The organism is Actinomycetospora sp. ABD4_176, from assembly GCF_056311855.1.
In genome coordinates this window covers 3,385,878-3,441,049 of the sequence record NZ_CM149974.1, presented here as the reverse complement: position 1 = coordinate 3,441,049, position 55,172 = coordinate 3,385,878, and the positions used below count along the sequence as shown (strand labels likewise).

Below are 55,172 nucleotides of genomic sequence, written 5' to 3'. Positions count from 1 at the left end.
GGTCCTGTTCGTCACCGACGTCTCCCAGGAGCTGACGGCGGCCGAGCTGCGGTTCCTGCGCACGGTGCAGGAGCTGTGCCCGACGGTGGTCCTGATCCTGACGAAGATCGATCTCTACCCGCACTGGATGCGGATCGCCGAGCTCGACCACGGACACCTGCGCCGCGCCGGGGTGGACGTGGACATGATCGCTGTCTCGTCCGAGCTCCGGTCGTTGGCCGCCGCGGCCAACGACAAGGCCCTCAACGAGGAGTCGGGGTATCCGGCGCTGGTCGCGCGCCTGGGTCGTGTCGTCAGCGGGGCCGAGGAGCTCGCTCTCGACGCCGTCGTGACCCATGTCGTGTCCGCCATCGACCAGATGGAGGCGACGGCAACCGCGCGGCGCGACGCCCTGGCCGACCCGGCCAACGCCGCTGAGCTGGTCGCCCGCCTCGCGGCGACCAAGGAGCGGGCCGACGCGCTGCGGGAGCGGTCATCGAAGTGGCAGGTCCTGCTCCAGGACGGCTTCTCCGACATCTCCTCCGACGTCGAGTTCGACCTGCGCCGTCGCTCGCGGGCGGTGCTGCACGAGGCCGAGACGGCGATCGACGACGGAGATCCGGCCAAGAACTGGGAGCAGTTCGAGGAGTGGTTGCGCGACCGCCTCGCCGGCGAGGCCATGGAGAACTACGCGCTGTTCGTGCGGCGGGCGAAGGACGTCGCGGCCACGGTCGGAGAGCACTTCGACCTCGCCGAGTCCGAGATCGTGACCGCGCGGGACGTCGCCGCGCCGGTCGACATCGTCGGCGGGCTCGCGCTCGACGTCGGCTTCACGACGAGCAAGCCGAAGGGTGCCGTCGGCGCCGCGTTCAACAAGTCCTACGGCGGCGTCCTCATGTTCACGATGCTCCCCGCGATCATGGGACTCGCCGTGCCGCTGCCCGTCGGACTGCTCGGCGGGGCGCTGCTCGGGGGCCAGGGCTTCCGGGAGGAACGCAAGCGCCAGCTCGAGCGGCGTCGCCAGGAGGCCAAGGGCGCCGTCCGCCGGGTGATCGACGACTTCAACATGCAGGTCGGCAAGGACTCCCGTGACGCGATCCGGCACGTGCAGCGCGAGCTGCGGACCTCGTGGAGCGAGCGCGTCTCCGAGCTGCAACGGTCGGCCACGGCCGCGCTGTCCGCCGCCCAGTCCGAGGCGAAGGGCGGGGAGTCGGACGCCGGGGCGCGGGAGCGGATCGAGTCCGACCTGGCGTCGCTGCAGAAGCTGCGGTCCCGCATCGAGGACCTGCGTGCCCACCTCGGGCGCGTCCGTGCGGGACGGGCGGAGTCGGCCCCGGCGGCCGGGGTGCCGGCGTGACCGGGCCGGGTTCCTCCCCGCTGTTGCACCGCGTGCGGGCGCTGCTCGGACGGGCGGTCGGTGTGTACGGCGGCGGACCGGCGGCCGAGGCGCTGCGCGGTGCGGCGGCGCGCCTCGACGAACCGTTGCGTGTCGCGATCGCCGGGCGGTTGAAGGCCGGGAAGTCCACCCTGCTCAACGCCCTGGTCGGTCAGGAGCTGGCGGCCACCGATGCCGGCGAGTGCACGCGCATCGTCACGTGGTTCCGCGACGGCCACACCTACCGGGTGATGGCCCATCCCCGGCAGGGCCCGCCGCGCCAGCTCCCCCCGGGCCCGTCGGGCAGCCTGATCGACGTCGACCTCGGTGGGTGGCGCGCCGAGGACGTCGATCGTCTCGTCGTGGACTGGCCCTCGGCCGCGCTGCGCACGCTCACCCTCGTCGACACGCCGGGCATGGACTCGCTGTCCACCGAGGTCTCCGGACGCACCGAGTCGGCACTCGGCAGCGACGGAGGTGCTGCCTCCCAGGTCGACGCGGTCGTCTACCTGATGCGCCACGTGCACGCCTCGGACGTCCGGTTCCTCGAGGCGTTCCGGGACGACCCGGCCGAGCGACGCCCGATCAACACCCTGGGTGTGCTCGGGCGCGCCGACGAGGTCGGCCACGCGCGCTCGAACGCTCTGGACACCGCGGCCCGGGTCGCGGGCCGCTACCGCGACGACCCGCGGGTGCGCGGGCTCTGCCAGACCGTCCTCCCGGTGGCCGGCCTGCTCGCGGTGACGGCCGCGACCCTGCGGGAGGACGAGTTCCGCGCGGTCGGACGGCTCGCCGCGACGCCCGAGGCGGACCGCGACCGACTGTTGCTCACCGCGGGCCGGTTCGTCGGCGCCGAGGACGGGTTCGGTCTGCCGCGCGAGCAGCGGGCTGCCCTCATCGACCGGTTCGGACTGTTCGGCCTCCGTCTGGGGGTCCGCCTCGTGGCCAGTGGCGCCGCGACCACGGCCGGTGCCCTGTCGCGCGAGCTGCTCGACCGGTCCGGGCTGGTCCCGCTGCGCGAGGCCCTCGCGACGCGTTTCGCCGCGCGCGCCGACGTGCTCAAGGCCCGCTCGGCGCTGCTGGCCGCCGACGCGGTGCTGCGCCGCTACCCCGCCGACCCGGCCTCCGGTCTCGCCCACGAGCTCGAGCAGCTCACGGCATCCGCCCACGAGTTCGCCGAGGTCCGTCTGCTCGACCGTCTCCGCGCCGGCGGCCTGATGCTCACCGACCAGGAACGACGCGACGCCGAGCGCCTCCTCGGCGCCGACGGCGTCGATGCCGGGACCCGGCTCGGGCTCGCGGTCGATGCACCCGCCCCGGACCGCCTCCAGGTCGCCCAGGCCGCTCTCTCACAGTGGCAGCGGCGCGCCGAGCACCCCACGTCCGTGCGGGAGGTCCGCGACGCCGCCCGCGTCCTGGTCCGGACCTGCGAGGGGCTCCTGCTCGACGCCGCGGGCTGGGCGTCCGCGGAAGCGCGCGGTCCGGGTGGTCCCGTGGGTCCCGCTGCGGGTGTGCCGAGCGACCGCCGGACGGGAGTCCCCCGATGAGCCGGCCCGGCGGTCCGCCGCCCGGCATGCCGGCGCACCTGTGGGAACTCGCGAAGCAGGACGCCCGGCGGGCCATCCCCGAGCGGCTGCGCCGCAAGCGCGCCGCCGGCGCCGAAGCGCCGAAGGGGGTCCGGGACCTCGCCCGTCGCGCCGCGAAGGTCGCTGCGTCGTCGGGTGCCGTGGCCGCGGCCGTCGTCCTCGGGCAGGGTGCCGGAGCCGCGGGGACGACGGATCCCACCCTGGCGGGCGCCACGGCCCCACTGGGCGGTGCCGGCCTCGCCGCGGGTCCGGTGGGCGGGGACGGCGTCGGGGCCGGGCCGGGCGTCGCGACCGGTGACGCCGGCGCGAGCGCCGGGCCCGGGAGCGAGGTCGTCGGTGGCGCCGGCAGCACGAGCGGGGGATCCCTGGCCGAGGGCCCGGTCGGCTCGGGGCTCGACACCACGTTCCGGGTGCAGGAGAGCGGCGACCCCGGCAGCGACGACTGGCTGACGGTCGAGATCTTCCAGGACGTCTCGGTCACCGAGACCGCCGACGGGATGTTCCTGGTCGACGCCGTCCAGATCATCGTCATCCGCGACGACGACGGGAACGAGTACGTCTTCAGGGAGTTCCACCAGGTCACGGTGCCCGACCCGCCGGGCCAGGAGACCGACCTGATCATCCACGAGTCCGGCTACGTCCATGTCGTCGAGAACCCCGACGGCTCGTTCACCCCCGTCACGTCCGACTACGAGCTCGAGGTCTCGTGGGGGGCCGACGGCGACGGGATCGACGAGGTCACCATCGACCAGGACGCGGTCGTGCGCCTGACCGACCGCGAGCGGGTCCCCGACGACGACGTCTCGGTGGTGCTCAGCTCGCGGGCCGTCTCGACCAGCGAGGACACCGGCGACGAGGCGACGAGCACGATCTTCCAGGACCAGCTCCTGCTCGACGGCGAGGCGCCGCCCGGCGAGGTCGCCACGGTCGTGGTCCGCGACGTCGACCCGTTCGGACCCGCGACCCTCGAGGACGCCGACGGTCGCGCGGGCGGCGGTGGTGCCGGCGGTGGGTCGAGCGGGCCTTCCGGCTCCGCGCCGCCGGCGTCCGCCGCGCCCTCCACCGTGCCGCCCGCCGCGCCCTCCACCGTGCCGCCCGCTGCTGCGACCGCCTCCGCGGCCTCCGGCGGCGCGGCGTCGGCGCCCCTCGCGAGCTCGCTCACCGCGTCCGCGCTGGGCGCCGACGGGGCGGGCGTCGCCGCCCCCGGGTGGATTCGGGACGACCCGGTGGACGGTGCCACGGACCGGGTCGGCGACGACCGGCTCGGCGCGGACCGGCTCGGCGACGACACCGGCCCGGTCCTCGGTCTCGACGAGGACGCCCCGCCGGACGTGGTGTTCGCCGGCCCGGCGCCTGACCCCACCGGCCAGACCGCACCGGGACCGGACGGCGGCGCCGCCGCCGAGGACGTCGGCGACGTCGGCGACGTCGGCGGGGACGGCGCCGTGAGGGACGCCGAGGGTGCGACCGGCGGAGGCCGGGACGGGACCGATCGGGACGGCGCGGGCGAGACCGACGGGTCCGACGGGTCCGACGGGTCCGACGGGTCCGACGGGTCCGACGGGCCGGGCGGGTCCGACGGGTCGGGCGCGACCGCGGAGCCGGCGGTCTCCGCGGAGGCCGACCCCGCCGAGGACGGCGTCGCGCCCGCGGCGTCCGACGACGCGTCCGCACTGGTGATCTGACCGCCGACGGCGGCGGGCGAAACGGAGAGGAGAGAACGTCGTGGGCTACGGACTCGGTGTCGACCTCGGCACGACCTTCACGGCGGCGGCGGTCGACCGTGACGGCCACGTCGACATGGTCCCGTTGGGGGATCGCTCGGCGGCGGTGCCGTCGGTGGTGCTGATCCGCGAGGACGGCACCGCGCTCACCGGGGACGCCGCGGACCGCCGCTCGGCCAGCGACCCCGACCGCGTCGCGCGGGAGGTCAAGCGTCGGCTCGGTGACCCGACGCCCCTCGTCCTCGGGGGCTCGCCGTACTCGCCCGCGGACCTGATGGCCCGCCATCTCGCAGACGTCGTCCGGCTCGTGACCGAGCGGGAGGGTGGGCGTCCCGAGCGGGTCACCCTCACCCATCCCGCGAACTGGGGTCCCTACAAGCGGGAGCTCTTCGGCCAGATCCCCCGCCAGGCGGGCCTGGAGCAGGTCCGGATGATCACGGAGCCGGAGGCGGCCGCGGCCCACTACGCGGCGAACGAGCGCCTCGCCGAGGGAGCTCTCGTCGCGGTCTACGACCTCGGCGGCGGCACCTTCGACGCCACCGTCCTGCGGACGGTCCCGGGCGGATTCCGCATCCTCGGGGTGCCCGAAGGCGTGGAGAACCTCGGTGGTGTCGACTTCGACGAGGCCGTGGTCGCGCACGTCGACCGGGCCGTGGACGGCGCCATCAGCGCCCTCGATCCGTCGGACCCGCGAGCCACCGCCGCGATGGTCCGGCTGCGGGCGGAGTGCGTGCTCGCCAAGGAAGCGCTGTCGGCCGACACCGAGACCGCGATCCCGGTGATGCTCCCCGAGCTGCAGACCGAGGTGCGCCTGACGCGCAGCGAGTTCGAGTCCATGGTCGCGCCGTCGGTGGGGGCGACCATCGCCGCGTTGCGCCGGGGGCTGGACTCCGCGGAGGTCGACCCCGACCAGCTCGACGCCGTCCTGCTGGTGGGCGGCTCGTCCCGGATCCCCATGGTGTCGCGCATGGTCTCGGCCGAGCTGGGACGCCCGACCGCCGTCGACGCCCACCCCAAGCACGCGATCGTCCTCGGCGCCGCCCTGCTCTCGCGCCCGGCGACGGACCGTGGGGCGTCCCCGGCCTCCGGTCCGGTACCGCGCACGGGCGCCCCCGTGGCGGGTCCGGCCTCGGGCCTGGTCCCCCGCGCCGTGGTGCCGACGCCTCCGCCGGGCGCCGGCCCTCCGCGGCGAGGGACCATGCCGGCAGGCCCGGGAGGCCCGACAGGCCCCGGAGGCCCGGCAAGCCCCGCGGGCCCGGCGGCGTCGGAGGGGCCGGACGGACCGCGGCCCACTCCCGCGGCCGGGATGCCGGCGCCACCGCTGGCGGCGCCGGACGACGGGGGCCCCGGGAGCGCCGACAGCCGCCCCCGGCGTCGCCTACCGGTCGCGGCGGCGGCGCTGGTCGGGCTGCTCCTGCTCGGCGGCGGCGGGACCTGGGCCTACACCGCCCTCTCCGGGAGCTCGCCGGTCGAGTCGGGCGACGCGGTACCCGTCGCGCCCGCCGTCGTCGGGCCCGCTCCCGACGAGTCCGCCCCCGTCGTTTCGGCCGAGCCGGCACCGACCTCGGCGGCGGGCGGCGCGCCGACCTCCGCTGCCCCGACCCGGCGGCAGACGACCACCCCGCCGCCACCGACGACGACCCGGACGACCACGCGGACCGAGAACGACCGCACGGCGAGGTCCGACACCACCGACGACGGCGCGGCGAGCGACTCCGGCACGACGGGGGGCGGCACGGGAGGTGACTCCTCCGGCGGGTCGGGATGAACGTCCCGCGTCAGCGGGGGGAGGTGAGGCCGACCACGTCCGCGAGCTCGGACCGTCCGGCGATGCCGAGCTTCGCGTAGACCGACGACAGCACGTTGTCGACCGTGCGGACCGAGACGACGAGCTGGGCGGCGATGGCCCGGCTGGTCAGGCCACCGGCGGCGAGCGAGGCGATCTCGGTCTCGCGCGGGGTCAGCTCGTCGGAGCCATCGAGCAGCGTCAATGCCGGTGTCAGCGCGCCCGGGGGCGCCCACGCGCGTGACCGTGCCGCTGAGCCCCGGGCGCGCGACAGGCGACCCACCGCGCGGTGGGCGGCGCACGCCTGCGCGGCGGCCTCCGCGGCGAGCAACGTGAACTCCCGGTCGGCGAACGCCAGGGCGGCGGCGTCGAGGGCCTCCCCGTCCGCATCGGCGACCGCCCGGGCGTGCGAGGCGTAGAGCTCGTGCAGCCGACCGTTGCCCCCGGCCGCCAGGCGATCGAGCTCCTCGACGACCGCGGGAGGTGCCTCGCCGAGCCGCACGACCGCGTGCAGCGACTGGAGGACGGCGAGGCGCCCCTCGCGGACCGGCGCGGCGAGAGCCTGCGCCACGGCGTCGCGGCGGCGTCCCTCGAGACCGTTCAGCCACACCCGGGCGCTCTGCGCCCACCCGCTGAACAGGGCGCCGCTGCCGAGCGGCTCGGCCTCGGCCAGGGCGGAGCGGGCACGTCGCACCTGGCCCAGCGAGGCCAACGACACCGCGGTCTCGGCGACCAGCGGCAGCGTGAACGGGAACTCGCTGGCCCGGACCGCCGCGGCGGCCTCCTGGAGCCAGCGCACAGCAGCCGGCAGGCGCCCCCGGCGTGCGGCGACGATGCCCAGCCAGGTCCCGGCGAGGGAGGCCGGGGAGTGGGCCGGCCCGGCGAGCGCCTCCTCGCGCAGGCGCTGCGCCACCCGCTCGGCCGCGGACAGGTCGGCGTCGAGGATGTGGGCATACCAGCGGGCGGTCCGCGTCTCGAACCCGGTCCACCCGGTCGCGGAGCCGTCCGCGCCGGCGGCCTCCGCACGCTCGGCGAGGTCAAGGGCCTCGGCGTGGTCTCCCCCGATGGCCGCCGCGAGCGCGCCCACGGCCAACGCCTGGGCCCTGACCGCGGCGTCCCCGGGGTCGGTGAGGGCACCGCACGTCCCGAGGAGCCGGCCCACGTCCGACGGGCGTCCGGCGGCCAGGTCCCGGTAGGTACGCAGGACGAGCAGGGCGGGATCGATCGGCGAGCGGCCGTCGTCGGGCTCGTCGACGTCGTCGACCACCTGCCCGGCGGTGACGAGGTCGTGGAGGCCCCAGCACAGATTGGGCACACGCAGGAGCGCGAAGCGTCGCCGGGTGCCGGCGCCCTCGGGCTCGCGCGTCCACTCCGCCATCGCCGCCGCGAGGAGACGCTCGGCGTCCTCGGCCAGGCCGAGGGCGACGAGGACCCGTCCCAGCCGCTCCGTGGTCGACGTGTCGGCGTCTCGCCCGATCGCCGCCCGCGCGAGCTGGCCGGCGAGGTGACGATCGGACGCCACAGCGGCCTCGGCGCTCGCCACGAGATCGGCCGGGTCGACGGCGGACCCCTGCGCCTCACGCCAGCACAGCAACCGGCCGCGGTCGTGGTCACGGCGCGCGCCCGTGCGCTCGAGGGCTTCGGTGAGGCGCCGGAACGCCTGGCGGGTCTGCAGCGGGCTGGCCCGGTGTCGGAGCACCTCCGCGTGCAGGGGATGGGTGAGCGACACGTCCACCCGTCGCCCTCGTTGCGTCGACGAGAGCAGCCCGTCCGTCTCCAGGCGGGCAAGGGTCCCCGGCGCGACGGACTCGACCAGCTCGCCCCCCAGCGGCTCGCCGAGGGCGACCACCGTCAGCAGGTCCCGCTCCTCGGGTGAGCGGGGGCCGATCTGGCGCTCCACGAGCTCGACCAGCCGGGGGGTGGGCCGGACCGGGCCGTCCCAGCGCCAGACCTGACCGATCCTGCGAAGGGTGCCGGCGACACGTCCCGCGTCCACGAGCTCGCGCAGGAACAGCGGGTTCCCCCGGGAGAGACGCCAGAGCTCGCGGAGGGTCCCCTCGTCGACGTGGTCGCCCAGTGCCTCTCGCACGAGGTCGTCATGGTCGGCACGCTCCAGGTCACCGACGTCGAGGCGGTCCGCGAGGCCGAGCTTCCACAGCGCGAAGACCGCGTCCGGCACCACCGTGCCGGCCGGCACCGTCAGCACCACGAACGCCTCTTCCGCCGCGGCGAGGTGCTGCAGGAGCGCCGCGGTGGTGCTGTCGAGGAGATGGGCGTCGTCGACCGCGAGGAGCAGGCGCGCGCCCTCGGCGGCGGCGACGAGGTCTCGGCGCGCCGCGAGGAGCGGGTGATCGCCCAGATCCTCACCCGACCCGGAGAGCAAGTGGCTCACGGCGCCGAGCGGGAACGCCGCGGTCGCGCTCGTCGCGATCAGCCACCGCGGGGCCCAGGAGGGCCCGCTCGTGTCCCCGGCGACGGTGGCCAGCGCGGCGCGGGCCAGCCGGGAGCGGCCGCAACCAGGCGGACCCACGACCACGACTCCGGCGCGACGGCGGGTCCGCGCGAGCGCGGCGATCGAGGAGAGCTCCTCACGCCGACCCACGAGCGGCCAGCTGTCCGTCATCGGGCCCACCCTCCCCGCGCCGACCTTCCGGCGCCCGATGTGCGAGATGTCCGGTTCATGCTCACCGTCCCTCGAGGAGGCGACAAGGGTCGGAGGTCACCTGCTACATGGCGTACGCGGCGTGCTCCCCAGGGTGATGCATGAACCAACCGTCACCTCGCTGAGCGCCACCGTGCGGGGGACACTGACCGCACCACCACCACGATCGCGAGGAGTCCGTTGCGGATCGCCCTCGTCGCCACCTGCCTCGGCGACGCGATGTTCCCGCAGGCGCCCCGGGCGACCGTCGAGCTGCTCGAGCGCCTCGGGCACGAGGTCGTCTTCCCCGCCGACCAGACGTGCTGCGGGCAGGCGCACGTCAACACCGGCTACCTCGACATGGCGCTGCCGCTCGTGCGCCACCACGTCGACGTCTTCACCGGCGCCGCCGAGGTCGTCGTCGCGCCGTCCGGGTCGTGCGTCGGGTGCGTGCGCCACCAGCACGCGATGGTCGCCCGGCGCGGCGGGGACGAGGGGCTGGCCCACGCGGCCGAGGACCTGGCCGGCCGGACCTACGAGCTCTCCGAGCTGCTCGTCGACGTCCTGGGCGTCACCGACGTCGGCGCCTACTACCCGCACCGGGTCACCTACCACCCGACGTGCCACTCGCTGCGCATGCTGCGCGTCGGCGACAAGCCGCTGCGGCTGCTGCGCGCGGTCCGCGGGCTGACGCTGACCGAGCTGCCCGACGCCGAGGTCTGCTGCGGGTTCGGCGGCACCTTCGCCGTGAAGAACGCCGAGACCTCCACGGCGATGCTCGCGGACAAGATGGCGAGCGTCCTCTCGACGCACGCCGAGGTCTGCACGGCGGGGGACACGTCGTGCCTCATGCACATCGGCGGCGGTCTGTCGCGGCTGCGCTCCGGGGTGCGCACGGTGCACCTCGCGGAGATCCTGGCCTCGACCGAGGACGCGCCCCGGGTGCCCGACGCGATCATGAGCGAGGCGCGATGACCACCACCGACCTGGGCATGCCGACCGTCGCGGCGGACCCGCACGGCCACCTGCGCGGCACCGAGACCTTCCCCGTCGCCGCGCACCGCGCCCTGGCCGACACGCAGCTGCGCCAGAACCTCGGGCACGCCACGCGCACGATCCGCGCGAAGCGGGCCGCGGTCGTCGGGGAGGTCGACGACTGGGAGGAGCTGCGCCGCGCCGGCGAGTGTGTCAAGGCCGACGTCATGGCTCGGCTGCCGGAGCTGCTCGAGCAGCTCGAGGCGTCGGTGACCGCGCGCGGCGGGGTGGTGCACTGGGCGCGCGACGCCGAGGAGGCCAACCGGATCGTCGTCGACCTGGTGGGGGAGACGGGCGCCGACGAGGTCGTCAAGGTCAAGTCGATGGCGACGCAGGAGACCGGGCTCAACGAGGCCCTGGGCGAGGCGGGGATCGCGGCGCTGGAGACCGACCTCGCCGAGCTCATCGTCCAGCTCTCCGACGACCGGCCCTCGCACTTCCTCGTCCCCGCGATCCACCGGAACCGCTCGGAGATCCGCGACATCTTCCTGCGCGAGATGCCCGACGTGGACCCGGACCTCACCGACGAGCCGCGCCGGCTCGCGATGGCCGCCCGTGCCCACCTGCGGCGCAAGTTCCTGTCGGCGAGGGTCGGCATCTCGGGGGTGAACTTCGCGGTCGCCGACAGCGGGACGATCTCGGTGGTCGAGTCCGAGGGCAACGGGCGGATGTGCCTGACGCTGCCCGACACGCTCATCACGGTCATGGGCGTCGAGAAGATCGTGCCGACCTGGTCGGACCTCGAGGTCTTCCTGCAGCTGCTGCCGCGCAGCTCGACCGGCGAGCGGATGAACCCGTACACGTCGACGTGGAGCGGGGTGACGCCCGGCGACGGCCCGCAGACGTTCCACCTCGTGCTGCTCGACAACGGCCGCTCGAACGTCCTGGCCTCGCCGGACGGGCGGCAGGCGCTGCACTGCATCCGGTGCTCGGCGTGCCTCAACGTGTGCCCGGTCTACGAGCGCGCGGGCGGGCACGCGTACGGGTCGATCTACCCGGGGCCGATCGGGGCGGTGCTGTCACCGCAGCTCACGGGCATCTCGGGCCCCGACGACGTCAACGCCTCGCTGCCCTACGCCTCGTCGCTGTGCGGGGCGTGCTTCGACGCGTGCCCCGTGCGCATCGACATCCCGCACCTGCTCGTCCAGCAGCGCGCGGCGGCCATCGACGCCCACACCCGGCCGACGGCGCAGGACGTGGCGATGCGCGCCGCCGCCGCGGCGATGGCCACGCCGGGGCGGTTCTCGCTGGCCGAGCGGGTGGTGAAGCTCGGGCGGCTGCTCGGGCGCTCGGGGCGGATCCGCTCGGTGCCGGGGCCGGGCGCGGCGGCGTGGTTCTCCGCGCGCGACATGCCCCCGCCGCCGGCGGAGACGTTCCGGGAGTGGTGGGCGCGCACCCGGGGCGGCTCGTGACCGCCCGGGAGGAGGTGCTCGCGCGGTTGCGCGCGGCACGGGACGCGGGCGGCGCGACGTCGCCGGACGTGCCCCGGTCCTACCGGCGCACCGGGTCGCGCCCGCCCGGCAGCGCGGCGGCGGTGGCGCGGCTCGACGAGACGCTGACCGACTACCGCGCGACCGTGCACCGCGTCGCCGACGAGGACGGCGTGTCGGCGGTGATCGCGCGGGTGCTGGAGGACGCCGGCGCGACGACGTTCGTCGCCCCGCCCGGGCTGCCGGCGCGCTGGCTCGCCGAGGTCACCGCCCGCGTCCGCCCCGACGACCCGCCGCTCCCGGTCGCCGAGCTCGACCGCGTCGACGCCGTGGTCACCGGGGCCGCCGTCGCGATCGCGGACACCGGGACCTTCGTGCTCGACGCGCGGGCACCGGACCAGGGCCGGCGGGCGATCACCCTCGTCCCCGACCACCACGTGTGCGTGCTGCGCGCCGAGGCCGTGGTGTCGTCGGTGCCCGAGGCCCTGGCGCGGCTGGACCCGGACGGCCCTCTGACCTTCGTCTCCGGGCCCTCGGCCACCAGCGACATCGAGCTCGACCGCGTCGAGGGCGTCCACGGCCCCCGCCGCCTCGACGTGGTGCTGGTCGGCCCCATGTGAGCAGTTACCGCCCCTATAGGGGCGGTAACTGCTCACCTAGGTCAGTGGCCCCGGACCGGCGGGCCCCAGGCGGTGGCGTCGCGCAGGGTCCGTTTGAGCAGCTTGCCGCCCGGGTTGCGGGGCAGCGGGTCGGAGGAGACGACGACGAACTGCGGCACCTTGTAGTCGGCGATCTGGGTGTCGAGGTACGCGAGCACGGCACCGACGTCGATGTCGCCGCCGACCAGCACCGCGCCGACCTTCTCGCCCATGACGTCGTCCGGCACCCCGACCACGGCCGCGTCGGCCACCCCCGGCGCGCCGGCCAGCGCGTTCTCGACCTCCACCGAGTACACGTTCTCGCCGCCGCGGTTGATGACGTCCTTGGCGCGATCGACGATCCGCACGATGCCGTCGTCGACGCGCGCGAGGTCCCCGCTGTGCAGCCAGCCGTCGACGAACGTGCGCGCCGTCGCCTCGGGCGCCTGCCAGTAGCCGTCGACGACGTTCGGCCCGCGGATCAGCAGCTCGCCGACCCCGGCGTCGTCGACGTCCGCGAGCGCGAGGTCGACGACCGGCGCCGCGAAGCCGACCGAGTCCACGTTCTCCGCCGTGTACTCGTGGGGCAGGAACGTCGAGATCGACGCGGTCTCGGTGAGCCCGAACCCGTTGCCCAGGCGCGCCTGCGGGAGCCGCTCCATGAGCCGGCGGACCAGTGCCGGCGCCATCGGCGCCCCGCCGTAGGTCAGGCGCCGGACGTGCGACAGGTCGGCGTCCAGGTCGCCGCGCGCCAGCGTCAGGCCGTAGATCGCCGGGACGCTGACCAGTGTGTCGATGCGCTCCTCGACGATCGTCCGGACGAACGCGCCGCCCTCGAACACCGGCAGCACCACCGTCGTGCCGCCGAGCCCGAGCTGGACGAGCAGCTGGGAGTTGCACCCGGTGACGTGGAACAGCGGCACCGAGACGAGGTTGCGCAGCCCCGGCCCCTCGGCGCGGTCGATCCCGATGACGCGGATCGCGGTCTCGACGTTGGACAGGAAGTTGCCGTGGGTGGTCCGCGCGCCCTTGGGGCGGCCGGTGGTGCCGCTCGTGTAGAAGATCGCGGCGAGATCGCCGGGGACGAGGTCGTCGAGGGCCTCCGGGTGCCCGTCCGGTAGCGGCGACCCCGGCCGCAGCACGACCGCCGCCCCGCTGTCCTCCAGGACGTACCGGACCTCGGGCTCCGCGAACCGCGTGTTGACCGGCACCGCGACGGCCCCGGCGAGCAGGGAGCCGAGGAACCCGACCACCCAGTCCAGCCCGGCGGGCAGCAGCGAGGCGACCCGGTCCCCGCGCCCGACACCCTCGCCGACCAGGCCGCCCGCGACCCGCGCCGCCCGCTCCCACAGCTCGGCGTACGTGACCCGCTCGCCGCCGACCTCGACGACCGCCTCGACGTCCGGGTGGCGCTCCACCGACGCCCGCACCATGGCCACCACCGACGGCGCGAGGTGGTCGTAGCGGGCGATGCCGTCCCGGCCGCGGGTGATCCCGGAGGTGTCGAACGGGTCGGGCCCGCGGTCGAGGGGGGTCGGGCTCACGAGAAGTACCGCCGCGGGTTGTCGACGAGCATCGTCGTGATCTGCTCGTCGGTGACGCCCTGCTCGCGCAGCGCCGGCAGGACGTCGTGGTGGATGTGCTCGTAGTGCCAGTTCGGCAGCATCTGCTCCTTGACCGCCTGGCTCTCGCCGGAGAAGAAGTCGATGTAGCAGGACGCGTCGTGGGCCAGCACGATCTTCTCGGCGTAGCCGTCTGCGCAGAGCGCGGCGATGGTGGCCACCCGCTGGTCGGTGGGGTTGAAGACGTCGATGCCGAAGCGGTCGGCGCCGATGATCGCGCCGCGGTCGGCGATCTCGCGCAGGTAGTCGAGGTCGTTGCTGTCGCCCGCGTGCCCGATGACGACCTTGGTGAGGTCGACGCCCGCCTTCTCGTAGAGGTCGAGCGCGAGCCGCCCGGTCTGGTGCGCGGCGTTGGTGTGCACCGTGATCGGCACCCCGGTCTCGACGTGGGTGGCCGCGATCGCGTGCTGGATGCGGGCCTGGTCGGGCGTGAGGCCGCGCTCCTCGACGACGCCCTTGAGGAACGCCGCCTTGATACCCGTGCCTCCGATCCCCTCGCGGATGTCCTTGAGGAACATCTCGGTCATCGGCTCGTCGCCGCCGAGCACCGTGCCCGGGCCGCGGTAGTGCAGGAAGTGCGGGATCTCGTCGAAGGTGTAGAGCCCGGTGGCGACGACGATGTTGAGATCGACCTCGGCGTTGATCCGCGCGACGCGGGGGATGTAGCGCCCGAGCCCGACGACGGTGGGGTCGACGATCGTGGTCACGCCGAGCTCGCGCAGCCGGCGCAGCTTCTCGATCGCGTCGGCGACGCGGACCTCCTCGTCCCAGTACTCGTCGCCGTAGTTCTGCATGATGTCCGGGCTCAGCACGAACACGTGCTCGTGCATCAGCGTCGTGCCCAGGTCGCCGACCTCCACCGGCCCCCGCACCGTCTCCACCGTGGGCATGCCGCACCCCCACCTCGTCGCACCGTTGTGACCCGGAGCACTCTAGCGTCGCCTTGAGATTTACTCGACAGCTATATAGCTCTGTGGCAAATTATGGGTCGTGGACGTGTTCCAGGCGGTGGCCGACCCGGTGCGGCGCTCGATGGTCGAGCGCCTCGCCGACCGCGGCGAGGCGACGGCGGGCGAGCTCTCGGACCTCGCCGCGCAGCGGTTCGGCATCCGCCAGCCGACCGCGTCCAAGCACCTCAAGGTGCTGCGCGAGGCCGGGGTCGTCACCAGCTCGGTCGACGCCCAGCGCCGCGTGTACCGGCTCGAGCCCGGCCCCCTCGACGACCTCGCCGGATGGGCCGCGCGCCAGACCCGCTTCTGGGCCGGGCGGCTCGACGCCCTCGAGCGCCACCTCGACCCTCCGACCACCACTGAAGGGAACTCCCCATGACCACCGATCTGCTCGGCGCCGTCGACCGCGCCGCCGGGACCGTCACCCTCGAGCGCCGCCTGCGCGCCCCCGTCGAGCGGGTGTGGGCGGCGCTCACCGACCCCGCCCGCCTCGGCGACTGGCTCGCGCCCGTCGAGTCCGGCGCGCCCGGTCCCGACGGCCGCTTCGTCCTGCGCATGAACGCCGACGAGACCGCCACGTGCACCGTCGTTGCGTGGGACCCCCCGCACGCCCTGCGGGTGACCTGGGACTACACGGGCGAGCCGGCCTCCGAGGTCGGCCTGACCCTGGTCGCCGACGGTCCCGAGAGCACCCTCCTGCGGCTCGAGCACGCCCGCCTCGCGGTCGACGTCGTCCAGTACGGCGCCGGCTGGCACGTGCACCTCGACAACCTCGACGTGCACCTCGCCGGCGGGGACGTGCGCACCGAGGGCTGCTGCGGCGAGGCGTTCATGGCCGCGTGGGAGTCCCTCGCCCCGCGGTACGCCGCGACGGACCGCGGCGCCCCCAGCCCGACCTCGTGAGGGTCCCGCCGCGCCTGGCGGCCGCGGTCGACCTCGTCGACCCCGCCCCGGACGCCCGGGTGCTCGAGGTCGGGTGCGGGCGCGGGGTGGCCGCGGCGCTGCTCGCCGACCGGCTGCCGCGCGGGCACTACACCGGCATCGACCGCTCGGCGACGGCGACCGCGGCCACCGCGATGCGGCTCGGCGGCCGCGGCGAGGTCCACACGACCGCGCTCGCCGCGTTCCGGCCCGCGCCCGGGACGGTCGACGTCGCGCTGGCGGTCGACGTCAACGTCTTCTGGACCGGCCCGGCGCGCGCGGAGCTCGCGGTGCTCGCGACGGCCCTGCGCCGGGGCGGCGTGCTGCACCTCGTGTACGGCTCCGACGGCGGGGTGGCGCCGCGCACCGACGTCGCCGACCGGCTGCGCGACCACCTCGCCGCCGGCGGCTTCGCACCGGAGCTGACCGCCCCGACGCGGCGCGGCGTGCGGCTGTTGCACGTCCGCGCCGAGGCGCCGGGGAGCTAGACCCGGCGGAAGGCCAGCAGGCGCACCCCGAGGGCGGCCTCGGCGCGCTGGATCTCCGCGAGCTGCTCGTCGCTGAGGTCGGCGTAGGGGCTGGCGGCCTCGTAGGCGACGACGGGGGTGCCGAGGCGCTGCTCGAGGCGGTGGAGCTCGTCGAGGGCGGCGTCGTCGAGCGCCGCGGGGCGCAGGTCGGGGCCGGTGGAGGGTGCGGACACGGGGCTCTCCGGGATCGATCAGACGTGCGTGGTGTGACCGGCAACACGCCGGTGCCCGGCGAGTATCCCGCCCACGATCGGCCCAATCACCCCCTCCGACCGGAAGTCGCCGAACGTGCGACGCGTTGACGTGGGTGCGATGACGACACCCCTCCCGGCACCTCCTCCGGTCCAGCCGCCGCCCATGCCCCGGACCCGTCTCTGGGCCCCTGCCCGCGTCCTCGTCACCCGCTCCGCGCAGGAGCACCCGCACACCGCCGAGATCCTGCGCCGCTGCGAGGCGGCCGGCGTCGACGACGTGGAGCTGCTGCGCGGCGATCGCGTCACCGGCGTGCGCGGCGAGACCGAGCGCGAGACCTACGCCCGCGCCAAGTCCACCCTCGCGGTCGTCACGAGCCCCGCGTCGGCCCGCAAGCTCGACCCGATCCCGCCGAGCGCCGACTGGCGCGTCGACCTGGCGCGCGGCTGCCCCGCGCACTGCCAGTACTGCTACCTCGCCGGCTCGCTGTCGGGGCCGCCGATGACGCGCGTCCACGGCGACCTCGAGGACATCCTCGCCGGCCTCGACGCCTACGTCGGCCACGGCACGATCACCTCCACGAACTCCGCCCGCGCCGACGAAGGCACGACGTTCGAGGCGTCCTGCTACACCGACCCGCTCGGCATCGAGCACGTCACCGGCAGCCTGTCCGCCGCGATCCGCCACGTCGGCACCCACGACTTCGGGGGCCCGGTCCAGCTGCGGGCGACGACGAAGTTCGCCGACGTCGCCGGCCTGCTCGACCTGCCCCACCACGGGCGGACCCGGCTGCGGTTCTCGGTCGGGCCGGAGTCGGTGGTCGGCCGGTTCGAGGGCGGCACCGACCCCGTCGGCCGGCGCATCGAGGCCCTGGTGACGATGGCCCGCGCGGGCTGGCCGGTCGGCCTGACGATCGCGCCGATCATGCCCGTCGGCGACTGGCGCACGGCCTACAGCGACCTGCTCGCCCGCGTGGCGGCCGCGCTCGAGGGGCTCGAGGGGATCGGGGGCCTCGACCTCACCGCCGAGTGCATCACCCACCGCTTCACGCCGGGCAGCAAGGAGACGCTCGAGACCTGGTACCCGCGCACCCGGCTCGAGATGGACCCCGAGCAGCGCAGGACCAAGCGCGGCAAGTTCGGCGCGGTCAAGCACGTCTACCCCGACGACGTCATGGACGACCTGCGCCGGCACGTCACCGACGAGCTCGCCGAGCGCCTCCCCGCGGCCCGCGTCCTCTACTGGACCTAGCCGACCTTGACCGAGCCGGCGTCGACCGCCCAGTCCGCGCCGATGACGCTCGGCACGGTCGGGGAGGCCAGCATCAGGACCACGCGGGCGACCTCGGCCGGCTCGATGAGCTCGCCGGTGAGCATGCCGTTCTGCCGCGGCATGGCGGCGAGCAGCGTCTCGTGGTCGAGGCCCATGTCCGCCGCCATGCGCGCGACGAACGTGTCGGATCCGGTGAGGAGCGGGGTGCGGATGCCCGCCGGGGACACCGTGTTGACGCGGACCCCGGACGGCGCGACCCGCTCGGCGAGGCTGCGGGAGAACGCGTTGAGCGCGGCCTTCGCGACGCGGTAGGGCAGCGGCTCGGGGCCGACGCGCCGCGCGCTGTCCGAGCTGATGGTCACCACCGCGCCCCGCGCCTCGGTGAGGGCGGGCAGGGCGGCCCGGGTGGTCCGCCGGGCGGCATCGAGGTTGAGCGCGAAGGCGGCGGCCCAGACGTCGTCCTCGCCGTCGAAGACGTCGACCGCGTGCTCCGGCGGCATGTCCCCGCCGCCGGCGTTGTTGACCAGCACGTCCAGGCGCGGGCCCGTCGCGAGCGCCGCCTCGACGACGCGGCGCGGGCCCTCGGGGGTCGTGAGGTCGGCGGGGAGGAACGTCGCTCCGGTCGCCTCGATCTCGGGCGTGCCGCGTCGCGCCGTCGCGACGACGGAGCTCCCCTCGGCGAGGAACGCCCGCACGATCTCGAGTCCCAGCCCGCGGCTCGCGCCGGTGACCAGGACGCGCTTGCCGCGCAGCTGCAGGTCCATGTCGTGCTCCCTGTCCGTGGAGGTGCGTCTCGCTCGAACTGCGACATCAGAGTCGCACATCGAGCATCAAGTGCGCCACCGATGTTGCAGTTGGTACGGTGGTGCGGACAGCGGAGGTGGCATGGACGCGGACGCGGCGCCCCGGCGGGTGCGGGCCGACGCCGAGCGCAGCACGGCGCGCATCCTGGAGGCGGCCGAGGCCGTGCTCGCCGAGGACGGGACGGCGTCGCTCGAGCGCATCGCCGACGCCGCGGGGCTGGCGCGCGCCACGGTCCACCGCCGGTTCTCCTCGCGCACCGCGCTGCTCGACGCCCTGGCCGCGCAGCTCGCGCAGCGCTACGTGCAGGGCCTCGCCGAGGCGCGGGTGGACACGGCGCCGCCGGTCGCCGCGATGCTGCGGATGACCGAGACCGCCTTCGCGCTGAAGATCGCCCACCGGTTCGCCGTCCAGCTCACCGCGTCGATGACCCCGGAGGTGCTCGACGGCCTCGACGGGCTCTTCGCCCGGTTGCGCGACGCCGGCGCGATCACGGCGCCGGACCCGACGTGGGGGCGCCGCGTCTACCTGGCGCTGCTCCACGAGGTCAACGACCTGCCCGCGGACTCGCCCATGCTCGACGGGGACGATCTCGCCGCGCGGGCGGGCCTGCTGGTCGGGACGGTCCTGCGGGCCCTCGGCGGGGACGGGTGGTGGCCTCCGGCCAGGTGAGCAGAAAGAAGGGCCCCAGCACCTCCTTCTGCTCACCTGCGCGGAGCGCACCTCACGCGGCGGCGCGCTCGGCGACCGGGCGGCGGCGGTGGGAGGTCGTCGTCAGGGCCGGCGGGAGGTAGTCCTGGTCGAGCCGGCCGACCTCGGTGCCCGGCGGGACGATCTCGTCGATCCGGTCGAGCACGTCGTCGGGCAGCACGACGTCCAGGCCGGCGAGCAGGTCGTCGAGCTGCTCCTGGGTGCGTGGTCCGAGCAGCGCCGTGCTCACGCCGGCATGCGTGATCGCGAACGCCATGGCCAGGTGCGTGAGGCGCAGGCCCGCTTCGTCGGCCAGCGTGATGAGCGCCTCGATCGTCTCGAGGCGACGCTCGTCGTGGAAGACGCGGAAGAGGTCGGCGCGGACCAGGTCGCTGGGCTGCCCGCGACGGGCGCGGCCGGTGAGCATCCCCTGCGCGAGCGGCCCCCAGACCAGCGTGCCCATGCCGTACCGCTGCGCGACCGGCAGCACCTCGCGCTCGATGCCGCGGTTGAGGATCGAGTAGGGCGGCTGGTCGGTGCGGAACCGCTCGAGGCCACGGCGCTCGGCGACCCACTGCGCCTCGACGACGTCCGAGGCGGGCATCGTCGACGACCCGAACGCGCGGATCTTGCCGGCGCGGACGAGGTCGGTGAGCGCCGAGAGCGTCTCCTCCACGTCGGTGTCGGGATCGGGCCGGTGCACCTGGTAGAGGTCGATGTGGTCGGTCTGCAGGCGGCGCAGCGACTCCTCGACGGCGGTGGTGATCCAGCGCCGCGACGCGCCCTGGCGGTTCGGGTCGTCGCCCATCGGGCGGCCCATCTTGGTGGCGACGACGACGTCGTCGCGGCGCCCGACGAGCGCCTTGCCGAGGACCTCCTCGGACGCGCCGGCGCCGTAGACGTCGGCGGTGTCGACGAGGTTGATGCCGGCGTCGAGGGCGCGGTGGACGAGGCGGATCGAGTCCTCCTGGTCGGGGTTGCCGCGCGGCGAGCCGAGCAGCAGCACGCCCAGCGAGTAGGGGCTGACCTTGATGCCGGTCCGGCCGAGGGTCCGGTACTGCATGGCGTCCTCCGGATGTGCGCGAAACGGAACGTTCCTCCGGAACTATACGGAAGGACGTTCCGCTTTCGCCACCCCGGTCAGAGCAGCAGCGCGAGCTGGCGCGACTGAGCGACCAGCGCCCCGTCGGCGTCCCACACCTCGACGTCCTCCTCGTGCAGGCCGTGGGCGAGGTGCCGGGTCACGGTCCGGCAGCGCAGCGGGCCGGGCGCGGGGTGCTCGCGCAGGTGCACGGTGAGCTGCGCGGTGCTCGACCCGCGGCCCATCTCCAGCACCACCGGCGCCGCGCCGTCGACGACGAACGCGAGGTCGAGCAGCGTCGCGTCCGAGCCGTCGGCGAACGCGAACCAGAACTCCGCCGAGGGGTCGCCGGACGGCTCGCCGCGCACCCAGCCGGGCAGGGCGGGCACGCCGTAGCGCATCCGCCGGCCCACGGTCGCCGCGCCCGGCGGGGCGTCCGGCCCGCCGAAGGTCACGCAGTCCCCGAACGGCGGCAGCGCGGGCGGGGCCGTGAGGTCGACGGGGTCGGCGGGGGTCGCGGCGAGGTCGGCGAACGTGGCCTCGAGGCGCAGGACGTCGCGCTCGGCGCCGTCGGGGCCGGCCTGCACGAGCCGTGCGGTGCCGGTCGCGAGTCGTCGCCCGGCCCGGACGACCTCGGTCAGGATGCGCGCCGGGCCCGGCATCGCGGGGCGCAGGTACGACGCCGACGCGACGACGGGGTCGGGCAGCGGGGCGTCCGCGGCGAGCGCCCGGAGCGCGACGCTCAGCTGGTAGCCGCCGTTGAGGCGCCCGTCGTCGAGGCCCCAGCGGTCCGACAGCGCGATCTCGTGCAGGCCGTCGCCGACGCGCTGCGCGGTGCTGTCGAGGCCGAGGTCACCGATCACGCGCGGAGTGTGCCCTGCGGGCAGGTGAGCAGAAAGAAGGGCTGGAGCACCTCCTTCTGCTCACGTGCGCGGACGCGCACCCCGCGGCAGGGCGCGCACGAGCGGCAGCACGCGGTGGGCCACCCGCTCGGTCAGCGCGATCTCGGTGCGCGTGCGCTCCACGCCCGGGGTGCCGATGATCCCCTGGACCACGTGCTCGAGGTGGGCGTTGGTCCGGGCGACCACGCGCGCCCAGAGGTCGCCGTCCCCGGTGATGCTGTGCGCCTCGACGACCTCGGGGATCGTCGCGAGGTGCTCGGCCACGGCGTCGAGCCGGCCCTGGGTGATGTGCAGGGTGACGAACGCGGTCACGTCGTAGCCCAGGGCCTCCGGGTCGACCTGCGGCTCGAACCCGACGATCACCCCGCGCTCCTGCAGGCGCAGGAAGCGGGCCTGCGCGGTGCCACGGGCGATGCCCAGCGCCCGTGCGTGCTCGCGCAGCCCGACCCGCGGCCGTTCGAGGAGCGCGAGCAGCAGCGCGCGGTCGAGGTCGTCGAGGTCCATCCCGGCTCCTGGCTCGTCCAATGGCCGAAGGGGATCAGTGTGTGGGCTGATCGACTGGACCAATGGATCAGTTGCTGAACACAACAGTAGACCACTGGCGAGTAACTCCCTAGCTTTCGGGTCACCGCCACGACGTGTGGCCCGGGCCACGGGACCCACCCCGCGCCCGTGTGCCGAGCCACCGAGGAGGTCCACCATGACCGTCGACGTCCGCCCGCCCGTGTTCGACGTGCCGTCCGGAGGTCCCGGTGAGCCCCGCCGTCCGGTGTCGCTGCGCGACCGCTACGCGATGACCCACGGACGCGTGCACCTCACGGGCGTCCAGGCGCTGGTCCGCCTGCCGCTGGACCAGCACCGCGCCGACCGGGCCGCGGGCCTGCGCACCGGCGGCTACGTCTCGGGCTACGAGGGCTCGCCGCTGGCGGGCTATGACCTCGAGCTCGCGCGGCACCGCGACCTGCTCACCGAGCACGACGTCGTGTTCGCGCCGGGGCTCAACGAGGAGATCGCGCTGACCGCGGTCGAGGGCACCCAGCTCGCGCCGGCCACCGGCACGCTGACCCGCGACGGCGTCGTCGGCTACTGGTACGGCAAGGCCCCGGGCCTCGACCGCGCCACCGACGCCCTGCGCCACGCCAACCTCACCGGCACCCACCCCCGCGGCGGCGCCGTCGCGTTCGTCGGCGACGACCCGGCGGCCAAGTCGTCGAGCGTGCCCAGCGCGTCGGAGGCCGCGCTCGCGGACATGGCCGTCCCGGTGCTCTACCCCGCCGACTCCCAGGACGTCCTCGACCTCGGCCGCCACGCCGTCGCCCTGTCGCGGGTGAGCGGGCTGTGGACCGCGCTGAAGATGGTCACCGCGGTCGCCGACGGCTCGGGCACCGTCGAGGTCGACCCGGACCGCCTCGTCCCGGTCGTTCCCGACACGACCGTCGACGGGCGTCCCTACGTGCACACCCCGTCGGCGACGCTGCTGCAGCCCCACCTCGGCCCGATCGAGCGCGACCTCTACCGCGCCCGCCTCGAGCTCGCCCGCCGCTACGCCGCCGCCAACGGCCTCGACCGGATCCTCGGCGCGGGGCCGGCGCGGATCGGCGTCGTGGCCGCGGGCAAGAGCTGGCTCGACCTGCGCCAGGCGCTCGACACCCTCGGCCTCGACGACGCAGAGCTCGCCCGCCGCGGCGTGCGCCTGCTGCGCGTCGGCATGCCCTGGCCGCTGGACCACGGCGTCGTCGACCGCTTCGCCGCGGGCCTCGACGAGATCGTCGTCGTCGAGGAGAAGCGGGCGTTCCTCGAGACGCAGATCAAGGACCGGCTCTACGGGCGCCCCGACGCCCCGCGGGTGCACGGCAAGCGCGGCCCCGACGGCGCGGCGATGTTCGGAGAGGCCGGCGACCTCGACCCCGACGTCGTCGCCCGCCGGCTCGGCGAGCGCCTGCTCGCCCACGGCGACGTGCCGTCGGTGCGGGCGTGGCGCGACGAGAAGGCGCGCCGCTCCCGGATCGACCTGTCGCTGACGCCGGTCGACGGCGCGAAGCGCACCCCGTTCTACTGCTCGGGCTGCCCCCACAACACCTCGACCACCGCGATCCCCGACGGCTCGCTGGTCGGCGCCGGCATCGGCTGCCACACGATGGTGCTGCTGATGCCCACCGAGCAGGTCGGCGAGGTCACCGGGCTGACGCAGATGGGCGGCGAGGGCGCCCACTGGCTCGGCATGGCGCCGTTCGTCGACGCCGACCACTACGTGCAGAACATCGGCGACGGGACCTTCCACCACTCGGGCTCGCTCGCGGTGCGCGCGGCCGTGGCGGCCGGCGCGCACATGACCTTCCGCCTGCTCCACAACGGCGCGGCCGCGATGACCGGCGGGCAGGACGCCGTCGGCGCGCTGTCCATGCCGGCGCTGACGCAGAGCCTCGCCGCCGAGGGCGTCACGCGGATCCTGGTCACCACCGAGGACCGGTCGCGCTACCGCGGCGTGCGTCTCGCCAAGGGCGTCGAGGTCTGGGACCGGTCGCGCTACGAGGAGGCCCAGCGGGTCCTCGCCGGCACGCCGGGCGTCACCGTGCTCATCCACGACCAGGAGTGCGCGGCCCAGAAGCGGCGCAAGCGCAAGCGAGGCAGGGTCGCCGACCCGTCCACGCGCGTCATGATCAACGAGCGCGTCTGCGAGGGCTGCGGCGACTGCGGGCAGACCTCGAACTGCCTGTCGGTGACCCCGGTCGACACCGAGTTCGGCCGCAAGACCCGCATCCACCAGGCGTCCTGCAACAAGGACTACTCCTGCCTCGACGGCGACTGCCCGGCGTTCCTCACCGTCGAGCCGGCGCCCGCCGGCGGCAGCGAGGGACGCCCTCGCTCCACCACCCTCGAGCCGCTGGGTGCCGACGTGCTGCCCGCGCCGCCCGCGGTCGTCGACGACGAGTCGTTCACGGTGCGCCTCGCCGGCATCGGCGGGACGGGCGTGACGACGGTGTCGCAGGTGCTCGCGACGGCCGGGCTCGTCGCCGGGCGCCACGTGCGCGGTCTCGACCAGACCGGGCTGGCCCAGAAGGGCGGCGCGGTGGTGTCCGACGTCAAGGTCAGCCGCCGGCCGGGCGAGGCGGCGGGCCGCGCCGCGGAGGGGGAGTGCGACCTCTACCTCGGCGCCGACCTGCTCGTCGCCGCCGACCCGGCGAACCTCGCGACCTGCGCGTCGTGGCGGACCGTCGCCGCGGTGTCGTCGGCGAAGATCGCGACCGGGTCGATGGTCGTCGACCCGTCGGTGTCGTTCCCGGACGCCGACGCGGTGCTGCGGCGGATCACCGACCGGGTCCGGCGCGACGTGGGGGTCGTCGTCGACGCCCGCGCGCTGGCCGACGCCCTGTTCGGTGACGACCAGTTCGCGCTGACCTTCCTGCTCGGCGCCGCGTTCCAGTCCGGCGCGCTGCCGCTGCCGGCGTCGGCGGTCGAGGAGGCGTTCACGCTCAACGGCGCGGCGGTGGAGCAGAACCTCCAGGCGTTCCGCCGCGGGCGCCAGTCGGTGGCCGACCCGGAGGCGTTCGCGGCGGTCGTCGCGCAGGTCACCGGCACGGGCCCCGACACCGGGGTGCCGGGGCTGACCACGCGCGGGGCGGCCGAGGCGGCGGAGATCGTCGCCTCGATCGGGGCGCCGGCCGGGAGCGAGCTGGAGCGCCTGGTGGCGATCCGGGTGCCCGAGCTCGTCGCCTACCAGGACGCCGACTACGCGCGCTCGTACGCGTCGGTCGTGGCCGGGGCCGTGGGCGCCGACCCGCGCCTGGCCGAGGCGATCGCCGCCGGGCTGTACAAGCTCATGGCATACAAGGACGAGTACGAGGTCGCGCGCCTGTCGCTCGACCCGGCCCTCGACGCGTCGGTGCGCGCGCAGTTCGGCGAGGGCGCCCGCTACGCGTGGAAGCTCCACCCGCCGGTGCTCCGGGCCGCGGGCATGCAGCGCAAGATCACGCTGGGCCGCTGGTTCCGGCCGGGCTACCGCACGCTCCGGGCGATGCGCCGCCTGCGCGGGACGCGCCTCGACCCGTTCGGCGTGGCCGAGGTGCGCCGCGTGGAGCGGGAGCTGGTGGCGGAGTACCGGGCGTTGGTCCCGACGCTGATGGAGCTCGACGTCGACCGGGCGGTCGAGATCGCCGGCCTGCCCGACATGGTCCGGGGCTACGAGGACATCAAGCTCGCCAACGTCGCCCGCTACCGCGCCCGCCTCGCCGAGCTGCTGGGCTGACCGGCCTTTGTGAGCACTTTCCGGGCCTATAGGCCAGGAAAGTGCTCACATGGCGAAGGTGACCACCGGCTCCACGGTGACCGGGGTGGCGAGGCTGTTGGCGATGTAGCACTCGCCGTGCGCGAGGTGGACCAACCGCTCCACGCGCTGGACGCTCGGGCCCGGCGCGACCGTGATCTCCGGTCGCAGCACGATCGCCGCGATCCGTGCCGGGCCCCCGTCGCGGGACATCGTCGCCTCGCCGTCGTCGCGGTAGGCGGTGACGTCGATGCGCGCCCGCGCCGCGATCGCGAGGAACGACAGCAGCTGGCACGACGACGCCGCCGCGAGCACCAGCTGCTCGGGATCGAGCAGCGCGGCGTCGCCGCCCAGCGTCGGGTCGTTCGACAGCGCCAGCGTGGCGCCGGCCGGCGGGGCCTCGACGTGGTGGGCGCGCCCGTAGCCGTCGTAGCCGACACCGGTCGAGCCCGACCACGTGCACGTCGCGCGGTAGCGGTGGGTGCCGTCGGGGTCGGTCGTGAAGGCCACCGGCCGACCCTAGGTGTCGGCGGGTGGACGCATCGGGCAGACCGGGCGCTCATGAGCGCCGAGGACGACACGACCGCCCCCACCCGCGACTCCCAGGGACGCCACGACGCGATCCGCGAGCACGAGGTGGAGCGCACGTTCGACCAGGTGGTGGAGAAGGGGCGGCCCCGCCTCTACCGCACCCCCGTCGAACTGCTCGCGAGCGGGACGATCGCCGGCGTCGAGATCGCCCTCGGCGTGCTCGCCTTCCTCGCCGTCGAGCAGGCGACCGGGTCGAAGCTCCTCGCCGGTCTCGCGTTCTCGGTCGGCTTCATCGCCCTGCTGCTCGGCAACAGCGAGCTGTTCACCGAGGGCTTCCTCGTGCCGGTGGCCGTGGTCGCTGCCAAGGAGGCCACCTACGGCCGGCTCGCCCGCTTCTGGGCGCTCACGCTCCTCGGCAACCTCGTCGGCGGGTGGGTCACCATGTGGGCGGTCGTGACCGCCTTCCCGGCGCTGCGCTCCGGCGCCGTGAAGAACGGCGCCACCTTCGCCACCTCGTCCCTCACCCTGTCGACGTTCCTGCTCGCGGTGATCGCCGGCGTCGCCATGACCCTGCTGACCCGCATGCGCAACGGCACCGACAACGACGTCGCGAAGGTCCTGGCCTCGATCGCCGTGGCCTTCCTCGTCGCGGGGCTGTCGATGTACCACTCGGTGCTCGACACCCTGTTCATCTTCGGCGGGATCCACGCCGGCGGGGCGTACGGCTACGGGAACTGGCTCGTGTTCTTCGCCTGGTCGGTCGCCGGGAACGTCGTGGGCGGGCTGGGGATCACCACCGCGCTGCGCCTCCTGCGCAGCAGCGAACGCCTGCAGGAGTGGCGGTCCCACCCCGGCCCGCACCACGACGCGTGACGCGCCGGCGCTCAGGGCAGCTCGTAGTCCAGCGTCAGCCGCTCGTGGGCGACGACGCCGGTGCCGCGCAGGCCCTCGAGCCCGCCCGTCCCCGACCCGGCGACGACGAACGCCCACTGCCGCATCTCCTGGCCGTCGCCGCCGGAGGCGCCGTGCTGGAGGACGAAGCTGCCGGCCCGGCCCTCGAGCTCGCCGACCACCCGCTCCTGCGCGAGGTAGGCCGCGCCGCCCTCGCCCTGGGTGGTCAGCAGCTCGGCGACGGCGGTGCCCTGCAGCGGGCCGGAGTAGGTCTTGCGCAGCAGGGTGCGGCCGGTCGCCGGGCCCCGGCCCTCCGGCTCGGCCAGGGCTCCTCCGTCAGGGCCCTCCGCGGGCTCCCAGACGTCGACGGTGAACGCGCTCTCGAGGTGGGTCACGCCGATCATCCTGGCGCGGAGAGGCTGACATCTCCCGTCAGGGTCGGGTCAGCTCGTCGGCGATCGCCCGCAACCGGGCGCGGGCGAGCGGGTCGCGCGCCTGCGGGTCCGGCTCGGCCTCGCGCACGCCGTTGTAGTACCGCCCCGTGACGCCGGCGAGCTCCGGGTCGACCGCCAGCCGCGCGGTGGCCGCGACCCCCTCGGCGATCGTGCTGATCGGCGAGGGCACGATCTTGGTCGGCATGTACGTCGCCGGGTGCAGCGCGGTCGCGGTCACCACGGCCGGGTCGAGCTCGTCGGCGAGGTCGAACGCGTCGAGGATCTGCGCGAGCTTGCTCTGCGTGTAGGCGCGCCAGCCGGAGTAGTCACGCCGGAGCATGAGGTCGTCGAAGTCCAGCGCGGCCTGGCCGGCCGAGGACACCATGACGATCCGCGACGGGTCGCCCGACGACGCGGCCGCCTCCAGCGACGGCAGCAGGCGGCGGGTGAGCAGGTGGCCGGCGAGGAAGTTCACCGCGAACCGCAGCTCGTGGCCGTCGGCGCTCTCCTGGCGCTCACCGCCGCCCGGGACGTCGGCGCCGATGCCCGCGTTGTTGACGAGCACGTGCAGGCGCGGGTGGTCGGCGGCCACACGGTCGGCGAGGTCGCGGACCTGCGCGAGGTCGGCGAGGTCCGCGCGGTACCAGGACAGGTCGTCGTTGCCGGTCGCCGCCCGGATCTCCTCGAGCGTGGCCGTGCCCCGCTCGTCGTCGCGGCCGTGCAGCAGGACCTGCATCCCGCGGCCGGCGAGGTCGTGCGCGAGCCCGCGGCCGAGGCCGTCGGTCGCGCCGGTGACGAGGACGGTGCGCGTCTCGGGGGTGCTCACCGCGTCAGCCCGAGGTGGAGGGCCAGTTGCCGGGCAGGTCGACCGTCCTCTTCTTCGTGCGGCTGTTCCAGCTCACGCCGAACAGCGTGACCGTCCACGAGGTGGTCCTGCCCTTCTCCGAGCGCGAGACGTGGCGCCACACCGGCAGCGGACCCAGCGTGCGGCGGCCACGGTCGTTCGGTCCCATGTCCGTCGGAGTGCCCGCTGCCGGTGCGGGGATCACGCGTCAGCCACGGTCGGTGCGCTGGCTCGGGTAGCGGGTGGCCGACTGCGGCCCGTAGTACTGCGGCTCCGGGAACGGCACCGTGCGCCCCGGGACGCTGGTCTGCTTGCGGACCTGGCGCACCGCCGAGTCGACGTGCTTCTGGTACTTCCCGCCCGTGCGGCTGTTGACGAACGCCGCCGCCTGGTCGGCGTACCGGTTGACCTTCTCGGGGTTCTGGCGGGCGAATCGCCGCGCGGCGGCCACGGCCGCGCCAAGGGCCGCCACCCTGCGCATCAGGGGCATCGGTTCCTCCTCAGGGGTGTCCTCATCGAGTGTGCCCGTTCCGGCGGGCGGTCACGATGTCCAGCACGACCGTCGGCCCGGCGCCGGGGGAGTGCGGCGGCCACGGCAGGTCGTCGGTCCAGGGGTTCCCGTGCCGCGCGAACGCCAGCCACGCCCCGCGCATCGCGCGCGCGAGCGGCTCGACGTCGGTGTCCCAGTCGGCCCCGCGCAGCATCGGCGCGCCGGCCCACGCGTCGCGCGCGCCGAACAGGAACGGCAGCTCGATGCAGTGGCACGCGCCCAGGCCCGAGGCGGGCGCGCGCCAGGCGAAGCGGTAGCTGAAGGTGCGGGCACCGCTGCGGGCCGCGTCGTCGGCGAACCGGTCCGCGGGTCCCGTGAACACCCGCCGCGTCACCACGCCCCCGGCCGCCGACGCGAGCCGCCCGACCAGCGGCAGCCGCCGGGCCGCGCGCAGGGGCGGGCTGATGGCGAGGAACGTCTCGATCTCGTCCGCGGTGGCGCCGACGAGCACGTCGTGCCCGGACGACGCCGCGTCGGTCCATGTCACGCCCGGGGCCAGCGGCGCGACGCCGGCGGTCGGCGCGAAGGCGGGCGACGAGTCGAGCCCGCCGGGTCCCGCGGCCCGGACCATCGCGTGGCGCTGGGCCGCCAGCAGCGCCGGCACGCCCGCCGTCCGCGGGTCCGCGCCGTCGAGGCCCTCGGTGACGTAGCCCGCGACGCGCGCCGCCCGCGCCGGCGACGAGAGCCCGAGGCCCAGCTGGCCGCTCTGGAGGATCGCGCGCCGGAAGAGGGGGCGGGCCTCGGGGACGGTCAGCAGGCAGGCGATGGCGTGCGCGCCCGCGGACTGGCCCGCCACCGTGACCTGCGCGGGGTCGCCGCCGAACGCCGCGACGTGCTCCTGCACCCACCGCAGCGCGGCGATCTGGTCGAGCAGCCCGAGGTTGCCCTCGGACACCCCGTCCGCGGCGAGCCAGCCCAGCACCCCGAGCCGGTAGCCCACGCTCACCGCGACGACGTCCCCCTCGGCGACCAGGCGCGCGGTGTCGTACCAGGACGTCGACGCCGACCCGATGACGTAGGCGCCGCCGTGCAGCCAGACGAGCACCGGGCGGGGCACGCCGTCGGTGAGCGCCGCGGCCGGGGCGCGCACGTCCAGGCGCAGGCAGTCCTCGTCCTGCAGGGCGTCGTCGTCGGTCGACGGACCGGTCACCGACGCGACACGGGCGGGCAGCTGCGGGCTGATCGGGCCGGGCTCGACGGCGTCGCGGATCCCGGACCAGGACGCGGCCGGCACCGGTGGCGCGAAGCGGGGCGCGGCGGCGTAGCGGATGCCGCGGAACTCGACGACCTCGCCGGCCCCGCCGACGCCGTCGCGCCGTCGCCCGCGCAGCGTGCCGGTCGACAGCGTGACGGTCGCGTCGGTGACGGTCCCGCTCACGGGTGGTGCTCGGGGTGGTGAAGCGCGAGGTGCTCGCCCAGCACGTCGAGCCCGAAGTCGCGCTCGGGGTCGCGCCAGACGGAGTGGGCGTGGTTGACGCCGCGCTGGGTGTTGTCCCACTCGGCGAGCAGGTGGGGGCCCTGCAGGCGGTAGTAGTGCGGCTCGCCGCGCTCGGCGCCGCCGGCCCACGCGAAGTGCACGGCGTCGAGCGCGCCGCCGTCGAACCGGGCGCGCTCGCGCTCGACGAGCCCCGGCGGCATCCGCCCGACGTAGGTGTCGAGCAGGCGGCGCAGGATCTCCTGCTGGCCCGCGTCGAGGTCGGCGCCGGCGACGCCGCGCGGGGCGGCGGTCAGCTCGGTCGCCGTGCGGTCGGCCTCGGTGACGCCGAGCTGCGCCTCGAGCCCGTCGTGCATCGACCACAACCGGTCCTCGAGGCCCTGCTCGAAGTGCCCGCGCCACAGGTCGGGCAGCGGGATGAGGCGGTCACCGGGCCCGGGGCGCACGCGGTTGGCGCCGATGATGTCGGCGGGCGCCGTGCCGGTGAGCACGGCGCGGGGGCGCTGGTCGGCGTCGAGGGCGGCCAGCAGCTCGCGGGCGGTGTCCTCGACGCCGCCGAGCGGGCGCAGCTCCCGGCCCCCGAGCAGCGGGGACACCATCGGGTCGGCGCCGAGGAAGCAGGGGCTGCCGACGACGGCCTCCCCGCCGACGACGAGGTGGTTGACCGACACGTGGTGCCCGCCGAACCGCCAGGACCAGGGTCGGTCACCGGTCGGGTCGCCGAAGACGCGCAGGTAGTACATGCCGGGATCGCGGCCGCGGTCGCGGGCGAACCCGGTGGTGAAGCCCTCGGTGCGGTCGAGGACGTTCTCCAGCCCCATGATCGTCGCCGCGCTGACGTAGCCCGGCTCGGACAGGCCGGTGGCGAGCAGGCGCATCGCCGCGCGCTGCTGGTGGGGGCGCTGCTGGTGGATCGTCAGGCCGCCGTGGTCGGTCGGCGTGTAGTACCACCGGACCCGCTCGGCGTCGGCGGCCTTCGACCCCGGCCAGTCCCACACGCCGATCGCGCGCTGCTCGTCGTCGAGCCCGTCGATCCACGCCACGGCCGCCTCGGCCATCGCCGAGGCGACCGTGCGCGGGGTCGGGTGCTCGGTCACTTGATCCGCTGCAGCTGCGTGATCACGAGACCGTCGGCACCACCCTGGAGGTACTCGTCGAGCTTGCCGGCGAACTCCACGAGGTGGGCGTTGCCGAGGTGGGCCTCGAGGTGTCCGGGGCTGGTCCAGTTCTCGTAGAAGAAGAACGTGCCCGGGTCGTCGACGGCGACGTGCAGGTCGTAGTTGACGCACCCGTCCTCGGCCAGCGTCGGCTCGACCAGCTTCTCGAGCTCGGCGCGCAGCTCCTGCTCCTTGCCCGGCAGCGCCTTCATGCGCGCGATGACGGTGAGCAGGGTGCGGTCGTCGTCGGTGGGCGTGGCCACGGTGCCTCCAGGGGGTCGACGGCGCGGTCGGGAGGGCTCTACCCCCGGCCCCGGCGGCTCACGCGTCGCGACGGTCGCGGCGGTCGTCGGTGTCGTCGGTGCCGTCGGTGTCGTCGGTGTCCTCGGCCTCGTCCGACCCCGGACTGTCCGACCCCGTCGATCCCACCGCGGCCTCGGCGCCGTCGTCGTCGCCGGTGCCCGACGGGCCGCCGGTGGGGTCGTCGGGAGGACCGGGCGTCGGCCCGCCGCTCGCACCCCGCGGCGGGCCGGGGGTCGACCGCGGCGGGCCGGCGCCGGGCGGGTCGGCCGGCGGCACGGGGGCGTTGGTCAGCGTCCGCGAGGCGCGGATGGCCGAGCGCGCCCGGACGTCCTGGATGGCGATGAGGCCGATGCCGAGCGCGAGGGCGAGGACGCCGAAGATCACGATGGCGACCACCGTCGCGACGGCGCCGACGAGGACCGCGAGCCCGCCCGCGACCGCCCACACGATGCCGATCGTGCGCATGGTCGCGACGTTCGGCGGCGGGTCCGGAGGCTCGGTCACGTGGGTGACCTCACGTCGTGTAGCCCTCCTTCTCGGCCCGCTGGAGCGACGCGCGGACCTCCTTCTCGGCGTCCGCGCGCCCGACCCAGGAGTGGCCCTCGACCTCCTTGTCGGGCTCCAGCGCCTTGTAGACCTCGAAGAAGTGCTGGATCTCCATGCGGTGGTACTCGTCGAGGTGGTGGATGTCGCGCAGGTGCTCGAGGCGCGGGTCGTCGCTGGGGACGCACAGCACCTTGTCGTCGCCGCCGGCCTCGTCGGTCATGCGGAACATGCCGATGGCGCGGCTGCGCACCAGGCACCCCGGGAACGTGGGCTGCTGGACGAGCACGAGCGCGTCGAGCGGGTCGCCGTCCTGGCCGAGGGTGTTCTCGATGTAGCCGTAGTCGGCGGGGTACCGCGTGGCGGTGAACAGCGTGCGGTCCAGCCGCAGGCGCCCGGTCTCGTGGTCCATCTCGTACTTGTTGCGGCTGCCCTGCGGTACCTCGACCAGCACGTCGAACTCCACGCTGCTCCTCCCGGTGATCGTCGTGTGGGGCGTCAGTGTGGCGCCCACGGGCGAGGGGGGCCACCCCGCCCCGCCCTGCGCACCGGCGCGTGCCCGTTCGGCGGCAGGGACTGCTCCGATGACGAGGGCGTCGACGGGGTATCCACTCCTGGCGCTGGTCGGGGAGGTGGGGATGGGCGTGTCGCGGAGGTTCGACGCCTTCCAGCGCCGCCACCGCTGGGCGGCACTGCCGCTGGCCGTGGTCTACAAGTTCGTCGACGATCAGGGCACCTACCTCGCCGCGCTGCTCGCCTACTACGGCTTCGTCTCGCTCTTCCCGCTGCTGCTGCTCGCCGTGACGGTGCTGGGCTACCTCCTGCACGACGACCCCGCCGCCCAGCAGGCGGTGCTGGCCTCCGCGCTGCGCAACGTGCCGGTGATCGGCGACCAGATCCGCGACAACGTGCACACGATGAGCGGCAGCGTCGTCGGCCTGGTCGTCGGCATCGTCGTGGCCGTCTACGGCGCGCTCGGCGTGACCCACGCGGCCCAGCACGCGCTCGACGAGGTCTGGGCCGTGCCCCGCGCCGAGCGGCCCGGCATCGGCACGGCCTACGTGCGCGGGGCGTTCGTCGTGCTGCTCGTGGGCATCGGTGTGCTGGCCACGGCGGGGCTCTCGACGCTCGGTGCCACGGCCGGCGCGCTCCTGGGCTGGAGCGACCTCACCCGTTGGGCCACCACCGTCGCCGGCCTCCTCGTCAACGTCGGCCTGTTCCTGCTGGCCTACCACCTGCTCACGGCCCACCGGGTGCCCGTCGGCGAGCGCTGGATCGGCGCCGTCACCGCGGGCGTGACGTGGCAGGTGCTGCTCGAGGTCGGCACCTGGTTGGTCCGCACCCGGCTCTCCGGGGCGAGCGCGACCTACGGGTTCTTCGGCATCGTGCTGGGCCTGCTGGCGTGGATCTACCTCGCCGCGGCGGTGTTCGTGCTGTGCGCCGAGCTCGACGCCGTGCTGGCCCGCCGCCTGCACCCGCGCAGCCTGTTCAGCATGTATCCCGACGACCGCGACACCACGGCCGCCGACCTGCGTGCCTACGAGTCCTACGTGGAGTCCGAGCGCCAGAAGGACCACCAGACGGTCGACGTCCGCTTCACCGACAACCCCGGACCGAACACCCACCACTGATCCACGCCCGACACGTGTGGGGGGTCGGGACGGGTGGTAAACGCCTCCGCTGCACCAGCGCGGCGTCCCTCGACCTCCTCGCGCGAAGGAGCCTCGCGTGACCTCGACGCGCCCCACCGTCCCCGGAGAGCGCTACCACCCCGCCGACCGCCTGGGCGGCCGCGAGAACCCGGTCCACCGTGCCCACGACCTCCTGCTGCAGCGCGACGTGGCCGTCAAGTCGTTCCCCGGCGACGACGGCCCGGCGCGGTGGGAGCGCGACGCGCGGCACCGCGTGCAGCTCGGATCCGGCCAGGCGATGGAGGTCCTCGACGGCGCCCCCGACGGGCCCGACGGCCCGTTCGTCGTGATGCCGGTCGCTCGCGGCGGCAGCCTCGATCGGGCGCCCGACCCGTGGGACCCGTCCTCGGCGGCGCTGCTCGTCGCGCGTCTCGCCCCCGGGCTCGGGCGCCTGCACCGTCTCGGGCTCGTGCACGGCGGGGTGGGTCCCGACGCGGTCCTGCTCGACCCGACGCTCGGCCCGCGCTGGACAGGCCAGGGCGCGGAGGTCCCGGACGACGCGAGCACCGACGACGACGTCGTCGCGCTGGCCGGCGTGGCGGTCGCCGCGGTCACCGGCCCGTCCGCTGGCGCGGCGGACCCCTCGCCCGAGGTCGTCGAGGCCGTGGGCGCGCTGGTCGTCGGGTCCGTCGACGCGGAGGCCCGGCGCCGGCTGCAGACCGCCCTGACGGCGCACACGGCGCGGCACGGCGGGGTGTCGCGAGCCGATGGCCTCTCCGTCGCGCGGCACCCGCGGCGTGTGCGACGCGCCGTGCTCGCCGCCTGCGTCGGCGCCGCGGTCGTCGGCGGGGTGCTCGGCGCCGGCGCGACCACGGGTGGCGACGCCGAGGCGACCGCCGTGGCCGGGACGGTCGACGACTCGGCCGTGGACCCGGCGCCGCCCGCCGCCGTGCTCGCGGTGCCCACCCCGGGCTCGTTCTCCGGGCCGGCCGCCGACCCGGTCCGTCCCGCGCCGACCGGCACGCCGGCCGCCGCGGGCGACCGCGTCGTGGACGACCCCGCCGCGGACGAACCCGCCGATGCCGGCACCGACATCGGTGCCGGCACCGACGTCGCGCGGCCCGCTTCCGACCGTCCCTCGACCCGCTCGGACGATTGCCCGGATGCCGCGAGCCGGACGCGTGCGGCGAACGGGAGCGACGTCGACCGAGACCGCGATCGCGGCGAGGACCGCGCCGAGGACCGTGCTGACGAGCGTGCCCAGGACCGTGTTGACGACCGCGCCGAGGACCGTGTTGACGAGCGTGCCGAGGACGGTGCTGGCGAGCGTGCCGACGACCGCGGCGAGGACCGTGCTGACGATCGTGCCGACGACCGCGGCGAGGACCGCGGCGAGGACCGCGGCGAGGACCGGTCCGGCGACGGCGACCGCCGCTCCGCCCGCGAGGGCGATCGGGACGGCGAGGAGCACGGGCACGACGATCGGGGCCGGGACGCCGACGACGACGGACGCTCCGGCTCCGACGAGGGTGGCTCCGGCGGCGGGTCGGTCGGGCGTCTGCTGGACGGCCTGGTGTGAGGACCCCGGACACACGACGGCCCGCGTCCCCGATGCGGGGGCGCGGGCCGTTGTCGTGGCCGGTCGTGCGCGGGCCGGACGTGCGCCGTGGGTGGCGCCGTCGGATCAGGACTGCTTGACCGCCGAGACGTCGAACTCGAGGCCGACCTTCTCCGACACGAGCACGCCGCCCGTCTCGAGGGCGGCGTTGAACGTGATGCCGAAGTCCTTGCGGTTGATCGTGGTGGCGCCCTCGAAGCCGGCGCGGATGTTGCCGAACGGGTCCTTGGCGAGGCCGGTGAACTCGAACGGGACGGTCACGGACTGCGTGACGTCGCGGATCGTCAGGTCACCGGTGATGTTCCAGGTGTCGCCGTCCTGCTCGACCGACGTCGAGCGGAAGGTGATCTCCGGGTAGACGTTCACGGCGAGGAAGTCGTCGCCCTGGACGTGCCCGTCGCGCTGCTCCTGGCCGGTGTTGAGGCTGTTGGCGGCGATGACGATCTCGACGCCCGAGCGGGCCGGGTCCTCGCCGATGGTGGCGCTGCCGCGGAAGTCGCCGAAGTTGCCGCGGACCTTGGTGACCATCGCGTGCCGGGCGGTGAAGCCGATGCGCGTGTGGGCGGGGTCGATCTGGTACGAGCCCGCGAGCTCGAGGGTCGGCGCAGCGGTCTCGGTCATGTCGTCCTCCATGGGACTTGAAGCATCAACTGTCAAGGAGCAGCCTAGCACTATCGGTTGAGACGTCAACTATCGGTCCGCGCTGCGACCCGGCTCTCCGGGCGGTGGCAGCACCGACGTCGTCGCGAGCAGCACGGCCAGCGCGCGGGCGGTCGCGGGCCAGTGGTCGCGGGCACCGTCGGGCGGGAGGACCACGACCGTGGCGCCGGCGGCCTCGGCGTCGCGCGCCCGCTCGACGAGGGCGTCGAGGTCGCGGGATCCGCCCGCGGGTGCGAGCCCGTGCTCGGGACAGTCGAGGTGGACGAGAGGGGTGGCCGCGAGCGGCGTGGCGAGGGTGGTCACGGTGACGGGCTCCGTCGAGGTGGCGCGGGTGGGGACGCGGTGGTCAGCGGTCCCGGCGACAGAGCTCGTCGAAGGCGTCCGAGCGGCGGCCGGGCCAGAACGGCTCGAGCGGCTCACCCGTCACGGGGCCGAGTCTGCTCGCGGCCCCGGCGAGCGACAAGCGTTACCTTCACCTCATGGAGCAGGCCGACCTCAAGCCCCGCAGCCGCGACGTCACCGACGGCATGGAGCGGGCCGCCGCCCGCGGCATGCTGCGCGCGGTCGGGATGCGCGACGACGACTTCGCCAAGCCGCAGATCGGCATCGCGTCGTCGTGGAACGAGATCACGCCCTGCAACCTGTCCCTGGACCGCCTGGCCACCGCGGCCAAGGAAGGCGTGCACCGCGCCGGCGGCTTCCCCATGGAGTTCGGGACGATCTCGGTCTCCGACGGCATCTCGATGGGCCACGTCGGCATGCACTACTCGCTGGTCAGCCGCGAGGTCATCGCCGACTCGGTCGAGACGGTGGTGTCGGCCGAGCGGCTCGACGGGACGGTGACGCTCGCGGGCTGCGACAAGTCGCTGCCGGGCATGCTCATGGCCGCCGCCCGCCTCGACCTCGCGTCGGTGTTCCTCTATGCCGGCTCGATCATGCCCGGCACCGTGGACGGCAAGGAGGTGTCGATCATCGACGCCTTCGAGGCCGTGGGCGCCTGCGCCCGCGGGCTGATCAGCCGCGAGAAGGTCGACGAGATCGAGCGGGCCATCTGCCCCGGCGAGGGCGCCTGCGGCGGCATGTACACCGCCAACACCATGGCCTGCGCCGCCGAGGCGATGGGGATGGCGCTGCCCGGGTCGTCGTCGCCGCCGTCGGCCGACCGTCGCCGTGACGGCTTCGCCCGCGCGTCCGGCGAGGCCGTCGTCGGGATGCTCGCGCGCGGCCACACCGCGCGCGACGTCATGACCCGCGAGGCGTTCGAGAACGCCATCGCGATCATCATGGCGTTCGGGGGCTCGACCAACGCCGTGCTGCACCTGCTCGCGATCGCCCGCGAGGCCGACGTCGAGCTCACCCTCGACGACTTCAACCGCATCGGTGACAAGGTCCCCCACCTCGCCGACGTCAAGCCGTTCGGGCGCTGGATGATGAACACCGTCGACCGCGTCGGCGGCGTGCCGGTGGTCATGAAGGCGCTGCTCGACGCCGGGCTGGTCCACGGCGACTGCCTGACCGTCACCGGCAGGACGGTCGCCGAGAACCTCGAGGACCTGCGCCCCGAGGGCCTCGACGGCGAGATCCTGCGCCCGCTGTCGAACCCCATCCACCCCACCGGCGGTCTGACGATCCTGCGCGGCTCGCTCGCCCCCGACGGCGCGGTGGTCAAGTCGGCGGGCTTCGACACCGCGCAGTTCGAGGGCACCGCCCGGGTCTTCGACGGCGAGCAGGGCGCCATGGACGCGGTCGCCGGCAACGTCGAGGGCGTCGCGCCGCTGGAGCCCGGCGACGTCGTCGTCATCCGCAACGAGGGCCCGCGCGGCGGTCCGGGCATGCGCGAGATGCTCGCGGTCACCGGCGCGATCAAGGGGGCGGGCCTGGGCAAGGACGTCCTGCTGCTCACCGACGGGCGCTTCTCCGGAGGCACGACGGGCCTGTGCGTCGGGCACGTCGCGCCGGAGGCCGACCACGGCGGGCCGATCGCCTTCGTCCGCGACGGTGACCGCATCCGCCTCGACCTCGCCGCCCGCACTCTCGACGTGCTGATCTCCGACGAGGAGCTCGCCGCCCGGCGCGAGGGCTGGACCACCCCGCCGCCCAAGCACCGCACCGGCGTGCTCGGCAAGTACGCCCGCCTCGTCGGCTCCGCGGCCGAGGGGGCCGTGGTCGGGTTCGCGTGATCCCCGGGCTGCACCGCCGCGCCTTCGCCGACCTCACGCCCACCGACCTCTACGACCTGCTCGCGCTGCGCGTGCGGGTGTTCGTCGTCGAGCAGGCGTGCGCCTACCAGGAGCTCGACGGCCTCGACACGGTCGCCGAGCACGTGTGGACGCGGGGGCCTGCCGGCGAGATCGCGGCCTACCTGCGGGTGCTCGACGGATCAGGGGAGCACGCCGACAGGGGCGCGACGCGCGTGGGTCGCATCGTCACCGCCCCCGAGCACCGCGGGACCGGCGCCGGGGCGGCGCTGATGCGGGCGGTCCTCGGCGAGATCCGCGGCCCGGTCGTGATCGGCGCGCAGGTGCAGGCGCAGGGGTTCTACGAGCGTCTCGGGTTCGTCGTCGACGGGCCGGGCTACGACGAGGACGGCATCCCGCACGTGCCGATGCGGCGTTCCTGAGCCTCCTCACAGCCGCTTCTCAGGACGTGCGCGGACACTGGACGACGTGGAGATCCTGCTCATCCTGCTCGTCGTCGGCGGCCTGGTCGCCCTCGTGGCCACGCGCGGGCGCGGCCGGGGCACCACCGCCCAGAGCCAGCTCGGTGACGCCGAGGCCGAGGCGCGTCGCTGGTACGAGCGCCTCGGCGGCCAGATCCTCAACCTGACCGGCTCCGACGAACCCTCGAAGCAGGCGCTCGCGGACGCCGCCGAGCGCTACACCGCCGCCGGCTCGCAGCTCGAGCAGGCGTCGACCGCGCCGCAGTACCGGCTCGTCGGCGACACCGCGCTCGAGGGCCTCTACTACGTGCGCGCCGCCCGCACCGCGATGGGCATGGACCCCGGCCCCGAGCTGCCCGGCTCGGCCGAGCGCGCCCGGGCCGGCGCGCTGGACGCCGAGCAGTCGGTCGACGTCGAGGGCCGCAGCGTCACCGGGTCGCCCCAGCCCTCGGCGCAGAACAACCACTACTACCCGGGCGGGATGGTCGGCGGCCGTCCCGTGCCCGCCGGCTGGTACTCCGAGCCCTGGTGGCGGCCGATGCTCCTCGGCGGCGTCGGCGTCGTCGGCGGGATGATGGCCGCCAGCGTCCTGTTCTCCGGCTTCGGCGCGGCCGCGGTGGGTGGCGACGCGATGGCCGCGGACATGGGTGGCATGGACCCCGGCATGGACCCCGGCATGGACGGTGACTTCGGCGGCGGCTTCGACGGCGGCGGCCTCTTCGACGGCTGGTGAGCCGTCAGCGCAGGTCGGGGGCGTCCCACCACGCGACGCCGTCGCCCAGCGCGTCCGGGTCGGGAGGGTCGAGGTCGGCCGCGAGCAGGGCCTCGAGATAGGTGGCGACGCCGGACGCGAGCACACGGCGCTCGTCCTCGTCGGGCCCGGCGACGATCACCTGTCCCACGGTGCCGCCCGGCCGGGGCTCGAGGTCGACCATGAGGTGGTTGCCGCCGCCGTCCTCGGCCAGCGGCCACCACCCGGCGCGGGTGTACGAGCGGTGCACCGGGTCGTCGCCGCGGACCGTGATCATGTCGTCGAAGTCCTCGGGCCGGTACGTCGCCCGGATGTCGGCCCAGCCCTGCCACGCGCGCGTCGCACGGGCGACCGACAGGAACTCGTAGCCGGGGAAGAGGTTGGTGGACGGGCCGGTCGCGTCGCGGCTCGCGACCTGGCCGTCGGCGACTCGGTAGAGGGCGGCGAGCTCGTCGGGGAAGCCGCCGACGACCTCCCCGGCCACCGCGATGACGGCCTCCTCGGCGGGCGGGCGCACCATCGCCCGCGCCCCCCAGCCCTCCGCGTCGAGCCGGACGACCCAGCGCCACCACACGTCCTCGATCACCAGCGTCCCCTCAGCGTCCTCAGCGCCCGATGTGTCGGTGTCCGTGCGGGCCCTCGAGGACCCACGCCACGAGGGCGTCGGCCCCCGGCGGCGCCGCACCCTGGCCGAAGCGGACCCGACGCACCGCGCCGTCGTCGCGCTCGACCGCCAGCTCGTAGTCGAAGGTGTCGGCGCGGCCCTTGGTGGCGGCGGGCGGGGTGTCGGGGAACTCGCACGCGTCGACCAGGCCGGTGAGCTGCGCCGTCGCGTCCGCGTCGAGCTCGCCGGCGTCGACCTCGACCGTGAGCACCATGCCCGCGACCCCACCGGCGCGGACCACGGTCACCTTCACCGCGGGTCCGCCGGCAGCCGCACCTTGACCGCCTCCCAGCCCCCGCGCACCGCGTCCTGCTGCGCCGAGCCCTCGCCGTAGCGCTCGCCCGCCACCGTCACGGTGAGGGCGGCGCAGGCCGCGAAGTCGGCGGTCGGAGCGAGGCGCCCGCCCGTCAGGACCTCGTACCAGACCGGGCCCACCGTCTCCCACGCGCGACCGCCGAGCGTGCGGGCGGCCTCGGCGAAGGCGCGGTTGGGGATGCCGGAGTTGATGTGGACGCCGCCGTTGTCGTTGCGCGGGTCGTCGTCGGCGGGCAGGTCGGCGTAGGCGTCCATGTCGGCGGGCTGGTGTCGCCCGAGTAGGCCGTGCCCGGCGCGATCATGTTGCGCAGCGCGCCGCCGAGCGAGGGCTCCAGGACGCCCTCGCCCACCAGCCACGTTGCGGACGCGGCGTCGACGTCGCCGGCCCGGTGCTCGACGAGGACGCCGAAGACGTCGGAGAACGACTCGTTGAGCGCCCCGCTCTGCCCCCGGTACTCGAGGCCGGCGCTGAACTGCGTGACGCCGTGGGCGAGCTCGTGGGCGATGACGGCCAGCGAGCGCGTCAGCCCGCCGGCGACGAACACCCCGCCACCGCCGTCGCCGTAGACCATCTGGTCGCCGGTCCAGAACGCGTTGTCGTAGCGCCGGCCGAAGTGCACCGACGAGACGAGGTCGAGGCCGCGCCCGTCGATCGAGTCGCGCCCGAAGACCTCGCGGTAGAACGTCGCCGTCGTCGCGGCGCCGTCGAAGGCCTGGTCGACCGCGGCGTCGCCGGTCGGCGGGTCGTCCGTGCCGCGGACCCGGCGCCCGGGCAGCGCCTCCTGCTCGCCGCCCGCGACGTCGTACACGGTGTTCTCCGGGCCGGCGGCGGGTGCCTGCGCGGGCAGGAACCCCAGGTCGGCGGGCGAGAGCCCGAAACGGCGCAGCGTCGCGCCGAGCGTCGCGCGCCGCGAGCGCAGGGACGCCGAGGTCAGCAGCGTGCGCAGCGCCGCGTCCCGCACGTCGCGTCCGCCCTGTTCGGCCACCCGCAGCAGCAGCGACGGCGGCGCGATCTCGCAGCGGCAGCTGATCACGGCGGTCAGTGTGCCCGAGACGTCCGACACCCCCCGTGCTCGCACCCGCGCCGACGATCTCTGGGAGACTGGGGGAGTACGCGGCGCCGCACCGGCGCCCGTGGGTCGTCAGCACTCCGCGCTCGCGCGGCACCCCTCCACCGTGGACATCGTGGACGGGCCGATTGCTCGCGGCCCTCCTGTTCCCCGTGGAGAGGTCCCCGACATCCCGACGACGTCTGTTCCCCGTTCCCGCACGCCCTTCGCCGACCTCGGCATCCCCGCCGACGTGGTCGACGTGCTCGCGGCGCGCGGGATCACCGACCCCACCCCGATCCAGCAGGCCGCGATCCCGGACGCGCTGTCCGGCCGCGACGTGCTGGGCCGGGGCCGCACCGGCAGCGGCAAGACCCTGGCCTTCGGGCTGCCGCTGCTGTCCCGCCTCGCCGGCGGGCGCACGATCTCGAAGCGTCCCCGCGGCCTCGTGCTGCTGCCGACGCGCGAGCTCGCGAGCCAGGTCCGCGACGCCCTCGCCCCGCTCGCCGAGGCCCTCGGCCTGCGCCAGACCGTCGTCTACGGCGGCGTCGGCCAGGGCCGCCAGGCCGACGCGCTGCGCAGCGGCGTCGACCTGCTCATCGCCTGCCCCGGCCGTCTCGAGGACCTCCTCGGGCAGGGGCTCGTGGACCTCGACCGGATCGAGGTCACCGTGCTCGACGAGGCCGACCACATGAGCGACCTCGGCTTCCTGCCGGCCGTACGGCGCCTCCTGCGCCGCACCGCCGGGGACGGGCAGCGGCTGCTGTTCTCGGCGACGCTCGACGGCGAGGTCGACCGGCTCGTCCGGGAGTTCCTGCACGAGCCGGTGACCCACAGCGTCGACACCGCGCAGGAGCCGGTGCCCGACATGACCCACCACGTCTTCACCGTCGCCCCCGGCGACCGCACCGCGGTGGTCAACGAGCTCGCCGGCGGCCAGGGGCGCAGCATGCTGTTCACCCGCACCAAGCACGCCGCGCGCAAGCTCTCCCGCCAGCTCACCGCGGCCGGCATCCCGGCGACGGAGCTGCACGGCAACCTCTCGCAGCCCGCACGCGACCGGAACCTCGCGGGCTTCGCGTCCGGTGACGTGCGCGTGCTCGTCGCCACCGACATCGCCGCCCGCGGCATCCACGTCGACGACGTCGCGATCGTCGTCCACGTCGATCCGCCGGCGGAGCACAAGGCCTACACACACCGGTCCGGGCGCACGGCGCGTGCCGGCTCGGCCGGTGACGTCGTGACGCTCGTGGCGCCGGCCGACCGCGCCGAGGTCGCGTCGATGACGCGCAAGGCCGGTATCCGCCCGAGGACCGCGGACGTGGGGCCGGGGGCGCGCGAGATCACGGCGCTGGTCGGCGAGCCCGCGCCGCGCGTGGCACCCGAGGACGGTCCGGACTCCGCGGCCCGCAAGCCCCCGCCCCAGCCGGCGGCGGGATCGGGGCGGTCCGGCGGCGGCCGTGGGTCGGGCCGGTCCGGCGGCGGCCCGGGTGCCTCGGGCGGCGGGCGGTCCGGGGGCTCACGCTCCGGTGGCTCACGGTCCGGAGGCTCACGAGGCGGCAGCCGGGGACGCGGCGGTGGCCCCCGCGCCGACGGCGGCGCGAACGCCGGTACCGGATCGGCCGGTGGCTCGGGCGGTGCCCGGAGCGGCGGCCGGAGCGGCGGCACGGGTGGCGGCCGGCCGCGACAGGCGGCCTCGGGCACCGCGTCGTCGGGCGCCCCGAGCCACTCGGCGGCGGCCCACTCCGCGCGCTCGGGCGCCGGTCGCGGACGTCGTCGCTGACAGCTCGTCGCCGGGTGCGAGCGATGCGGCGTCGCCGGCGTTCAACGCCAGGATCGCCACATCCTCGCCGCGACGACACGCTGCGCCCTCGGGCGTCAGAGGTCGCTGCTGCACGGGTGTCGCCAGCCTGGCGTCCACGCTGGTGCTGAACGCCGGGAAATCCACCATCTCGCGCACCGAGACGGCTCCGACACGACGACGCCCGCGGGACCGTGGTGGTCCCGCGGGCGTCCGGGGCCCGTGATCACGGGATGATCAACGGGGTGTTCGTGCGCACAGAAGCTGCGAACAGCGCGTTCGCCACGTCCGGGCGCGTCAGGCGGCCCGGCCCTCGCCGGTCTCGCCATCGCTCGACTCGGCCGACTCGCCGGCCTCGCTCGCCTCCGGCGCCGGGACGCCGTCGATGGCGATGCGCCGAGAGCCGGACTCGACCGACGCGTGGGCGCCGGCCACGCGGACCGTCAGCACCCCGGCGTCGTACGACGCGGACACCGCGTCGCCGTCGACGTGCGCGGGCAGCGTGAACGTCCGGCGGAACGAGCCGTAGCGGCTCTGGCGGAAGCCCTCGCCGGTCTGCTCGTCGCGACGCTCACCGCGGACGGTGAGGCGGTCGCCGTCGACCTCGACGGTAACGTCCTTCGCCACGTCCACGCCGGGGAGCTCGAGGCGGACGACGGCGTCGTCACCCTCGCGCACCACGTCGGTGGTCGGGGCGTACCAGGCGGTGCCGCGGCCGGTGCGGGAAGCCGCGGGGCGGCGGAACAGGGCGTCGGTCAACGTGAACGGGTCGACGAAGCGCGGGCCCCAGGGGATCAGCGTGCTCATGGTGGTTCCTCCTCGAATGCCGAAGGCGGCCCGGCCTTGCGGGCCTGCGACTCAGTCAACATGAGTCGAGCACGCTCAATTCCCGCTCGGCGAGTCGGCGAACGAGGATGTGGCGATCCTGGCGCTGAACGCCAGCGATGCCGCATCGCTCGTGGAACCTAGGGCGCCCGGCCGTCGCGGACGTCGGCGTAGCGCGCGCGGACCTGCTCGGAGATCGAGGCGTCGGTGACGTCCCGGCTGGTCTCGCGCGGCACGCGCCAGGCCGGCTCCTCGCCCTGGAGCGCCCAGGCGGCCTGGCGGGCGGCGCCGAGGGCCACGTACTCCTGCGGCGCGAGCACCTCGACCGGCAGGCCGAGCACGTCCGGCGCGAGCTCGGCGACGGCCGACGACCGCGACCCGCCCCCGATCAGCAGCGCCCGACGCGCCGGCACGCCCTGCGCGGTGAGCGCGTCGACGCCGTCGGCGAGCCCGCAGAGCATGCCCTCCACCGTCGCGCGGGCCATGTTCTCGCGCGTCCCGTTGGCGGTGGTCAGCCCGACGTAGCGGCCCTGCGCCTGCGGGCGGTCGGGGGTGCGCTCGCCGTCGAGGTAGGGCAGCAGCACCAGCCCGCCGGCGCCCGGCGCGGCGGCGCGGGCGAGCTCGTCGAAGCCCTCCGGATCGACCCCGAGCAGCCCCGCGCCGACGCCCAGCACCCGCGCCGCGTTGAGGGTGGCGATCAGCGGCAGGTAGCCCCCGCGCGCGTCCGCGAACCCGGCGACCTGCCCCGACGCGTCGGCGGTCGGGCGGTCGTAGCCGGTGAACACGGTCCCCGAGGTCCCGATCGACACGATCACCTCGCCCGCCCCCGGCCCGATCGCCAGCGCCGCGCCCGCGTTGTCGCCCGTCCCCGGGCCCACGGCGATGCCGCCCTCGGTGTGCCCCACGACCTCGTCCGGCCCGGCCACCCGCGGCACGTCGAGCGTCCGTCCGAACGCGAGCTCGAGCAGGTCGGGGCGGTACTCGCCGGTGACCGTCGACCAGTAGCCGGTGCCCGAGGCGTCGCCCCGGTCGGTCACGGGCTCGTCCCGCATGCCGCACAGCCGCCAGGTCAGCCAATCGTGCGGCAGCATCACCGACCGCGCCCGCTCGGCGTTCTCCGGCTCGGCGCGCGAGGTCCAGCGCAGCTTCGTGGCGGTGATGCTCGCGACCGGCACCGTGCCGACCGCCTCCGCCCACGCCTCGGCCCCGCCGAGCTCCTCGATCAGTGCCCGCGCGTCGGGCGCCGAGCGCGTGTCGTTCCACAGCAGTGCGTCGCGGACCGGCTCCCCGGCCTCGTCGAGCAGCACCATCCCGTGCTGCTGACCCGCGACGGCGATCGCCGCGACGTCGTCGGTGCCGACCTCGCCGAGGGCGGCGGACAGCGCGTCCCACCAGGCCCGCGGGTCGACCTCCGTGCCGTCGGGATGGGCGCGGCGGGCCTCGCGAACCACGCTCCCGTCCGAGGGGTCGACGACGAGGACCTTGGTCGCCTGGGTCGAGGAGTCGACCCCGGCGACGTACGTCGCTGAACGCGCCATGCCCCGCAGTATGGCCACGAACGTCAACAGCGGGGTCTGCCCGACGACTTGTCCTGATAGTCAACTCGTCGATACAGTTCGAGGACTATCACGTCAGCGACGGGAGCACCCACGATGAGCACGGGCACGGCCACCGAGGTCATGAGCGTGACGCGGTACGTCGACGCCACGCCCGAGGCGGTGTTCGGGGTCCTCGCCGACCCCGGCAGCCACGCGGCGGTCGACGGCACCGGCTGGGTCCGCGAGCCGCTCGACGACGGCCCGATCACCGGCGCCGGCCAGGTGTTCGGCATGGCCATGTTCCACCGCAACCACCCCGACGGGGACTACCGCATGCACAACCGCGTGGAGGTCTTCGACCCGCCGCGCGCCCTGGCCTGGCAGCCCGGGCAGTACGGGCCCGACGGCGAGATCGGCTACGGCGGCTGGACCTGGCGCTACGACCTCGAGCCCGCCGGACCGGACGGCCCCGACGGCCCGGACGGCAGTGGCACGCGGGTGACCCTGACCTACGACTGGTCGGCGGTCCCGGCCTTCCTGCGCGAGCACATCAGCTTCCCGCCGTTCGGCGAGGAGCACCTCACGCGCTCGCTGGACAACCTGGCCGCGCTCAGCCGGTAGACGGAGGGCAACCGCACGACTCCCGGATCCGCAGCTCGGGCGCGATCCGCCGGGTCTGCGGCGGCGTGCCGGGGTCGGCGATCCGCGCGAGCAGCAGGTGCACGGCGGTCCGTGCGATCTCGTCGAACGGCTGGGCGACGACGGTCAGGCGCGGCGAGAACAGGTCGGCCCACGCGAAGTCGTCGAACGCGGCGACCGCGACGTCCCGCGGCACCGCGAGCCCGGCCGCGCGCAGCGCCTGCATGGCGCCGATGGTCATGCTGTTGTTGCCGACGACGATCGCGGTCGGCGGGTCGTCGAGCGCCAGCAGCGCCCCGGTTGCCACCCGCGCCCCCGCCGTCGACGACGACCCGCTGACCTCGAGCGCCGGGTCGACGGGCAGCCCGCGCGCGACCAGCGCGTCGCGGTGCCCGTCGCGGCGCTCGATGGTCGTCGCGAGCCCGTCGAGGCCCGCGACCAGCCCGATGCGGGTGTGTCCGTGCTCGGCGAGGTGCCCGGTCAGCGCGGCGGTGGCCTCCCGGTTCTCGCTGCCGACCTGGTCGTGGGCGGGGTCGATGAGCCGGTCGAGCAGCACCGTCGGCACCCGGTGGCGAGCGAGGTAGGCCAGTGCGGCGTCGGGGCGGGCCGACGGGGCGAGCACGACGCCGTCGACGCGGTGGTGGTGCAGGCGGGAGACGACGGTGAGCTCGTACTCCGGGTCCTCGTGCGGATCGACGAGCAGCAGCGTGTAGCCGGCCTCGGCGGCCGCGCACTCGGCGCCGTGCAGCAGCTCGCCGAAGTACGGGTTGGAGATGGCCGACAGGACCAGGCCCATCGTCGTCGTGCGCGCGGTGGCCAGGGACCGGGCGACGGTGTTGGGCGTGTAGTGGGTCGCGGCCACCGCGGAGAGCACCTGCTCGCGGGTCCGGGCGCGCACCGGGCGGGTGCCGTTGAGGACGTGCGAGACCGTGGCCGTGGACACGCCGGCCACCCGTGCCACATCGGCCATCGTCACCATGACGTCACCATGACCGGCTCCCGTCCTCCGGTGGTGTCGCGCGGACGACCCACCGCGTCCGCGCTAGTTGTACCCCGCGCGCACGCTCTGCGCTCCACCGCGATCTGAAGTGGTTAAGCGCTTGCCTCTCACGGAGCGCAGCTTTACGGTCACCCCACCGCACGTGGCCCACATCACGGTCGCCGGCGGGCAGGCTCCATCAGCGTGGCTCGGGAGGCGCGGATGCACGGCGCGGTGGCACGGCGACGGAGCCGGCTCCCGGCGGTCCTCGGAGCGGTCCTCGCGACCCTGGGACTCCTGGCCGGATGCTCCGGTGCCGGGGCCCTCGGCACCGCGGAGGGCGTCGAGACCGTCACGGTCGCCATCGTGTCCAACCCGCAGATGGAGGACGCGATCTCGCTCTCGCCGCAGTTCGAGGCGGAGAACCCCGGCATCCGGCTGCGTTTCGTCTCCCTGTCGGAGAACGAGGCCCGCGCCAAGATCACCGCATCGGTCGCGACCGGCGGCGGCGAGTTCGACATCGTCATGATCTCGAACTACGAGACGCCGCAGTGGGCGCAGAACGGCTGGCTCACCGACCTCGAGCCCTACATGGCGGCCACCCCGGGCTACGACCGGGCCGACTTCATCCCGACCGTCCGGGACTCGCTGTCCTACGAGGGCCGGATGTACTCGGTGCCCTTCTACGGCGAGTCGTCGTTCCTCATGTACCGCCGCGACGTCTTCGAGCAGGCCGGCATCCAGATGCCCGCGCAGCCCACGTGGCCGCAGATCGCCGAGTTCGCCGCCCGGCTCGACCAGGGCGAGGGCCGCCAGCGCGGCATCTGCCTGCGCGGCAAGCCCGGCTGGGGCGAGGTCATGGCCCCGCTCGACACCGTCATCAACACCTTCGGCGGCCGCTGGTACGACCCGCAGTGGCGCGCGCAGCTCACCTCGCCCGAGGTCCGCAACGCCGTGCAGTTCTACGTCGACCTCGTCCGCCAGCACGGCCAGCCCGGCGCCTCGCAGTCCGGCTTCTCCGAGTGCGCGACGCAGTTCGGCCAGGGCCAGGTCGCGATGTGGTACGACGCGACGTCGGCGGCCGGCACCGTCGAGGACCCCGCGGAGTCGACGGTCGCGGGCCGCATCGGCTACGCGCCGGCCCCCGTCCTCGCGACCCCGTCCTCGGGCTGGCTCTACAGCTGGTCGCTGGCCATCCCGCAGACCTCGCCGCGCAAGGACGCCGCCTGGCGGTTCATGTCCTGGATGACGAGCAAGGAGTACATCCAGCGGGCCGGCAACGACCCCGAGATCGGGTGGACCTCGATCCCGCCCGGCTCCCGCCGGTCGACCTACCAGATCCCGGAGTACCAGCAGGTGGCCGGTGCCTACGCGCCGCTGATCCTGGACGGCCTGCAGCGGGCGAACCCCGAGCAGCCGACGGTGCAGCCGGTGCCCTACGAGGGCGTGCAGTTCGTGCGCATCCCCGAGTTCCAGGACCTCGGCACCCGGGTGAGCCAGCAGATCAGCGCGGCCATCGCCGGCCAGTCCACCGTCGACGAGGCCCTCGACCAGTCGCAGAACTACGCGGAGACGGTGGGGGAGAGCTACCAGCGATGACCACCACGACGGAACGTCCGACCGCCGCACCGGAGAGCACCGGCGGCGCCCCGATGGTCGACCGGGCCGAGGGTTGGCGGCGCCGCGGCCCGCTGCTCCCCGCGCTGATCTTCACGATCATCGTCACGCAGATCCCGTTCATCCTGACGATCTACTACTCGCTCCAGTCGTGGAACCTGGTCCGACCGGGGTCCCAGGAGTTCGTCTGGTTCTCGAACTACGGCGACGTCTTCGCCGACAGCCAGTTCCGGACGGTCGCGCTCAACACCGTGATCATGACGCTCGGCTCGGTGCTGATCGCCGTGGTCCTCGGCCTGCTGCTGGCGCTGCTGCTCAACCGGCAGTTCGTCGGACGCGGCGTGGTGCGCACGCTGCTCATCACGCCGTTCCTCATCACCCCGGTCGCGGCGGCGCTGCTGTGGAGGACGGTGCTGCTCGACCCGACGCTGGGCCTGATCAACTTCGTGCTGACGCCGTTCGGGGGCGCGGGCACGGAGTGGATCAGCACCTACCCGCTGGCCTCGGTGATGGCCGCGCTGATCTGGCAGTGGACGCCGTTCATGATGCTGCTGCTGCTCGCCGGCCTGCAGAGCATGCCGACCGACCAGCTGGAGGCGGCCCGGGTCGACGGGGCGAGCGCCTTCTCGACGTTCCGGGAGCTGACGCTGCCGCACCTGCGCCGGTTCATCGAGCTCGGCGTCGTGCTCGGCACGATCTACCTGGTCAACATCTTCGACCAGGTCTACATGATGACCCAGGGCGGCCCGGGCGTGGCGAGCGCGAACCTGCCCTTCTACATCTACCAGCGGGCGTTCCTGGGCTTCGACATCGGCCAGTCGGCGGCGATGGGCGTGGTCGTGGTCATCCTGACCCTCATCGCGGCGAACTTCGCCCTGCGCCTGATCTTCAAGTCGTTCAGTGGCGCGGAGGAGGCGGCCTGATGGCGGTCACGACGAGCACTCCACCCGACACGCAGGAGCCCGCGGCGCCGCCCGAGCCCCGTCGTCGCAAGCGCAGCGCCGCCAACGTCTGGCTGGGCGTCATCGCGTGGGTCGTGGGCATCGCCTTCTTCTTCCCGGTCTTCTGGATGGTGCTGACCTCCTTCAAGCAGGAGACCGACGCCTACACCACGACGCCGAAGCTCATCTTCGAGCCGACGCTGGAGCAGTACGAGGGTGTCTTCTCCGGGGGCGTGGGTCCGTACCTGCTGAACTCCGTGATCGCCACGGTGTTCTCCACCCTGCTCGTGCTGCTGCTGGGAATCCCGGCCGCGTTCGCGGTCTCGCTGCGCCCGGTGAAGAAGACCCAGGACGTCCTGTTCTTCTTCATCTCCACGAAGATGCTGCCGGTGGTCGCGGTGATCGTGCCGATCTACGTCGTGGTCAACCAGATCGGCATGCTCGACAACATCTGGACCCTCGTCGTCCTCTACACGGGCATGAACCTGCCGATCGCGGTGTGGATGATGCGGTCGTTCTTCCTGGAGGTGCCGGGCGAGCTGCTCGAGCAGGCGAGCATCGACGGCGCGCCGCTGTGGCGCACGCTGCGCGAGATCGTGCTGCCGATCATCTCGCCGGGCATCTTCGCCACGGCGCTGATCTGCGTGATCTTCGCGTGGAACGAGTTCTTCTTCGCGGTCAACCTGACCGCGGCCAACGCCGGCACCATGCCGGTCTTCCTGGTCGGCTTCATCACCTCGGAGGGCCTGTACTGGGCCCAGCTCTCCGCGGCGGCGACCCTGGCCGCGCTGCCGGTGATCCTCGCCGGGTGGGTGGCGCAGAACAAGCTGGTGCAGGGCCTGTCGTTCGGCGCGGTCAAGTAAGGGGACGTGACAGATGGCTGAAGTGGTGTTCGACCAGGCCTCGCGCATCTACACCCCGGGGGCGAAGCCGGCCGTCGACAGCCTGGACCTGACCGTCGCCGACGGCGACCTCGTCGTCCTCGTCGGCCCGTCGGGCTCGGGGAAGTCGACGGCGCTGCGCATGCTCGCCGGGCTCGAGCCGATCGACGCGGGCTCGGTGCGCATCGACGGGCGCGACGTCGTCGACGTGCCGTCGAAGGACCGCGACATCGCGATGGTGTTCCAGAACTACGCGCTCTACCCGTCGAAGACGGTGGCGGAGAACATGGCCTTCCCGCTGAAGATGCGCGGGATGGACAAGGAGGAGCGCGCGCAGCGGGTCCGCCAGGCCGCCGAGATGCTCGGGCTCACCGAGTACCTCGACCGCAAGCCCAAGGCCCTCTCCGGCGGCCAGCGCCAGCGGGTCGCCATGGGACGCGCGATCGTCCGGGAGCCCCAGGTCTTCCTCATGGACGAGCCGCTGTCGAACCTCGACGCCAAGATGCGCGTGCAGACCCGCGCGCAGATCGCCGAGATGCAGAACCGCCTCGAGGTGTCGACGGTCTACGTCACCCACGACCAGGTCGAGGCCATGACGATGGGCGACAAGGTCGCGGTGCTCGCCGACGGCAAGCTGCAGCAGTACGCGACGCCGCCGGAGCTCTACGACCGGCCGATCAACGCGTTCGTCGCGGGCTTCATCGGCTCGCCGGCGATGAATCTGCTCGACCTGCCCCGCTCGTCGTCGGGGGTCACGCTCGGCGGGATCGAGATCCCGCTGCCGCGTGACGTCTCCGACGCGGCCGGCTCGCGCGACCGCCTCACCGTCGGCGTCCGGCCCGAGGACTGGGTGCTCGAGAGCACCGGTTCGGACGCGGGGTCGGTGGTCAAGGCGGTCGTCGACGTCGTCGAGGAGCTGGGCAGCGAGTCCTACCTCTACGCCCACCTCGCCGAGGACACCTCGACCTCGATCGTCGTGCGCGGGCCGGGACGCGTGCAGGTGCGCTTCGGCGACCCCATCGCGGTGCGCCCGAACCCCGAGGCGCTGCACGTCTTCGACGCCGAGACCGGGGAGCGCCTGCCGTAGCGCAGGATGGCGGACATGATCCGCAACGTGGTGGTGGGCCGGGTGCGCGAGGGCGTGCCGGCCGAGCAGGTCGAGGCCGCGATCCAGTCCCTGCGCGACCTGACCCTCGAGGGCGTCGACTTCCGGCTGGTCGGGGGCCAGGACCGGGGCCTGCGCGACGGCAACGCCCACTTCGCGCTGACCGCGGACTTCGTCGACGACGACGCCTACCGCGCCTACGACGCCGACCCGGAGCACAACCGCATCCGCCGCGAGCTCTTCGCCCCGATCGCCGAGTCCATCGAGCGCATCCAGTTCACCCTGCCCGGCTGAGGTGTGTCAGCGGAGTGGCTCCGCAGACGTTCAGTGTCCGTAACTCCACTTCGATCACCGGGAAATCGGTGGCCTCGGGGAGCTCGCGGCCCCTACCGTTCGCGTTCGTGATCCAGCAGATCGACGCCTGACGAGAGCCCGCCCGCAGCACCGCCGGATGACCTCCGGCGGTGCCCGCCGCTGCCCTCGGCCACTCCGTTCCCGGAGATCTCCATGACCCACGTCCTCGTGGTCGGCGTCGCTGCGCACGGCCACACCCACCCCCACCTGCCCGTCGTCGCCGAGCTCGTCGCGCGCGGCCACCGCGTCACCTACGCGATCCCCGCGTCGTTCGCCGAGATGGTCGCCACCACCGGGGCGATGCCGCTGGTCCACACCTCGGTCCTGCCCGACCAGGGCCGCGGCGAGCAGTGGCCGGCCGACCCGGTCGAGGGGACGGCGCTGTTCCTCGACGAGGCGGTGCACGCGCTGCCGCAGATCGAAGCGGCCCTGGCGGACGACCACCCCGACGTCGCCCTCTACGACATCGGCGGCTACCCCGCGCTCGTCCTCGCCCGCCGCTGGGGCATCCCGGCGATCCAGCTCTCGCCCGCGATGGTCGCCTGGGAGGGCTTCGAGGACGACCTCGCCGACGACCTGGCGTTCCGGCAGGAGCCCGGCTACCGGGCCTACCTCGCGCGGTTCTCGGCGTGGCTCGCCGAGCACGGCATCGACGACGACCCCGAGCAGTTCGTGGGCCGTCCGCGCCGGTCGATCGTCGAGATCCCGCAGGCGCTGCAGCCGAACGCCGAGCGGGTCGACCCGGCCGTCTACACCTTCGTCGGGCCCGACCTCGATCGGCGAGCGGCGCAGGAGCAGTGGCCGCTACCGGACCGGCCGCTGGTGCTCGTGTCGTTCGGGTCGGCGTACCACGACCACCCCGACCTGTTCCGGGCCTGCGCGGACGCGTTCGCCCCGCTGGGCTGGGAGGTCGTGCTGGCCGTCGGCCCGCACGTCGACCTCGCGGCGCTCGGTGAGCTCCCCGAGCACGTCAGCGCGCACCGCTGGGTGCCGCAGCTCGGCGTGCTCGGGCGGGCGAGCGCGTTCGTCACCCACGCCGGGATGGGCGGCTGCGCCGAGGGGCTCTACCAGGGCGTGCCGATGATCGCGGTCCCTCAGGCGGTCGACCAGTTCGGCAACGCCGCCCTGCTGGAGGCGGCGGGCGTGGCCCGCACGGTACCGACGGAGGAGGCGACGCCCGAGAGGCTGCGGGCGGCTCTGTTGGAGCTCACGTCGTCGCCGGAGGTGGCGGCGCGGCTGGCCGAGCAGCGCGACGTCGTCCGCCGCGGGGGCGGGGCACCGGTCGCCGCCGACATCGTGGAGGCGGAGTTCGTGCGGTGATCGAAGTACCTTTGCGGACGTTCAGTGTCCGCAACGGCACTTCGCTGGAACCTAGGGCACCTGGACGACGGCGATGTGGTTGCCGTCGGGGTCGCGCATCATGAACAGCACCGGGGCGCCCGGGGCGTCCATGACGTCGTCGACGTCGACGCCGAGACCCCGCAGGCGGGCGTGCTCGGCCCGCACGTCCGGGGTCTCGACGCCGATGCTGCCGCCGCCGGGCTCCCCGCCCATCGGCGGGTTGAGCGCGAGTCGCGCCGTGGAGCCCGGCGGGGCGACCTCGACCCAGCGGTTCTCGCCGGCCTCGCCGAACCGGTTGTCGCCGCGCAGCTCCCACCCGAGCCGATCGGTGTAGAAGGCGATCGCGGCGTCCTGGTCGGCGACGGCGAACATGGCGACGCCGAGGTTCGTGACGGTGGTGGCGGTGGACGCGGTCATCGGGACTCCTTCATCGGCGAGGAGGACCCGACGTACCGTAGTGGGACTTCGTGGTCCTGGACAAGGACCACGAAGCGTGTCCGTCCGGCTACGCGATGCCCTCGGGGGAGGCGCCGCTGACCTGCACGCCGTCGGCGGTGATCCGCTCGATCTCGGCGAGGTCGTCCGGCGAGAGCCGCACGTCGACCGCGGCGAGCGAGCGCTCGATGTTCTTGTCCGAGCGGGCGCCGACGATCGCGGTGTCGATGCCGTCCTGGGCGAGCACCCAGGCGATCGCGAGCTGCGAGACCTCGCAGCCCTTGTCCGCCGCGAACGACGTCAGCCGCTCGACGACCTCGAGGTTCTGCCGGAACTGCTCGCCGGTGAACGCGGAGGCCTGCGAACGCCAGTCCGAGTCCTCGAACGTGGTGTCGGTGGTCATCGTGCCGGTCAGCAGCCCCGACCCGAGCGGGCTGTAGACCAGCGTCCCGATGTCGTTCTCGCGCACGTAGGGCAGCACGCCGTCCTCGATGTGCCGGCGGAACAGGTGGTACGGCGGCTGGAGCGTCTCGACGGGCCGACGGCGGTCGAACGCGGCCATCTGGTCCTGGTCGAAGTTCGACACCCCGACGTGGCGGATCTTGCCCTCGTCGACGAGCTCCTGCAGGTAGCCCGCGGTGTCCTCGAACGGCGTGTCGGTGTCCGGCCAGTGCACCTGGTAGAGGTCGATGTGGTCGATCTTCATCGCCTTGAGCGACGACTCCACGCCCGAGCGCAGGTACTCGCGGCTCGAGTCGCGCGGTTTGTCGCTGCCCGGGTTGATGCCGCCCTTGGTGGCGATGACCACCGAGTCCCGGTCGCGGTCCAGCTCGCCGCGCAGCGCGTTGGCGAGCACCTCCTCGGCCTGCCCGAAGCCGTAGGCCTGGGCGGTGTCGAAGAAGTTGACCCCGAGGTCCAGCGCGTGGCGGATCGCTCGCTGCGCCTGCTCGGCGTCGTAGGAACCCCACTCGCCCGAGACCTGCCAGGTCCCGAACGCGATCCGCGACACCTGCAGCTCGGTCTTGCCCAGCCTGGTCATGTCCATACCGGTCGCGTACCCGCGACCGCGTGACGCGGAACGGGGACGCGTCAGCCCGAGATGTAGGCCTCGAGCTGGCTGCGGTGCTCCTCGAGCTGGTCGATGCGGCTCTTGACGACGTCGCCGATGCTGACGATGCCGGCGAGCCGCTCGTCCTCGTCGACGACCGGCACGTGGCGGATGCGCCGCTCGGTCATCGTGCGGCTCAGGGTCTGGACGTCGTCGC

55 protein-coding genes and 1 pseudogene (2 of these 56 cut by a window edge) are annotated in these 55,172 nt (G+C 74.5%); 27 read left to right on the top strand and 29 right to left on the bottom strand.

Annotated features, from left to right (window positions below):
• The 4 genes in view from ACYX4T_RS16715 to ACYX4T_RS16700 are tightly spaced (at most 40 nt apart) and all read left to right on the top strand, a layout consistent with a single transcriptional unit that may run on beyond the window.
• Positions 1 to 1,336 carry the 3' portion of a dynamin family protein gene (locus ACYX4T_RS16715; RefSeq protein ID WP_476010421.1) on the top strand. The gene continues 539 nt to the left of window position 1, outside the view, so 1,336 of the gene's 1,875 nt are visible here — the last part of the coding sequence; its start codon lies beyond the left edge, outside the window; it ends in the stop codon at positions 1,334 to 1,336.
• Entirely contained in the window at positions 1,333 to 2,901 is a 1,569-nt protein-coding gene (locus ACYX4T_RS16710; protein ID WP_476010420.1) for a dynamin family protein, read from the top strand. Before ACYX4T_RS16715 ends, ACYX4T_RS16710 begins: the two co-directional genes overlap by 4 nt.
• Entirely contained in the window at positions 2,898 to 4,625 is a 1,728-nt protein-coding gene (locus ACYX4T_RS16705) for a hypothetical protein (RefSeq protein WP_476010419.1), read from the top strand. The genes ACYX4T_RS16710 and ACYX4T_RS16705 overlap by 4 nt, the downstream gene beginning before the upstream one ends.
• 40 nt (positions 4,626 to 4,665) lie before the next feature.
• On the top strand, positions 4,666 to 6,432 hold the full coding sequence (locus ACYX4T_RS16700) for an Hsp70 family protein (protein WP_476010418.1): 1,767 nt from the start codon (positions 4,666 to 4,668) through the stop codon (positions 6,430 to 6,432).
• Between the two features lie 10 nt (positions 6,433 to 6,442).
• Here ACYX4T_RS16700 and ACYX4T_RS16695 read toward each other — a convergent pair whose 3' ends face one another.
• Positions 6,443 to 9,073 (bottom strand): helix-turn-helix transcriptional regulator, encoded by a 2,631-nt coding sequence (locus ACYX4T_RS16695; RefSeq protein ID WP_476010417.1) that lies wholly within the window; start codon positions 9,071 to 9,073, stop codon positions 6,443 to 6,445.
• 219 nt (positions 9,074 to 9,292) lie between these two features.
• On the opposite strand from ACYX4T_RS16695, the gene ACYX4T_RS16690 reads away from it, so the two are divergent.
• Genes ACYX4T_RS16690 through ACYX4T_RS16680 form a run of 3 tightly spaced genes read left to right on the top strand, consistent with a single transcriptional unit; the run spans position 9,293 to position 12,176 of the window.
• Positions 9,293 to 10,066 (top strand): (Fe-S)-binding protein, encoded by a 774-nt coding sequence (locus ACYX4T_RS16690; protein WP_476010416.1) that lies wholly within the window; start codon positions 9,293 to 9,295, stop codon positions 10,064 to 10,066.
• On the top strand, positions 10,063 to 11,538 hold the full coding sequence (locus ACYX4T_RS16685; RefSeq protein WP_476010415.1) for a LutB/LldF family L-lactate oxidation iron-sulfur protein: 1,476 nt from the start codon (positions 10,063 to 10,065) through the stop codon (positions 11,536 to 11,538). The genes ACYX4T_RS16690 and ACYX4T_RS16685 overlap by 4 nt, the downstream gene beginning before the upstream one ends.
• A complete protein-coding gene (locus ACYX4T_RS16680) occupies positions 11,535 to 12,176 on the top strand; it encodes a LutC/YkgG family protein (RefSeq protein WP_476010414.1) in 642 nt (213 codons plus the stop codon). The genes ACYX4T_RS16685 and ACYX4T_RS16680 overlap by 4 nt, the downstream gene beginning before the upstream one ends.
• Positions 12,177 to 12,217: 41 nt before the next feature.
• Here the strand turns inward: ACYX4T_RS16680 and ACYX4T_RS16675 are convergent, their stop codons facing one another.
• The gene (locus tag ACYX4T_RS16675; protein WP_476010413.1) at positions 12,218 to 13,738 is read right to left on the bottom strand and encodes a class I adenylate-forming enzyme family protein; all 1,521 of its coding nucleotides are present in this window, start codon (positions 13,736 to 13,738) and stop codon (positions 12,218 to 12,220) included.
• Positions 13,735 to 14,706 (bottom strand): phosphotriesterase family protein, encoded by a 972-nt coding sequence (locus ACYX4T_RS16670; RefSeq protein WP_476010412.1) that lies wholly within the window; start codon positions 14,704 to 14,706, stop codon positions 13,735 to 13,737. The genes ACYX4T_RS16675 and ACYX4T_RS16670 overlap by 4 nt, the downstream gene beginning before the upstream one ends.
• Before the next feature lie 100 nt (positions 14,707 to 14,806).
• Between ACYX4T_RS16670 and ACYX4T_RS16665 the strand changes: the two genes are divergently transcribed.
• The 3 genes from ACYX4T_RS16665 to ACYX4T_RS16655 are packed head-to-tail and all read left to right on the top strand — an operon-like array spanning position 14,807 to position 16,175.
• A complete protein-coding gene (locus tag ACYX4T_RS16665) occupies positions 14,807 to 15,145 on the top strand; it encodes an ArsR/SmtB family transcription factor (RefSeq protein ID WP_476010411.1) in 339 nt (112 codons plus the stop codon).
• Positions 15,142 to 15,669, top strand: coding sequence for an SRPBCC family protein (locus ACYX4T_RS16660; RefSeq protein WP_476010410.1), 528 nt, complete (start codon positions 15,142 to 15,144; stop codon positions 15,667 to 15,669). The genes ACYX4T_RS16665 and ACYX4T_RS16660 overlap by 4 nt, the downstream gene beginning before the upstream one ends.
• Positions 15,666 to 16,175 (top strand): methyltransferase, encoded by a 510-nt coding sequence (locus tag ACYX4T_RS16655; RefSeq protein WP_476010409.1) that lies wholly within the window; start codon positions 15,666 to 15,668, stop codon positions 16,173 to 16,175. Before ACYX4T_RS16660 ends, ACYX4T_RS16655 begins: the two co-directional genes overlap by 4 nt.
• Here the strand turns inward: ACYX4T_RS16655 and ACYX4T_RS16650 are convergent.
• Positions 16,172 to 16,387 carry a hypothetical protein gene (locus ACYX4T_RS16650; protein ID WP_476010408.1) on the bottom strand — a complete coding sequence of 72 codons (216 nt, stop codon included), beginning with the start codon at positions 16,385 to 16,387 and terminating at the stop codon, positions 16,172 to 16,174. The genes ACYX4T_RS16655 and ACYX4T_RS16650 overlap by 4 nt on opposite strands.
• A 184-nt stretch (positions 16,388 to 16,571) precedes the next feature.
• On the opposite strand from ACYX4T_RS16650, the gene ACYX4T_RS16645 reads away from it, so the two are divergent.
• On the top strand, positions 16,572 to 17,657 hold the full coding sequence (locus ACYX4T_RS16645; RefSeq protein ID WP_476010407.1) for an SPL family radical SAM protein: 1,086 nt from the start codon (positions 16,572 to 16,574) through the stop codon (positions 17,655 to 17,657).
• On the opposite strand, the gene ACYX4T_RS16640 is transcribed toward ACYX4T_RS16645, so the two are convergent.
• The gene (locus ACYX4T_RS16640) at positions 17,654 to 18,442 is read right to left on the bottom strand and encodes an SDR family NAD(P)-dependent oxidoreductase (RefSeq protein WP_476010406.1); all 789 of its coding nucleotides are present in this window, start codon (positions 18,440 to 18,442) and stop codon (positions 17,654 to 17,656) included. The two genes, ACYX4T_RS16645 and ACYX4T_RS16640, sit on opposite strands and share 4 nt — an antisense overlap.
• A gap of 121 nt (positions 18,443 to 18,563) precedes the next feature.
• On the opposite strand from ACYX4T_RS16640, the gene ACYX4T_RS16635 reads away from it, so the two are divergent.
• On the top strand, positions 18,564 to 19,151 hold the full coding sequence (locus tag ACYX4T_RS16635) for a TetR/AcrR family transcriptional regulator (protein WP_476010405.1): 588 nt from the start codon (positions 18,564 to 18,566) through the stop codon (positions 19,149 to 19,151).
• A 52-nt stretch (positions 19,152 to 19,203) separates the two neighbouring features.
• Here the strand turns inward: ACYX4T_RS16635 and ACYX4T_RS16630 are convergent, their stop codons facing one another.
• The 3 genes from ACYX4T_RS16630 to ACYX4T_RS16620 form a co-directional block, all read right to left on the bottom strand.
• Complete coding sequence (locus ACYX4T_RS16630; protein ID WP_476010404.1) at positions 19,204 to 20,232, bottom strand: aldo/keto reductase; 1,029 nt, start codon at positions 20,230 to 20,232, stop codon at positions 19,204 to 19,206.
• A gap of 77 nt (positions 20,233 to 20,309) precedes the next feature.
• Complete coding sequence (locus ACYX4T_RS16625; RefSeq protein WP_476010403.1) at positions 20,310 to 21,113, bottom strand: thioesterase family protein; 804 nt, start codon at positions 21,111 to 21,113, stop codon at positions 20,310 to 20,312.
• A gap of 60 nt (positions 21,114 to 21,173) precedes the next feature.
• The gene (locus ACYX4T_RS16620) at positions 21,174 to 21,656 is read right to left on the bottom strand and encodes an Lrp/AsnC family transcriptional regulator (RefSeq protein ID WP_274203165.1); all 483 of its coding nucleotides are present in this window, start codon (positions 21,654 to 21,656) and stop codon (positions 21,174 to 21,176) included.
• 196 nt (positions 21,657 to 21,852) lie between these two features.
• Between ACYX4T_RS16620 and ACYX4T_RS16615 the strand changes: the two genes are divergently transcribed.
• Complete coding sequence (locus tag ACYX4T_RS16615; protein ID WP_476010402.1) at positions 21,853 to 25,398, top strand: indolepyruvate ferredoxin oxidoreductase family protein; 3,546 nt, start codon at positions 21,853 to 21,855, stop codon at positions 25,396 to 25,398.
• A gap of 45 nt (positions 25,399 to 25,443) precedes the next feature.
• Here the strand turns inward: ACYX4T_RS16615 and ACYX4T_RS16610 are convergent, their stop codons facing one another.
• Positions 25,444 to 25,926, bottom strand: a complete 483-nt coding sequence (locus ACYX4T_RS16610; RefSeq protein ID WP_476010401.1) for an OsmC family protein — start codon at positions 25,924 to 25,926, stop codon at positions 25,444 to 25,446.
• A gap of 51 nt (positions 25,927 to 25,977) precedes the next feature.
• Here ACYX4T_RS16610 and ACYX4T_RS16605 point away from each other — a divergent pair, with 51 nt between their 5' ends.
• On the top strand, positions 25,978 to 26,820 hold the full coding sequence (locus ACYX4T_RS16605; RefSeq protein ID WP_476010400.1) for a formate/nitrite transporter family protein: 843 nt from the start codon (positions 25,978 to 25,980) through the stop codon (positions 26,818 to 26,820).
• 11 nt (positions 26,821 to 26,831) lie between these two features.
• On the opposite strand, the gene ACYX4T_RS16600 is transcribed toward ACYX4T_RS16605, so the two are convergent.
• Genes ACYX4T_RS16600 through ACYX4T_RS16560 form a run of 9 tightly spaced genes read right to left on the bottom strand, consistent with a single transcriptional unit; the run spans position 26,832 to position 32,570 of the window.
• Positions 26,832 to 27,233, bottom strand: coding sequence for a DUF3224 domain-containing protein (locus ACYX4T_RS16600; protein WP_476010399.1), 402 nt, complete (start codon positions 27,231 to 27,233; stop codon positions 26,832 to 26,834).
• Positions 27,234 to 27,270: 37 nt separating this feature from the next.
• Positions 27,271 to 28,098 carry an SDR family NAD(P)-dependent oxidoreductase gene (locus ACYX4T_RS16595; RefSeq protein ID WP_476010398.1) on the bottom strand — a complete coding sequence of 276 codons (828 nt, stop codon included), beginning with the start codon at positions 28,096 to 28,098 and terminating at the stop codon, positions 27,271 to 27,273.
• 4 nt (positions 28,099 to 28,102) lie between these two features.
• Positions 28,103 to 28,285: a hypothetical protein gene (locus ACYX4T_RS16590; protein ID WP_476010397.1), complete on the bottom strand. Its 183-nt coding sequence runs from the start codon at positions 28,283 to 28,285 to the stop codon at positions 28,103 to 28,105.
• 39 nt (positions 28,286 to 28,324) lie between these two features.
• Complete coding sequence (locus ACYX4T_RS16585) at positions 28,325 to 28,606, bottom strand: antitoxin (RefSeq protein WP_476010396.1); 282 nt, start codon at positions 28,604 to 28,606, stop codon at positions 28,325 to 28,327.
• A gap of 22 nt (positions 28,607 to 28,628) precedes the next feature.
• Complete coding sequence (locus tag ACYX4T_RS16580) at positions 28,629 to 30,044, bottom strand: carboxylesterase/lipase family protein (RefSeq protein WP_476010395.1); 1,416 nt, start codon at positions 30,042 to 30,044, stop codon at positions 28,629 to 28,631.
• Positions 30,041 to 31,198, bottom strand: a complete 1,158-nt coding sequence (locus ACYX4T_RS16575; protein ID WP_476010394.1) for a DUF3500 domain-containing protein — start codon at positions 31,196 to 31,198, stop codon at positions 30,041 to 30,043. The genes ACYX4T_RS16580 and ACYX4T_RS16575 overlap by 4 nt, the downstream gene beginning before the upstream one ends.
• Complete coding sequence (locus ACYX4T_RS16570) at positions 31,195 to 31,521, bottom strand: putative quinol monooxygenase (RefSeq protein ID WP_476010393.1); 327 nt, start codon at positions 31,519 to 31,521, stop codon at positions 31,195 to 31,197. Before ACYX4T_RS16570 ends, ACYX4T_RS16575 begins: the two co-directional genes overlap by 4 nt.
• Positions 31,522 to 31,579: 58 nt before the next feature.
• On the bottom strand, positions 31,580 to 32,065 hold the full coding sequence (locus ACYX4T_RS16565) for a hypothetical protein (RefSeq protein ID WP_476010392.1): 486 nt from the start codon (positions 32,063 to 32,065) through the stop codon (positions 31,580 to 31,582).
• Positions 32,066 to 32,075: 10 nt separating this feature from the next.
• Complete coding sequence (locus ACYX4T_RS16560; RefSeq protein WP_476010391.1) at positions 32,076 to 32,570, bottom strand: inorganic diphosphatase; 495 nt, start codon at positions 32,568 to 32,570, stop codon at positions 32,076 to 32,078.
• Between the two features lie 118 nt (positions 32,571 to 32,688).
• Between ACYX4T_RS16560 and ACYX4T_RS16555 the strand changes: the two genes are divergently transcribed.
• Both ACYX4T_RS16555 and ACYX4T_RS16550 read left to right on the top strand, forming a co-directional pair.
• Positions 32,689 to 33,735 (top strand): YihY/virulence factor BrkB family protein, encoded by a 1,047-nt coding sequence (locus ACYX4T_RS16555; protein ID WP_476010390.1) that lies wholly within the window; start codon positions 32,689 to 32,691, stop codon positions 33,733 to 33,735.
• 97 nt (positions 33,736 to 33,832) lie between these two features.
• Complete coding sequence (locus tag ACYX4T_RS16550) at positions 33,833 to 35,314, top strand: protein kinase family protein (protein WP_476010389.1); 1,482 nt, start codon at positions 33,833 to 33,835, stop codon at positions 35,312 to 35,314.
• Positions 35,315 to 35,419: 105 nt separating this feature from the next.
• On the opposite strand, the gene ACYX4T_RS16545 is transcribed toward ACYX4T_RS16550, so the two are convergent.
• Together ACYX4T_RS16545 and ACYX4T_RS16540 are read right to left on the bottom strand one after the other, a co-directional pair.
• Positions 35,420 to 35,974 (bottom strand): YceI family protein, encoded by a 555-nt coding sequence (locus tag ACYX4T_RS16545; protein ID WP_476010388.1) that lies wholly within the window; start codon positions 35,972 to 35,974, stop codon positions 35,420 to 35,422.
• Between the two features lie 69 nt (positions 35,975 to 36,043).
• Positions 36,044 to 36,316: a hypothetical protein gene (locus ACYX4T_RS16540; protein ID WP_476010387.1), complete on the bottom strand. Its 273-nt coding sequence runs from the start codon at positions 36,314 to 36,316 to the stop codon at positions 36,044 to 36,046.
• Positions 36,317 to 36,492: 176 nt separating this feature from the next.
• Here ACYX4T_RS16540 and ilvD point away from each other — a divergent pair, with 176 nt between their 5' ends.
• From ilvD to ACYX4T_RS16525, 3 genes are read left to right on the top strand one after another with little or no spacing between them, the layout of a single operon-like run.
• Positions 36,493 to 38,193: a dihydroxy-acid dehydratase gene (gene ilvD, locus ACYX4T_RS16535; protein ID WP_476010386.1), complete on the top strand. Its 1,701-nt coding sequence runs from the start codon at positions 36,493 to 36,495 to the stop codon at positions 38,191 to 38,193.
• The gene (locus tag ACYX4T_RS16530) at positions 38,190 to 38,633 is read left to right on the top strand and encodes a GNAT family N-acetyltransferase (protein ID WP_476010385.1); all 444 of its coding nucleotides are present in this window, start codon (positions 38,190 to 38,192) and stop codon (positions 38,631 to 38,633) included. Before ilvD ends, ACYX4T_RS16530 begins: the two co-directional genes overlap by 4 nt.
• A gap of 46 nt (positions 38,634 to 38,679) precedes the next feature.
• A complete protein-coding gene (locus ACYX4T_RS16525; RefSeq protein ID WP_476010384.1) occupies positions 38,680 to 39,405 on the top strand; it encodes a hypothetical protein in 726 nt (241 codons plus the stop codon).
• A gap of 4 nt (positions 39,406 to 39,409) precedes the next feature.
• Here ACYX4T_RS16525 and ACYX4T_RS16520 read toward each other — a convergent pair whose 3' ends face one another.
• From ACYX4T_RS16520 to ACYX4T_RS16510, 3 genes and pseudogenes are all read right to left on the bottom strand, one after another.
• A complete protein-coding gene (locus tag ACYX4T_RS16520) occupies positions 39,410 to 40,009 on the bottom strand; it encodes an SMI1/KNR4 family protein (RefSeq protein WP_476010383.1) in 600 nt (199 codons plus the stop codon).
• A gap of 19 nt (positions 40,010 to 40,028) precedes the next feature.
• Positions 40,029 to 40,340: a protealysin inhibitor emfourin gene (locus ACYX4T_RS16515; RefSeq protein WP_476010382.1), complete on the bottom strand. Its 312-nt coding sequence runs from the start codon at positions 40,338 to 40,340 to the stop codon at positions 40,029 to 40,031.
• Positions 40,337 to 41,211 (bottom strand): annotated as a pseudogene (locus tag ACYX4T_RS16510) (M4 family metallopeptidase). The gene ACYX4T_RS16515 and the pseudogene ACYX4T_RS16510 overlap by 4 nt, the downstream one beginning before the upstream one ends.
• 376 nt (positions 41,212 to 41,587) lie before the next feature.
• Here ACYX4T_RS16510 and ACYX4T_RS16505 point away from each other — a divergent pair.
• A complete protein-coding gene (locus ACYX4T_RS16505; protein WP_476010381.1) occupies positions 41,588 to 43,234 on the top strand; it encodes a DEAD/DEAH box helicase in 1,647 nt (548 codons plus the stop codon).
• Between the two features lie 315 nt (positions 43,235 to 43,549).
• Here ACYX4T_RS16505 and ACYX4T_RS16500 read toward each other — a convergent pair whose 3' ends face one another.
• Together ACYX4T_RS16500 and xylB are read right to left on the bottom strand one after the other, a co-directional pair.
• Complete coding sequence (locus ACYX4T_RS16500) at positions 43,550 to 44,059, bottom strand: Hsp20/alpha crystallin family protein (RefSeq protein WP_476010380.1); 510 nt, start codon at positions 44,057 to 44,059, stop codon at positions 43,550 to 43,552.
• A 158-nt stretch (positions 44,060 to 44,217) separates the two neighbouring features.
• Entirely contained in the window at positions 44,218 to 45,615 is a 1,398-nt protein-coding gene (gene xylB / locus ACYX4T_RS16495) for a xylulokinase (RefSeq protein ID WP_476010379.1), read from the bottom strand.
• Between the two features lie 114 nt (positions 45,616 to 45,729).
• On the opposite strand from xylB, the gene ACYX4T_RS16490 reads away from it, so the two are divergent.
• Positions 45,730 to 46,236, top strand: a complete 507-nt coding sequence (locus ACYX4T_RS16490) for an SRPBCC family protein (protein WP_476010378.1) — start codon at positions 45,730 to 45,732, stop codon at positions 46,234 to 46,236.
• Here the strand turns inward: ACYX4T_RS16490 and ACYX4T_RS16485 are convergent.
• Positions 46,226 to 47,224 carry a LacI family DNA-binding transcriptional regulator gene (locus tag ACYX4T_RS16485; RefSeq protein ID WP_476010377.1) on the bottom strand — a complete coding sequence of 333 codons (999 nt, stop codon included), beginning with the start codon at positions 47,222 to 47,224 and terminating at the stop codon, positions 46,226 to 46,228. The two genes, ACYX4T_RS16490 and ACYX4T_RS16485, sit on opposite strands and share 11 nt — an antisense overlap.
• A 231-nt stretch (positions 47,225 to 47,455) precedes the next feature.
• Between ACYX4T_RS16485 and ACYX4T_RS16480 the strand changes: the two genes are divergently transcribed.
• The 6 genes from ACYX4T_RS16480 (at position 47,456) to ACYX4T_RS16455 (ending at position 53,451) form a co-directional block, all read left to right on the top strand.
• On the top strand, positions 47,456 to 48,832 hold the full coding sequence (locus ACYX4T_RS16480) for an ABC transporter substrate-binding protein (protein WP_476015296.1): 1,377 nt from the start codon (positions 47,456 to 47,458) through the stop codon (positions 48,830 to 48,832).
• Positions 48,829 to 49,773, top strand: coding sequence for a carbohydrate ABC transporter permease (locus tag ACYX4T_RS16475; RefSeq protein WP_476010376.1), 945 nt, complete (start codon positions 48,829 to 48,831; stop codon positions 49,771 to 49,773). Before ACYX4T_RS16480 ends, ACYX4T_RS16475 begins: the two co-directional genes overlap by 4 nt.
• A complete protein-coding gene (locus ACYX4T_RS16470) occupies positions 49,773 to 50,654 on the top strand; it encodes a carbohydrate ABC transporter permease (protein ID WP_476010375.1) in 882 nt (293 codons plus the stop codon). Before ACYX4T_RS16475 ends, ACYX4T_RS16470 begins: the two co-directional genes overlap by 1 nt.
• A 13-nt stretch (positions 50,655 to 50,667) precedes the next feature.
• Positions 50,668 to 51,759 (top strand): ABC transporter ATP-binding protein, encoded by a 1,092-nt coding sequence (locus tag ACYX4T_RS16465; protein WP_476010374.1) that lies wholly within the window; start codon positions 50,668 to 50,670, stop codon positions 51,757 to 51,759.
• A 15-nt stretch (positions 51,760 to 51,774) separates the two neighbouring features.
• The gene (locus tag ACYX4T_RS16460) at positions 51,775 to 52,071 is read left to right on the top strand and encodes a Dabb family protein (protein ID WP_476010373.1); all 297 of its coding nucleotides are present in this window, start codon (positions 51,775 to 51,777) and stop codon (positions 52,069 to 52,071) included.
• A gap of 213 nt (positions 52,072 to 52,284) precedes the next feature.
• A complete protein-coding gene (locus ACYX4T_RS16455; RefSeq protein ID WP_476010372.1) occupies positions 52,285 to 53,451 on the top strand; it encodes a macrolide family glycosyltransferase in 1,167 nt (388 codons plus the stop codon).
• A 51-nt stretch (positions 53,452 to 53,502) separates the two neighbouring features.
• Here ACYX4T_RS16455 and ACYX4T_RS16450 read toward each other — a convergent pair whose 3' ends face one another.
• The 3 genes from ACYX4T_RS16450 to ACYX4T_RS16440 form a co-directional block, all read right to left on the bottom strand.
• Positions 53,503 to 53,889 carry a VOC family protein gene (locus ACYX4T_RS16450; RefSeq protein ID WP_476010371.1) on the bottom strand — a complete coding sequence of 129 codons (387 nt, stop codon included), beginning with the start codon at positions 53,887 to 53,889 and terminating at the stop codon, positions 53,503 to 53,505.
• Between the two features lie 88 nt (positions 53,890 to 53,977).
• Positions 53,978 to 54,952, bottom strand: a complete 975-nt coding sequence (locus tag ACYX4T_RS16445) for an aldo/keto reductase (protein ID WP_476010370.1) — start codon at positions 54,950 to 54,952, stop codon at positions 53,978 to 53,980.
• 44 nt (positions 54,953 to 54,996) lie between these two features.
• A protein-coding gene (locus tag ACYX4T_RS16440; protein WP_476010369.1) for a CBS domain-containing protein crosses the window boundary here: on the bottom strand, positions 54,997 to 55,172 show its 3' end. 253 nt of this gene lie beyond the right edge of the window; only the last 176 of its 429 coding nucleotides appear in the window; its start codon lies off the right edge, out of view; the stop codon is at positions 54,997 to 54,999.

What these genes read in the sequence shown, in the direction of transcription:
- ACYX4T_RS16555 (WP_476010390.1), top strand. Translation starts at nt 32,689, where the DNA reads ATGACGAGGGCGTCGACGGGGTATCCACTCCTGGCGCTGGTCGGGGAG.
- ACYX4T_RS16695 (WP_476010417.1), bottom strand. Translation starts at nt 9,073, where the DNA reads ATGACGGACAGCTGGCCGCTCGTGGGTCGGCGTGAGGAGCTCTCCTCG.
- ilvD (WP_476010386.1), top strand. Translation starts at nt 36,493, where the DNA reads ATGGAGCAGGCCGACCTCAAGCCCCGCAGCCGCGACGTCACCGACGGC.
- ACYX4T_RS16500 (WP_476010380.1), bottom strand. Translation starts at nt 44,059, where the DNA reads ATGAGCACGCTGATCCCCTGGGGCCCGCGCTTCGTCGACCCGTTCACG.
- ACYX4T_RS16670 (WP_476010412.1), bottom strand. Translation starts at nt 14,706, where the DNA reads ATGCCCACGGTGGAGACGGTGCGGGGGCCGGTGGAGGTCGGCGACCTG.
- ACYX4T_RS16485 (WP_476010377.1), bottom strand. Translation starts at nt 47,224, where the DNA reads ATGGCCGATGTGGCACGGGTGGCCGGCGTGTCCACGGCCACGGTCTCG.
- ACYX4T_RS16630 (WP_476010404.1), bottom strand. Translation starts at nt 20,232, where the DNA reads ATGCAGTACCGGACCCTCGGCCGGACCGGCATCAAGGTCAGCCCCTAC.
- ACYX4T_RS16455 (WP_476010372.1), top strand. Translation starts at nt 52,285, where the DNA reads ATGACCCACGTCCTCGTGGTCGGCGTCGCTGCGCACGGCCACACCCAC.
- ACYX4T_RS16605 (WP_476010400.1), top strand. Translation starts at nt 25,978, where the DNA reads ATGAGCGCCGAGGACGACACGACCGCCCCCACCCGCGACTCCCAGGGA.
- ACYX4T_RS16645 (WP_476010407.1), top strand. Translation starts at nt 16,572, where the DNA reads ATGCCCCGGACCCGTCTCTGGGCCCCTGCCCGCGTCCTCGTCACCCGC.
- ACYX4T_RS16590 (WP_476010397.1), bottom strand. Translation starts at nt 28,285, where the DNA reads ATGGGACCGAACGACCGTGGCCGCCGCACGCTGGGTCCGCTGCCGGTG.
- ACYX4T_RS16480 (WP_476015296.1), top strand. Translation starts at nt 47,456, where the DNA reads ATGCACGGCGCGGTGGCACGGCGACGGAGCCGGCTCCCGGCGGTCCTC.
- ACYX4T_RS16640 (WP_476010406.1), bottom strand. Translation starts at nt 18,442, where the DNA reads ATGGACCTGCAGCTGCGCGGCAAGCGCGTCCTGGTCACCGGCGCGAGC.
- ACYX4T_RS16660 (WP_476010410.1), top strand. Translation starts at nt 15,142, where the DNA reads ATGACCACCGATCTGCTCGGCGCCGTCGACCGCGCCGCCGGGACCGTC.
- xylB (WP_476010379.1), bottom strand. Translation starts at nt 45,615, where the DNA reads ATGGCGCGTTCAGCGACGTACGTCGCCGGGGTCGACTCCTCGACCCAG.
- ACYX4T_RS16460 (WP_476010373.1), top strand. Translation starts at nt 51,775, where the DNA reads ATGATCCGCAACGTGGTGGTGGGCCGGGTGCGCGAGGGCGTGCCGGCC.
- ACYX4T_RS16470 (WP_476010375.1), top strand. Translation starts at nt 49,773, where the DNA reads ATGGCGGTCACGACGAGCACTCCACCCGACACGCAGGAGCCCGCGGCG.
- ACYX4T_RS16620 (WP_274203165.1), bottom strand. Translation starts at nt 21,656, where the DNA reads ATGGACCTCGACGACCTCGACCGCGCGCTGCTGCTCGCGCTCCTCGAA.
- ACYX4T_RS16635 (WP_476010405.1), top strand. Translation starts at nt 18,564, where the DNA reads ATGGACGCGGACGCGGCGCCCCGGCGGGTGCGGGCCGACGCCGAGCGC.
- ACYX4T_RS16585 (WP_476010396.1), bottom strand. Translation starts at nt 28,606, where the DNA reads ATGCCCCTGATGCGCAGGGTGGCGGCCCTTGGCGCGGCCGTGGCCGCC.
- ACYX4T_RS16545 (WP_476010388.1), bottom strand. Translation starts at nt 35,974, where the DNA reads ATGACCGAGACCGCTGCGCCGACCCTCGAGCTCGCGGGCTCGTACCAG.
- ACYX4T_RS16465 (WP_476010374.1), top strand. Translation starts at nt 50,668, where the DNA reads ATGGCTGAAGTGGTGTTCGACCAGGCCTCGCGCATCTACACCCCGGGG.
- ACYX4T_RS16475 (WP_476010376.1), top strand. Translation starts at nt 48,829, where the DNA reads ATGACCACCACGACGGAACGTCCGACCGCCGCACCGGAGAGCACCGGC.
- ACYX4T_RS16705 (WP_476010419.1), top strand. Translation starts at nt 2,898, where the DNA reads ATGAGCCGGCCCGGCGGTCCGCCGCCCGGCATGCCGGCGCACCTGTGG.
- ACYX4T_RS16615 (WP_476010402.1), top strand. Translation starts at nt 21,853, where the DNA reads ATGACCGTCGACGTCCGCCCGCCCGTGTTCGACGTGCCGTCCGGAGGT.
- ACYX4T_RS16450 (WP_476010371.1), bottom strand. Translation starts at nt 53,889, where the DNA reads ATGACCGCGTCCACCGCCACCACCGTCACGAACCTCGGCGTCGCCATG.
- ACYX4T_RS16685 (WP_476010415.1), top strand. Translation starts at nt 10,063, where the DNA reads ATGACCACCACCGACCTGGGCATGCCGACCGTCGCGGCGGACCCGCAC.
- ACYX4T_RS16445 (WP_476010370.1), bottom strand. Translation starts at nt 54,952, where the DNA reads ATGGACATGACCAGGCTGGGCAAGACCGAGCTGCAGGTGTCGCGGATC.
- ACYX4T_RS16490 (WP_476010378.1), top strand. Translation starts at nt 45,730, where the DNA reads ATGAGCACGGGCACGGCCACCGAGGTCATGAGCGTGACGCGGTACGTC.